A 44,421-nucleotide genomic window follows, 5' to 3' on the forward strand; every position below is an offset into this window, starting at 1 on the left:
TCTGTTCAACAAGCTCAAGAACTGGCGGCGTGTCGCCACACGCTACGACAAAACCAAGGAATCTTACCTCGGCTTCGTCGCACTCGCCTCAGTCAAACTATGGATACCCTTTGTCCACGAAACCTAGCCATGCACGCTGAGCAGCCAACAGCGTCTCGAAATATCCAGGCCGTCCGTCAGGAGTGTGCTCAGGCTCACGGTCCCACGCCTTTGACTTGGCGACAGCTTTCTTCCATTGCGCATTCATTTCTGCGTCGGCACGCTCGAACTCCAAACGTGTGCAACCATTCATTTCATTCTGAGACAGCCAAGTGTCGCAATTCGGCTTTTGTGTCTGCGCAGCTCCCGCCAACGCCAAGAGGGTGGAGAGGATCATTCCGCGGCTTCCATCTGCGCACGCATCGGCTCTTCGCTCTCCATCGGGCGCAGGCCCAGCTTCGCAAACAGCGCCGCGTCGGCATTGTCGCCGCGGTTGCCGGTGGTGAGCAGCTTGTCGCCGGTGAAGATGCTGTTCGCGCCCGCCATGAAGCAGAGCGCCTGCGTCGCCTCCGACATGCTCTCGCGACCCGCCGACAGGCGGACCATCGATTTCGGCATGGTGATGCGCGCGACCGCGATCGTGCGGACGAACTCGATATCGTCGATCTTCGCGAGCGGCGTGTCGGCGAGCATGTCGCCGAGCACGGTGCCCTTCACTGGCACCAGCGCGTTGACCGGCACGCTCTCGGGGTGGCGTTCGAGCGTCGCGAGCGCGTGGATGAAGCCGACGCGGTCCTGCCGGTTCTCACCCAGCCCGACGATGCCGCCCGAGCAGACGTTGATCCCGGCGTTGCGGACTTCCTCAAGCGTGTCGAGGCGGTCCTGAAAGGTGCGGGTCGAGATGATATTTTCGTAATTCTCCGGGCTCGTGTCGATATTGTGGTTGTAATAGTCGAGCCCCGCGACCGCGAGCGTCTGCGCTTGTTCCCTGGTCAGCATGCCGAGCGTCATGCAGGTTTCCATGCCCATCTGGCGGACGCCCTCGATCATCTCGACGATCGCGGGCATGTCGCGCTCCTTGGGGTTGCGCCAGGCGGCGCCCATGCAGAAACGCTTCGATCCCGAATCCTTCGCCTGCGCCGCCGATTGCAGCACCGCGCGGACGTCCATCAGTTTCGTGGCCTTCAATCCGCTGTCGGCGCTCTTCGACTGCGAGCAATAGCCGCAATCCTCGACGCAGCCGCCGGTCTTGATGCTGAGCAAAGTGCAAAGCTGGACTTGTCCATGCGCATGGTGGCGGCGGTGGACGCCCTGCGCCTCCCACATCAGTTCGTCGAACGGCAGGTCGAACAGCTCGGCGACCTCCTCGCGCGTCCAGTCGGTGCGCGGTTGATCGTCTTGCATGGCAGGTTGGGAGAGGTTCATGGATTATCGGCCCTTTGATGTTATTTGCAGAAGCGCTCGAGCGCGGCGCCGTAAAATTCGATCGTCGGCGTTTCGCCGAACATGTCCTGATAATTGCCGTCCGCCCATGGCCGGCGGTCGCCATAGCTGATGGTCACCTGCCGCCCGGTTTCGGCATCGCCATATTCGCCGACGCCGTAGAGCGTGAAGGCGATATCGGCTTCGGGATCGTCGCAGTTGAGGCGGACCAGCCCCTTGTTCACATATTTGTCGCTCGTCTCGAAATAGATGTCGCGCCAGGGGCCGTCGGTCTTTTCGAGGCGGCCGTACCAGTTGGTGAAATAGACATCGTCGATCTGCTGCTTGTAGATCCACTCGACGGCGACATCCTTGCGGAACTCGCTCGGACGGTTCGCGGGCTCGGCGTGCGCAGCAACGGCCGCGACGGCGCCAAGTCCGACGGTCATCAGGCGAAGCGAACGGTTCAAGCAGCGTCCTCCAGCGGCGGCATATTGTGGCCGAGCAGGCGCAGCACGTCGGCGGCGCATTCGACCACATTGCTGCCGGGGCCATAGATGCCCTGCACGCCCGCGTCGCGGAGATATTGATAGTCCTGCGGCGGGATGACCCCGCCCGCGATGACCTTGATGTCGCCGCGCCCGGCTTCCTTCAATTTGCCGATCAGTTCGGGGATCAGCGTCTTGTGCCCCGCCGCGAGGCTCGACGCGCCGACGACATCGACGCCGCTGTCGAGCGCGAGAACGACGGTTTCATCGGGGGTCTGGAACAGCGGACCCGAGACGACATCGAAGCCCATGTCGCCGAACGCCGACGCGATGACGTTCGCGCCGCGATCGTGTCCATCCTGCCCCATCTTGGCGACAAGCAGCTTCGGTTTGCGCCCCATGCGGCGTTCGACTGCCTTCACGCCGTCGAGCACCTGCTGCCAGCGGCTGTCGCCCTCATAGGGCGCAGCATAGACGCCCTTCACCGGGGTCGGCTGGGTGCCGTAGCGGTCGAAGCTCTCCTCCATCGCCGACGAAATCTCGCCGAGCGTCGCGCGGGCGCGGGCGGCTTCGACCGCGAGCGCGAGGAGGTTGTTCTCGATGCTCGAAGGTTGGGCGGCACCGTCGCGCAGCGCCTTGAGGGCGGCGGTGCAGGCTGCCTCGTCGCGCGACGCCTTGATGCGGTTGATCCGCGCGATCTGCCCTTCGCGCACCTTGGCGTTATCGACCTCGAGCGTCTCGAGCAGATCCTCGTCCTTCAGGCGATATTTGTTCACCCCGACGATCACGTCGTCGCCGCGGTCGACGCGCGCCTGCCGCGCCGCGGCGGCGGTCTCGATCATCGCCTTGGGCCAGCCCGCAGCGACGGCCTTCGCCATGCCGCCTTCCTTTTCGACGCGCTCGATGATCTCCCACGCCTTGTCGACGAGTTCCTGCGTCAGCGCCTCGACATAGTAGGAGCCACCGAGCGGGTCGACGACCTTGGTCATCCCGGTCTCTTCCTGGATGACGATCTGCGTGTTGCGCGCGATACGCGCCGAGAAATCGGTGGGCAACGCGATCGCTTCGTCGAGCGCGTTGGTGTGGAGGCTCTGCGTCCCGCCGAGCATCGCCGCCATCGCCTCGATCGTCGTGCGCATGACATTGTTGTACGGGTCTTGCTCGGTCAGCGAGACGCCCGAGGTCTGGCAATGGGTGCGCAGCATCTTCGAGCGCTCGTCCTTGGCGCCAAGGTTGGTCATCACGCGGTGCCACAGAACGCGCGCGGCGCGCAGCTTCGCGATTTCCATGAAGAAGTTCATGCCGATCGCGAAGAAGAAGCTGAGACGCCCTGCGAACTTGTCGATGTCGAGCCCCGATGCCACGCCGTAGCGCACATACTCGGCGCCGTCGGCGATCGTGAAGGCCAGCTCCTGCACCTGCGTCGCGCCGGCTTCCTGCATATGATAGCCTGAAATCGAGATGCTGTTGAACTTCGGCATCTCGCGGCTGGTGTAGCCGAAGATGTCCGAGATGATCCGCATCGAGGGCTCAGGCGGATAAATGTACGTGTTGCGGACCATGAACTCCTTGAGGATGTCGTTCTGGATGGTCCCGTCCAGCAATTTGCGGTCGACCCCCTGCTCTTCGCCCGCGACGATGAAGAAGGCGAGGATCGGAATCACCGCGCCGTTCATCGTCATCGAAACCGACATCTGGTCGAGCGGGATGCCGTCGAACAGGATCTTCATATCCTCGACGCTGTCGATCGCGACGCCCGCCTTGCCGACGTCGCCGACGACGCGCGGATGGTCGCTGTCATAGCCGCGGTGCGTCGCGAGATCGAAGGCGACCGACAGGCCTTTCTGTCCCGCGGCGAGATTGCGGCGATAGAAGGCGTTCGATTCCTCGGCGGTCGAGAATCCCGCATATTGCCGGATCGTCCAGGGGCGGCCCGCATACATCGACGCGCGCACGCCGCGCGTGAAGGGCGCGAAACCGGGGAGGCCCGGATCGGTCGCCACATCGTCGGCCGTGTAAAGCGGCTTGACGTCGATACCCTCGGGCGTCGCCCAGGTGAGGTCCTTGCCCTTCACTTCCTTGTCGGCGGCGGCGGCCCATTGGTCGATTGTCGGCTTGTCGGTCATATGCAGTCTCTTGTCCCTAACCCCTCTCCCCTTGCGGGAGAGGGTTGCGAAGACTTGGCGGCTAGCCGCCTAGTCGAAGCTGGGAGAGGGGTCGCGAGCCACCGGCTCGCCAACCCACCCCTCTCCAAGTTCCGGTAGGGGACAGGTCCCCAACCTTCACTTTCCTCTCCCGCAAGGGGAGAGGAGAATGTTCAATGCGCCGCCTTCGGCGTCTCCATAATCTCGGTCAGCACCCCGCCCATATCCTTGGGGTGGACGAAGAAGATCAATGTCCCGTGCGCCCCGATCCGCGGTTCGCCGAGGACGCGCTTGCCCAGCGCCTCGAACTCGGCCTTGGCGGCGTGGATGTCGGGCACTTCGTAACACAGATGATGCTGCCCCCCTGCGGGGTTCTTTTGCAGGAAAGCCGCGATCGATGCATTGCCCGGCAGTGGTTCGATCAACTCGATTTGTGTGCCGTTCAGTCCCGTATCGGTCGGGGTGTCGACGAAGCAGACTTTCACCCCCTGTTCGGGCAGGTCGAACGGCTCATGGATCTGCGTCGCGCCCATCACGTCGCGATAGAAAATGATGCTGTCAGCGATCGACGGCGTCGCAACGCCGACATGGTTCAGGCGGCCGAGTTTCATGACACCACCTCGATAGGAAATTTGACGCTGTTGGCGATAAAGCACTGGTCGTGGGCGTCGTGGTGCAGGCGGTTCAACGTTTCCGCATCGGGAGCCGATCCTTCCCACTCGATTTCGGGGAAAAGATCGACCCGCGTAATCTGGACCCGGCCGTCCTCGCCCTTGGCCATCGTTCCGACCGCGGCATCGCGATAGGATCGAACCGGAAATCCGGCCTTTGTCGCGATGTACAGAAAGGTCAGCATGTGGCAGCTCGAAGCCGAGGCGACGAGCGCCTCCTCCGGGTCCACGGCGGCTTCGACCGACCAGGGGAGCGGCACGACATGTTTCGACGACGACGCCGGAACGGTGATGCCCTCATCGAATGTCCAGCGATGGCCGCGGCTGTATTTGCCGCCGGCAACATCATCCGAAGGCGACGCCTCCCATTCGATCAACGCTTGATATGTCGCCATGCTAATAGATCCTTACAACGGAATATTGTCGTGCTTTTTCCACGGATTCTCGAGGCTCTTGTTCCTGAGCTTGCGTAGCCCCAGTGCGATCCGTCTGCGCGTGCTGTGCGGGTGGATGACCTCGTCGATATAGCCGCGCGACGCCGCGACGAACGGGTTCGCGAAGCGGTCCTCATATTCCTTCGTGCGCTGTGCGATCTTTTCGGGGTCGCCGATGTCGCTGCGGAAAATGATCTCCACCGCGCCCTTTGCGCCCATTACCGCGATCTCGGCGGTCGGCCAGGCATAGTTGAGGTCGCCGCGCAGATGTTTCGACGCCATCACGTCGTACGCGCCGCCATAGGCCTTGCGCGTGATCACCGTGATCTTCGGCACCGTCGCTTCGGCATAGGCGAAGAGCAATTTCGCGCCATGCTTGATGATGCCGTTATATTCCTGCGCGGTTCCGGGCAGGAAGCCGGGGACGTCGACGAAGGTGATGATCGGAATCTCGAAGGCGTCGCAGAAGCGGACGAAGCGCGCGGCCTTCTTCGACGAGTTGATGTCGAGCACGCCGGCGAGGACGAGCGGCTGGTTCGCGACGATGCCGATCGTGCGCCCCTCGATGCGCCCGAAGCCGCAGATGATGTTCGCGGCATGCGCCGGCTGCACTTCGAAGAAATCGCCTTCGTCGACGGTTTTGCGGATCAGCTCGTGCATGTCGTAGGGCTGGTTCGCATTGGGCGGGATCAGCGTGTCGAGGCTCGTATCGGTGCGATCATAAGGGTCGCTCGTCGGGCGCACCGGAACGCCGCTGCGGTTGTTCTCGGGGAGATAATCGAAGAAATCGCGCGCCGCGAGCAGCGCCTCGATATCATTTTCGAACGCCAGATCGGCGACCGAGCTCTTCGTCGTGTGCGTGATCGCGCCGCCGAGCTCTTCTTGCGTGACAACCTCGTTGGTCACGGTCTTCACGACGTCGGGACCGGTGACGAACATGTACGAGCTATCCTTCACCATGAAGATGAAGTCGGTCATCGCGGGGCTGTACACCGCGCCGCCCGCGCAGGGGCCCATGATCAGGCTGATCTGCGGCACGACGCCCGAGGCGAGCACGTTGCGCTGGAACACCTCGGCATAGCCGCCGAGCGACGCTACGCCTTCTTGGATGCGCGCGCCGCCGCTGTCATTGAGGCCGATAACGGGCGCGCCGACCTTCATCGCATTGTCCATGACCTTCATGATCTTTTCGGCATGCCGCTCGGACAGCGAGCCGCCGAAGACGGTGAAATCCTGACTGAAGACATAAACGAGGCGGCCGTTGATCGTGCCCGAACCGGTGACGACGCCGTCACCGGGAACGACCTGGTCCTGCATGCCGAAATCGGTGCAATTATGCTCGACATAGGTGTCGAGCTCTTCGAACGAACCTTCGTCGAGCAGCACGTCGAGCCGTTCGCGCGCGGTCAGCTTGCCCTTGGCGTGCTGCGCATCGATGCGCTTCTGCCCGCCTCCCAAGGCTGCGGCGGCGCGGCGGCGTTCCATTTCGGCGATATTGGCGGACACTGGCTTCTCCATCGGAATTGGAAGGCGTCGTCTGCTCCGATTGCACCGTCCGCGCAAATGTGAATTTGCAAAGTTGTAAATTGTAACTTTGCAAATAGCCGTATATTGTCCGCTCAAACGTTTTAAGGGTGTCGAGACGTCGCAATACCCCTCCCTAAACTCCCGCGGCGGCTCGACACCCATCGCAATGGAGCCCATTTCGATGGCAAGGCAGCGCATTTTTGCTGGAGCAAAGCTCCGCGAACTCCGTATCGCGCGGGGGGCCAAACAGGCCGATTTCGCGGGCGGGCTCGGCATTTCCATTTCCTACCTCAGCCAGATCGAGCATGATGACCGCCCGCTCACGCCCGCTCTGCTCGACAGGCTGCAAAAGCTGTTTCCGCTGGAATGGGAAGAAGTCGCGGCGGATGCCGGCGACCGCCGTGCGGGGGCGCTCCGCGAAGCCGCGGCGGATCCGCTTTTCGCGGCCTCGCCGCTTGCACCCGAACAGCTCGAACGCGCCGCGCTGCAACAGCCACAACTCGCCGAGCAGTTCGTCGCGCTCCACGCGGCCTATCGCCGCGCCGGGCAGCGGCTCCAGATCATCGACGAGGCACTGACCGGCGGGACCGCCGAGGGCAGCCGCCTGCCGTGGGAAGAGGTGCGCGACTGGTTTCACGACGCGGGCAATTATGTCGACAGCATCGATCGCGCGGCGGAGGCGCTGGCGGGCCAGCTGCGCGGGCGCGACCCCTCTCCGTCCGTCGAAACGATCGAGCGGCGGCTACGCGATGCGCTCGGCATTTCGATCGTCTATCAGCAAGCGCAGGCGCTGCGCGATTTCGATGCCACGATGCGCCATCTGGTGATCGATCCGTCGCTGCCCGCCGAAAGCCGGCGCTTCCAGCTCGCGCACCAGCTCGCCGCGCTCGCGCTGGCGAACGAAATCGCGGCGGTCGTCGAAGCGTCGCCGCTGCGTACGGCGGCGGCGCGGCAACTGCTCCACGTCGGCCTTGCCAACTACGGCGCGGGCGCGGTGCTGATGCCCTATGCTCCCTTCCGTGCCAGCGCGCGCGCGGTGCGGCACGACATCGACCGGCTGCGGATGCAATATGGCGTGAGCTTCGAACAGGCGTGCCACCGCCTCTCGACGCTCCAGCGCCCCGGCGCGCGCGGCATCCCGATGTTCTTCTGCCGCGTCGACATGGCGGGCAATATCACCAAGCGGCATTCGGCGACGCGCCTCCAGTTCGCGCGCTTCGGCGGCGCGTGCCCGTTGTGGATCGTCCACGAGGCCGCGGCGATCCCCGACCGCATCCTGTTCCAGCTTGCCGAGACGCCCGATGGCCTGCGCTACGTGTCGATGGCGAAGGGGCTGGTGAAGCCGTCGGGCAGCTATGCGCGCAGTCCGCGCCGCTACGCCGTCGCGCTCGGCTGCGAGGCGCAATATGCGGGCGATTTCGTCTATGCCGACGGGGTCGACGTCGCCGCACCGCAGGCGGCGACGCGGATCGGCCTGTCGTGCCGCATCTGTCCGCGTGACGATTGCGATCAGCGTGCGTTTCCGCCGAGCGACCGCCCGATATTGGTGGACCCGGATCGCAGGGATGTTGTGCCGTACCGGATTGGGTAGCCCATTCTCCCCTCCCGCTTGCGGGAGGGGTTGGGGGAGGGCCTGTTATGTCGTGGACGCCCGAAACACGCCCTCCCCTAGCCCCTCCCATAAATGGGAGGGGGACTAAACTTTCACGATCCCTCGCTCGATCAGACTATGCGCCGTCGCGAGGATCGCCTCCTCGGGAGGGCGCATCGTCCAGCCCAACGTCTTCATCGCATGACTGCTGTCTCCGCCGCGAACATTGCCGAGTTCGGCGACGAGCTGTTTCAGCTCGGGCCGGACGAGCGCGAGCAGCTTGAGCAGCCAGTCGGGCATCTTCCGCTTCGGCACTTTCCGCGCTTGCTCGCCAAGGTTCGCACGCAGCAGGTTGGCGACGTCGATCATCTTCAGGAACGGTCCCGAGCAGACATAGCGTTCGTCGTAGATCGCGGGCGCGGTCAGCGCGCGATAATGGAGATCCGCGACGTCGCGGACGTCGATGATCCCGAAACCGATGTCGGGGCACATCGGCACCTTGCCCTCGAGCAGTTGTTTCACCAGTTCGATCGAGGTCGAGAGGTCGTCCGACAGCAACGGCCCAAACACCGCGGCGGGATTGACCGAGGCGAATTCCATGCCGTCGCCCTCGGCCCTCACCCAGTCGCGCGCCGCGTGCTCGGCAACGGTTTTCGAGCGCGGATAGGGCATGACCTCGGGGTTATCGAGGTTGGTCCAGTCGGCTTCACTATAGATGTCGCGACCCTTGCCATGGCCATAAGCGATCGCCGCCATCGACGAGGTCAGAACGAACCGCCTAACGCCTGCCGCCTTGGCGAAGCGCAACGCGCGGAGCGCACCCTCGCGCGCCGGAACGACCAGCTCGTCGGGATGTTTCGGCACGTCGAGCGGAAAAGGCGATGCGACATGTGCGACATGGCTGCACCCCGCCATCGCATCCGCCCAGCCGGTGTAATTTTCGAGATCGGCGGCGAAAAAGCGCAGCCTGGCGTTGTCGACACCCAGCCAGCCGCGCACCTCGGCTTCGCGTTTCAGGCTGCGGACTGTCGTGTGGACGGCCCAGCCATTGTCGATGAGCTGCCGGATCAGGAAGCCCGCGATATAGCCGCTGCCCCCGGTGACCAATGCCGTTCCCGTCATGCGACCCTCCTCGCTCGTTGAGCAAGGAGGGTAACAGGATTATTTCAGCAGCACGAGTTCCTCGGCCATGCTCGGGTGCAGCGCGACCGTCGCGTCGAAATCGGCCTTGGTCAGCCCCGCTTTCACGGCGATCGCCGCCGCCTGCAGGATCTCCGGCGCATCGGGGCCGATCATGTGCAACCCGACGACCTGATCAGTGGCCGCGTTGACGACCATCTTGTAGAGCGCGCGCTCGTTGCGGCCCGCGAGGACATTTTTCATCGCGCGGAAATCGCTGGTGTAGACGCGGATCGAGCCGAGCTTGTTGCGCGCCTCGGCCTCGGTCATCCCGACCGCGCCGATCGGCGGATGGCTGAACACCGCGCTCGGGACATTGGCATAGTCGACGACCGTCGGCTTGCCGCCGAAAACGCTGTCGGAAAAGGCTTGGCCCTCGCGGATCGCCACCGGGGTAAGCTGGATGCGATTGGTGACGTCGCCGACGGCATAGATGCTCGGCACCGACGACTGGTTCGTCTCGTCGACCTTGATCGCGCCGTCCTTGTCGAGTTCGACGCCGACTTCTTCGAGGCCGAGCCCCTTGCTGTTCGGCACGCGCCCCGCGGCGACGAGCACCGCGTCGGCCTGGATCGGATCGCAGCCTTCGAGGTGGACGGTCAGCGACCCATCTTCATTCTTCTCGATCGACTGGAAGGGCGCGTTGAATTTGAATTCGATGCCCTTGGTCATCGAAATCTGGAGCAGCCGGTCGCGGATCTGCTCGTCATAGCCGCGCAGGATCGTGTCGCCGCGGTTTACGATCGTCACCTTGCTGCCGAATTCGTTGAAGATGCCGGCGAATTCATTGGCGATATAGCCGCCGCCCGCGATCACGACGCGCTTCGGCAGATTTTCGAGGTGGAAGACCTCGTTCGAGGTGATCGCATGCTCGCTGCCCGGAAATTCGGGGACGTGCGGCCAGCCGCCGGTCGCGATCAGGATGCGTTCGGCGCTGATTTCCTGTCCGTCGGCGAGGCGCACCTTCTGCGGACCGATGACGGTCGCGCGCGTCTTGAACAGCGTGACCTTGTGATTGTCGAGCGTCTGGCCGTAGAGGCCTTCGAGCCGGTCGACCTCGGCGAGGACATTGTCGCGCAGGCGGTTCCAGTCGAACTTGCAGTCGGGAACGTCCCAGCCGAATTTGCGCGCATCCTTCAGATCCTCGGCGAAATGCGCACCATAAACGAGCAGCTTCTTGGGCACGCAGCCGCGGATGACGCAGGTACCGCCGACGCGATATTCCTCCGCCAGCGCGACGCGCGCGCCGTGCGACGCGGCGATACGCGAGGCGCGAACCCCGCCCGACCCGGCGCCGATGACAAACAGGTCGTAATCAAACTCGCTCATTCAAAACCCCTGATCTTGTGGTCGCGTGCAGTTCGCGTTGGCCGCCTATGTGGTTACCCCCGCCCGCGATGCCAATCGAATTTTGCGGTCACAGTGATGGAGCGGAGGGTTATTCGCCGAGCGCGGCCTTCATCAGCGCCTGCGTTGCTGCGTCGAATTCGACCGTGCCCTCGGCAAGCCCCTTCGCCATTTCCTTGCCCAGCTCGACCCCGAACTGGTCGAACGGGTTGATGCCGAGCAGCACGGCATTGGCGAACACGCGATGCTCGTAAAAGGCGATCAGCGCGCCAAGGCTGCGCGGCGTGACCTGGTCGAGCAGGATCGTCGTCGACGGACGATCGCCCGGGTAATTGCGCGCACCATCCTCGCTGGCGCGCCCCGTCATCAACGCCGCGCCCTGCGCGATGCAGTTCGCGACGAGCGTTTCGTGATGCGCATCGTCGAGCAGATGGTCGGGCTCGCGCGCGACGACGAACTCGACCGGCGTCAGATGCGTGCCCTGATGCAGCAGTTGGAACACCGCATGCTGCGCATCGGTGCCGACGCCGCCCCAGGTGATCGGCGCGCTGTCGCGGCCGACCGGCTGGCCGTCGAGGGTCACCGACTTGCCGTTCGATTCCATTTCGAGCTGTTGCAGATAGTCGGGAAGCAGCCGCAGCCGCTCGTCATAGGCAAAGACCGCGCGCGTCTGGCAGCCGAGCCGGTTCGCATAAATCTGGTCGGCGAAGGCGGCGAGCAGGCAGATATTGTCGGCGCCGTCGGCGAGCCGGAAGTGGCGGTCCATTTCCGCCGCGCCCTCGAGCAGGTCGGCAAAGGCGTCCCAGCCGAGCGCGAGCGCGGCGGGAAAACCGATCGACGACCAGAGCGAATAGCGTCCGCCGACGCTTTCGTTGAACGGCAGGATGCGCGTTTCGTCGATGCCCCACTCGATCGCGCGCTCGGGCTTCGCGGTCAGCGCGATGAAGCGGCCGACGGGGTCGGCGACCCCGGCTTCTTCGAGCCAGAGCAGCGCCGAATTGGCGTTGAGCAAGGTTTCGGTGGTGGTGAAGGTTTTCGAAGCGACCGCGACGAGCGTATGTTCGGGGCTGAACCGGGCGAAGGCTTCGTCAAGCGCGGCGCCGTCGACGTTCGACACCACCGCGACGTCATAACGGTCGCTGTGGCGGCCGAGCGCATCGATGAGCAAATCGGGGCCGAGCGCCGATCCGCCGATGCCGATGTGGAGCAGGTGCCGGATCTCCCCGAACGCGCCGGCTTCGATCGCGTCGATCATCATCCGCATCCGCTGGTGCAGCGCCTGCGCGGCATGGACCGACTCCGGCGCACCATCGCCGCGTTCGGCGCTATGTTCGGCGGCGCGGCCTTCGGTCGGGTTGGCGATGCCGCCCGAGAAGAGCGTCTTGCGCCGGCCCGCGAAATCCTGTGCATCGGCAAGACCCGAGAGGATGTCGATGGCCGCCGTGTCGAGGTGCGTCTTGGCAAAGTCGAAACGGATGTCGGCAACGCTGCGCACCAGCGCCTGCAGGCGCGTTTCGGGGTCGGCGGCGACCAGATCGGTCAGCTTCTGCGGCTGCCAGTTCGAAAGGGCCTGCCAGGCGTCGGATGCGGTTGTCATCGTCTATTGTCCTCGAAGGGGAGTGAATCGCGGACTTTCTCTAAGCCTGCCGTCCCCCGCGCGCCAGTGTCGTCCACCGATATTTGCTTGACGTGGCAACCTATTCATCGCCAATGCGCGGCATGACCAATGCCAGCTTTACCGCCGATGTGACGCCCCCGACCGGACCCGCGCCGTCGTCTCCGACCCCGGCACCGGTGTCCGCCAAGGAAGAGGCGGTCGACACCGTCCGTTTCCTCGCGCTGCTCGCGATCGCCGTGCTGATTTTCCGCAGCTTTTTCCTGTCGCCGTTTAACATCCCGTCGGAATCGATGCAGCCGCGGCTGCTCATCGGCGACTATCTGCTCGTCAACAAGATGGCCTATGGCTATTCGAAATACAGCCTGCCGTTCAGCGCGCCGCTGATCCCGGGCCGGATTTTCGCGCGCACGCCCGAGCGCGGCGACGTCGTCGTGTTCAAGGCACCGCCGGTTGCCGACAATGATTATATCAAGCGCGTGATCGGCGTGCCCGGCGACAGCGTGCAGGTGAAAGAGGGCATCGTCTGGCTGAACGGCAAGCCGCTGAAGCGCGAAGCCATCGCCGATTTCGTCATTCCGGTGACGCCGAACATGGTCGAAGCCTCGCGCATGACGGGCACTCTGCCCTGCTATTCGCCCGAGTTCGAAGAGATCGCCGCCGATGGCCAGCGTCAGTGCCGCTACAAGCAGTTCCGCGAGACGCTGCCGAGCGGCAAAAGCTATAACATCCTCGACATCACGACGATCCCCGAGGACAATACCCCGCTCGTCGTCGTCCCCGCCGGCCATCTGTTCCTGATGGGCGACAACCGCGACCGCAGCGCCGACAGCCGCTTCCCCGCGATGGAAAATCAGGGCATCGGGCTGGTGCCCGAGGAAAATCTGGTCGGCCACGCGCTCGTCGGCATGTTCTCGACCGACGGGTCGGCGAGCTGGATCAACCCGATCAGCTGGTTCACCGCCGCGCGCTGGGGCCGCATCGGGGACGGTTTTTGAACGATCCGCTTAACACCGGGGCGCTCGCCGAGATCATCGGCTGCACCCCGGGCGACCTGAAGGTCTATGATCTGGCGCTGACGCACGGCAGCACCGGGCGCGCCGATTATCAGCGGCTGGAATTTCTCGGCGACCGCGTGCTCGGGCTCGTCATCGCGTCCGAACTCTACACGCGCTTTCCCTCGGCGAGCGAAGGTGAGATGTCGTCACGGCTGCACGTGCTCGCATCGGGCGCGACCTGCGCGGCGATCGCGCAGCGGCTGAAGCTCACCGACCTCATCCGTTTCGGCGCGCAGGCGCGCAACGATGGCGGACGGTATAGCGACAATATCGCCGCCGATGCGATCGAGGCGCTGATCGGCGCGCTATATCTCGACCAGGGCGCCGACGCCGCGCGCCGCTTCATCCTGGCGCATTGGGGCGAGATGATCGACGGGCAGCAGGCGGCGCCGAAACACCCGAAGGCGGCGTTGCAGGAATGGGCGCTGGCGCGCAAGCGCCGCCCGCCCGAATATGAAATCATCGCGCGCGAAGGCCCCGACCATGCGCCGCGCTTCCGTATCGCGGTCAGCATCGGCAAGCTCGCGCGCGCCGAAGCCGAAGGCGCATCAAAACAGGCAGCTGAAAAGGCGGCAGCGGCCGCGTTGCTCGCCGAACTCGAAGGATTAAAGGAATGACCCACCGTTGCGGATTTGTCGCCGTCGTCGGCGCGCCCAACGCGGGCAAATCGACGATCGTCAACGCGCTCGTCGGCCAGAAGGTCGCGATCGTCAGTCCGAAGGCGCAGACGACGCGCACGCGGTTGATGGGCGTCGCGATGGACGGCGAAACGCAGATCGTCCTGATCGACACGCCGGGTATCTTCGCCCCCACCCGCCGGCTCGACCGCGCGATGGTTGCGGCGGCGTGGAATAGCCTCGACCAGGCCGAGGCGATCCTCGTGATGATCGACGCTGCGGCGAAGCTCGGCGAGCGCGCCGAACGCGTGCTGCAGGGGATCGAGGGACGGCCCGAGAAGAAGTTCCTTGTCCTCAACAAGGTCGACCTGACCAAGAAGGACAAACTGCTGACCATCGCGACGCAGCTCAACGAGCGGGTCAAATTCGACGAGACTTTCTTCATCTCGGCGAGCACCGGGGACGGAGTTCCCGAACTCAAGGCGCATCTCGCCCGGCTGATGCCCGAAGGACCGTGGCATTTTCCCGAGGACGAGGTTAGCGATGCCCCCGAACGGATGCTTGCGGCCGAAATCACGCGCGAGCAGCTCTATCGCCAGCTCCACGAGGAACTGCCGTACCAGTCGACCGTCGAAACCGAGAAATTCACGACGCGTCCCGACGGCAGCGCCGAAATCCACCAGCAGATCCTCGTCGCGCGCGACAACCAGCGCGCGATCATCCTCGGCCACAAGGGCGAGCGGATCAAGGAAATCGGCAGCAAGTCGCGCGCCGAACTGACCGAGCTGCTCGGCCGCAAGGTCCACCTGTTCCTGCACGTCAAGGTCAAGGCGAACTGGGACGAGGATCGCGGTGTCTATCGCGACATGGGGCTCGACTGGGTCGATTGACCCCTGGTCAGATCCGCCGGCAGTCATCCGGCGCCGCGCCGCCATCGAACCGCGCCTCGATCCACGCCAGCGTCTCGCCCGCGCGATCGCCGCGCGCGCCGTCGACGTGGCTGCCGCCCGGAATCTCGATCCAGCGCACCGGGGTCCTGTGTTTGCAAACCGCTTTTGCGAATTTGCGCGTGACTGCGGGCGCGACGAGCGTGTCCTTCGTTCCCTGCGCGATCAGGATCGGTCCGGGAACGCTCGCGGGATCGACGCTGTTGGCGCGCATCGCAGCGGCGAAGGGTTCGATCCGCGTAAAATCCTTTTTCTTGATCGTCTGCTTGACTGACAGGATGCCGAGGAGGGTTCCGAGCTTGGGCTTCTTGCCAAGTTCGAGGCAATTATTCTCGGCCAGCCGCCGAATGACCCCCTGATTGCCCCTGTCGAAGTCGTTCAGCGAATAACCGAACCGCTGCGACCAGCTGTACAATGTCAACGACAACAGGAAGGCGCGCGCATTGGCGTCGCTCGCCTCGCGCATATTGGCGCCCAAATCGGTCGGCGGAGCCGCCGCGGCCGTGCCGACCAGTGTCAAGTCGGGCGCGTAGGACCGGGTAACCGCCGCGGTCCATAACGCTGCATGTCCGCCCTGCGATTCGCCCCAGACCGCAAAGCGCGTGCCGGCTCCGGCACCGGGGATCATCCGCGCCGCGCGTACCGCGTCGAGCACCGAATAGGCGGTGTCGCGGCCGACAAGATAGGGGTGCGGCATCGGCGACCCCAGCCCCGGATAATCGGGCGCGACGACGACATAGCCCCGCGCGATCATCTGGTCGATCGCCGGAGCGGCGGCGTAGCTGGCGGGGGTCGCCGACGGCGCGCATTTTTGGGCGACGCCCGTCGTGCCGTGCGCCCAGGCAATGACGCGGCGCGGCTGCCTCGGTGTGGCCTCGCGCGGGGCGATGACCATGCCGGTCACCTCCTGCCGCAGCCCGTCCTGGTTGCTGGTCCAGTAGCGCACCCGCCACGCCTGCGCGCCGGCTGGCGCCTCGGCGAGCGGCTCGGCCGACGATAATGTCCCGGCCTGCTGCGCTGTGGCGGGCAGCGCGGCGGCTGTTGAAGCGACAAATAATGCAGCAATCACAAGGCGCATGGCTTCACCCTCCATCACGCCGTCCTAACATGCTCGCATCGCGGCAGGAAAGAGGGCGGCTACAGGCTGCGGCAATCATTCGGCGGCGGGTTGCCGTCAAAGCGCGAGGTGATCCAGCCGATCGTTTCCTGTGAACTTTCGCGCGCGCTTGCCCCGTGATCGCCCGTCATATCGATCCAGCGCAGCGGCGTTCCGCGCCGGCAGACCGATTTGGCGAACTTGCGCGTAACCGCGGGCGCGACGATCGTGTCGTTGCGGCTCTGCGCGATCAGTAGCGGCCCCGGCACACGCGCGGGGTCGACGCTGTTGGTGCGTGCGAAGGAGCCGAAGGGCTCGATCCTTGCGATGTCCTTGTTCTTCGTCGCGCGGGCGATGGTGAGGATGCCGAGGATCGTGCCGAGCTTGGGCTTCTTGTTGAAGGCGACGCAATTATTCTGCGCCAGCCGGGTGATGATGCCCTGGTTCGTGCGGTTGGTGATGCCGTCCATCGAGAAGCCATAGAGCGTCGACCAGCTGTGCAGTGCGAAGGACAGCAATAGCGCGCGCGCATTCTTGTCGCTCCCCTCGCGCAGATTGGCGGCGAGGTCGGTGGGCGGCGCGGCTGCTGCCGTGGCGACCAGTGTGAGGTCGGGCGCATAGGAGCGTGCCGCGGTCGCGGTCCACAGCGCGGCGTGGCCGCCTTGCGATTCGCCCCAGACGGCAAAGTTGCTGCCCGCCGCCGCGCCGGGAATCTCGCGCGCCGCGCGCACGGCGTCGAGAACCGCGTTGGCGGTGTCGGGCCCCACGAGGAAAGGATGCATCGTCGGGCTGGCGAGGCCGATATAATCGGGCGCGACGACGACATAACCGCTGCGAACCGCGTCCATTCCCGCGCTATAGGCAAAGAAGTCCGGGCTGAGCGACGGCGCGCATTTCTCGGCGACGCCCCATGCGCCGTGGGTCCAGGCGATCACACGGCGCGGCCGCGGTGGAATCGCCTCCATCGGCGCAGCAACAACGCCGGTGACGGCGAAGCGCTGACCATTGCCGTTCGTTGTCCAATATTGGACGCGCCACGCCTGCACGCCCGGAGGGGTATCGGTCATCGGCTGGGCGGAAATCAGATATCGGGATTGTTGTGCGGCTACAGGGAGTGAAAGCGCCGACATGATGGTGAGTAGGATAGCGGCAAGCAGGTGGCGCATGAGAAGATCTCCCCAATTGCGCCACCCTTATCATGGGTTTGGGGCGTCGGGAACGCCAACCGGTACGACACGCCAAAACTCCGTCATTCCCACGAAAGCGGGAACCCAGCAGCAATGGTTCCTCGCTAGGCTCCCCCTTTCGCGGGAATGACGAGATGAAGGGACGGCCTGCTGCTACTCGGCCGTCGTCTTTTTCTTCGCCGGAGCCTTCTTTGCAGGCGCTTTCTTTGCTGCGGGCTTCTTCGCTGCAGCCTTCTTCGGCGCGGCCTTCTTCTTGCCCTTCGCCGGTCCCTTTGCAGCGCGCGCGTCGATCAGCGCGATCGCCTCTTCGAGCGTGAGCGTCGCCGGGTCGGCGCTTTTCGGCAAGGTCGCGTTGGTCGTTCCGTCGGTGACATAGGGACCAAAGCGTCCTTCCATCAGCTTCATCTCGCCGCCGCTCGTCGGATGCGGGCCGAAGGTGTTGAGCGGTTCGGCCTTGGTGCGCCCGCGCCCGCCGCCGGCTGCCGCTTCGGCGATGCGCACGACCGCGGCGTTCATGCCGATGTCGAAGATTTCGGCGGTGCCGGTCAGCTTCGCATATTTGCCGTCGTGGAGAAGGTACGGGCCGTAGCGCCCGAGACCCGCCATGATCGGCTTGCCGCTTTCGGGGTGCACCCCGACCTCACGCGGCAGGTTCAAGAGCCTGATCGCATAATCGAGATCGAAATCCTCGCCCGGGATATCCTTGGGGATCGACGAACGCTTCGCCTCCTTGCCGTCGCCGAGCTGGATATAGGGCCCGAAGCGTCCGCTGCGCTTGGTCACTTCCAGCCCGGATTCGGGATCGGTGCCCATCGCCTCGGGACCGGTGTCGGCCTCGCCATTGCCGCCGGGCTGCGCGAATTTGCGCGTGAACTTGCATTCGGGATAATTGCTGCACGCGATGAACGGTCCGAACTTGCCGCCGCGCAGCGCGAGCCGCCCGGTGCCGCAATTGGGACAGATGCGCGGGTCGCTGCCGTCGCCCTTGTCGGGGAAGAGATAGGGCCCGAGGAACTCGTCGAGCGCCGCGGTGATCTCCGACGGCTTCTGCTCCATCACCTCGCCCGTGCGCGGCTTGAAGTCGCGCCAAAAGCGTTCGAGCACCGCCTGCCATTGCGCGCGGCCGCCCGACACGTCGTCGAGCTCTTCCTCGAGCCCGGCGGTGTAATCATATTCGACATAGCGGGCAAAAAAGCGTTCGAGGAACGCCGTCAGCAACCGCCCGCTTTCTTCGGGAATGAAGCGATTCTTCTCGACCGTCACATAGGCGCGATCCTTCAGAACCTGCAGGATCGCCGCCCATGTCGATGGGCGCCCAATCCCCAGCTCTTCCATCTTCTTGACCATGCTGGCTTCGGAATAGCGCGGCGGCGGCTGGGTTTCGTGGCTTTCGACCTCGACCCCCGTCTTTGCGGGCGCATCGCCTTTGGCCATCGCGGGCAGCAGGCGTGCGTCGTCATCGTCGTTGCTGTCGTCGCGGCCTTCGTCATACAGCGCAAGGAAGCCGGGGAATTTGATGACCTGTCCGGTGGCGCGCATCACCGTTTTTCCGGTGCCGTCGGTCAGGTCGATGCTGGTCCGCTCCAACCGCGCCGAGGCCATCTGGCTCGCCATCGCGCGCTTCCAGATCAGTTCGTAAAGCCGCGCATGATCGCCGCTGCCCGCCTTGTCTTTTGAAAAGTCGGTCGGACGGATCGCTTCGTGAGCCTCCTGGGCATTTTTTGCCTTGGTCTGATAGATGCGCGGCTTGTCGGGGACGTAGCCGCCGTCATAGCGGTTCGCGATCGCGGCGCGCGCCGCGCTGATCGCGGCGCCGTCCATCTGGACGCCGTCGGTACGCATGTAAGTGATCGCGCCATCCTCATAGAGTCCCTGCGCGACCCGCATCGTGTGGCTGGCGGAAAAGCCCAGCTTGCGCGCGGCTTCCTGTTGCAGGGTCGACGTCGTGAAGGGCGGCGGCGGATTGCGCGTCAGCGGCTTGGTCTCGACCGCATCGACCGTGAAATGCCCCGCCTTCACATCGGCTTCGGCGGCGCGCGCATCGGCTTCGCTGGTGATCGACAGCCGCTCGATCTTGTCGCCGCGCCACTGCGCAAGGCGCGCCTTGAACGGCGTGCCCGACATTTCGAACAGCCCGGTGATCGACCAATATTGCTGCGCAACAAAGGCTTCGATTTCGCGCTCGCGTTCGACGATCATGCGGAGCGTCACCGACTGGACGCGGCCCGCCGATTTGGCGCCGGGCAGCTTGCGCCACAGCACCGGCGACAGGGTGAAGCCGACGAGATAGTCAAGCGCGCGGCGGGCGCGATAGGCGTCGATCAGATCGTCGTCGAGCGCGCGCGGCTGCGCCATCGCGGTCAGCACCGCATCCTTGGTGATCGCGTTGAAGGTGACGCGGTCGACCTCCTGCGGCAGCGCCTTTTTGCTGCGCAGCAATTCCTGCACATGCCAGCTGATCGCTTCACCTTCGCGATCAGGGTCGGTCGCGAGGATCAATCGATCGGCGGCCTTCGCCGCGTCCTGGATTTCCTTCATCCGCTTCGTCTTGTCGGGATACAGCTGCCACTGCATCGCAAAGCCGTCGTCGGGATCGACCGACCCATCCTTGGGCGGCAGATCGCGGACATGACCATAGGACGCCAGCACCTTGAAGTCGCGCCCCAGATATTTCTCGATCGTCTTCGCCTTTGCGGGCGATTCCACAATTACCAATTGCATGAAAAACCTTTAGTCCTAGCTGTCCCTTACGTACGTACGCGTGAGGGTGGCGCCGACGGGCGCCGCGTCAACCGAAAATTTCCTGTAACGTCGATGCCGGTTGCTCGGTGTTCAAGAGCAGGGCCACCGCGGCCAGATAGCTCCCCACAATACCGATCGCGGCGGCCAGATTCGTCGCCACCAACCAGCCAAACCCGTATTCGGCCGCCAGAGCCGGCGCCGCGAGTTCGACCGCCAACGGCGCCACCGATAGCGCGAACAGGATCAACCCGACGCCAAGCGCCGCGGGCCAATGCACCGCAAGCATATCCCAGCTTCGCTGCATCGCCGCGCGGCGGCCGCCCTCGTCGCGCACGAGCAACGCGCTGGCGAGATACCAGCGCGCAAAGATATAGAGCCCGGGCAAGACAAGCAGGACGAGCCCCAGCAACACGCCGAGCCCGACCAACAGGCCCTGCAAATAGACGCTCAGCGAATTGGCGACCGACATGGCGGCCGCGATCCCTGCCTGCGCAAAGGCTTCGCGCGTGATCCAGACCTGAACGAAGGTAATGGCAATGCCATAGGCAATCAGAATTCCGCTGCCGCTGCCGCCTATCCGCTCCATGGCAACATCCGAGGCAATCCCTGCAACCGCGGTTGCCAGCCACGCGACCGAAACGGTGCCCGGCATGGCGACCGCCATATCCCATGACCGCCGCAAAGTGGGGACGAGCAAACGCGCATCATATTGCATTTACCGAATTTCCCCCTTCGCCCGATTACGCGCGAGGGTGGCGGGGATCGCTTGATTCCGTCAAGCCGGATTTTTCGTCAACAGCTCTGCCATTCGAAGTCGCCGGGTAGGATCATCTGCCCGCGTCCTGCTTGGCGCCGCTGCCGATGATTTCCTGTCCGCTGATCAAGCGAGCGAAATTTTCGCGCCGGCATGGCGCTCGACGCGTCCCGCAAGCTCGAGTTCGAGCAGGACGAGTTGGACCGTCGAGGCGTCCTGCCCGGATTGTCGAACCAACTCGTCGACCGCGACCGGCGTCGGCCCGAGCAGGTCGATCAGCGACCGGCGTTCGCCCTCGCCTGCGTCCACCGGCGCGGGCGCCGCGGCGTAGCGTTGCACCGGCTCGCGCACCATTCGCGCGTCGATCGGCCCGACCGCTTCGAGCACATCGTCGACCGTCTGGATCAGCGTCGCGCCCTCGCGGATCAGCAGGTTGCAGCCCTGCGCGCGCGGGTCGAGCGGCGAGCCGGGCACCGCCATCACCTCGCGGCCGTAATCACCGGCGCGGCGCGCGGTGATCAGCGATCCCGATTTGGGCGCCGCCTCGATGACCACCGTTCCGTGCGCGACCCCGGCGATGATGCGATTACGCGACGGGAAGTGGCGCGCGAGCGGCTCGGTTCCCGGCGGCTGTTCGGCGATCAGCAGCTGGTCGTTCGCGATCTTTTCCTGCAGCACGGCATTTTCGGGCGGAAAGGCAATGTCGATTCCGCTGGCGATGACGCCGACGGTCGATCCGCCGAGCGCGCCGATATGCGCAGCGGTGTCGACGCCGCGGGCGAGCCCGCTAACCACGGTCACGTCGCGCGTCGCCAGATCGGCCGCGAGCTGGCGCGCGAAGCGGCATGCGATCGCCGAGGCATTGCGCGCGCCGACGATCGCAACGCACGGGCGCCGCAGCATCGCCGTATCGCCGCGCACGACGACGACGGGCGGCGCGCCTTCGACCTCGCGCAGCATCGGCGAATAATCAACCTCGTCGCTGAAGATATGGCGCGCGCCCAATTGGGCCACGCGCTCGATCTCACGCTCGGCGACCTCGGCGGGCGCGATGCGCGCCTTCCCCCCCCCGCCGCGCAGGACGAGGTCGGGCAGCGCATCGAGCGCGGCTTCGCCCGATCCGAAGCGCAGCATCAGCTGGTGCCAGCTCACCGGGCCGACATGCGGCGTGCGGATCAGCCGCAGCCGCGCCAGCCGCTCGGCGTGCGTCACGCTCCGCCGGCTCCTTCAGGCGCGCCCTTCTTTCCGCCGACCCTCGGCTCGGTCCCGGCACGCAGCCGTGCGATATTTTCGCGGTGGCGCCACAGCACGATGACCGCGAGGCCCGCGAGGCCGATGGCATAGACCTGATGGCCGAAGGCGAGCGCGGCGATCGGTGCCGACACCGCGCCGAGCATCCCGCCGAGCGATGAGATACGCAGCAACAGGACGGTGCCGAGCCACACGACGGCGAACACCAGCCCGATCGGCCAAGCGAGCGCGAGCGCAAGGCCCAGCAATGTCGCAACGCCCTTCCCGCCGCGGAACTTCAGCCACACCGGGTAGCAATGGCCGATCATCGCCGCAGCGCCCGCGATCATCGCGGCATGATCGCCGAGTTCGGGGACGAAATGGCGCGCGAGCAGCACCGCCACCGCGCCCTTCGCGCCGTCGAGGATCAACGTTGCCGCCGCCAGCCCCTTGCGCCCCGTGCGGAGCACATTGGTCGCGCCGATATTGCCCGACCCGATCTGACGCAGATCGCCCGCGCCGAACATCCGCGTCAGGATCACGCCGAACGGGATCGAGCCCAACAGATACCCCGCGGCAATCAGCAAATATAAAGTCATGACGCTCCCCGCTCCATTCAGTGCCAGTGTGGCGATGTTGGACGATGCAATCAACGGATTCGAACATGTTGGCCGCCAAAACGGATTAACCCGTCGCCCCCCGCGGGGGCGACGGGAAGCAATTGAGCACCGCTCTTTGCGCTGCTAGGCGAAAGCCATGAACGCTCTCGCGCCCGATGCCCCTATTCTCTTCTTCGACAGCGGCCTTGGCGGGCTCACCGTGCTGGGTCCGACACGCGCGCTGCTCCCGACCGCGCCGTTCGTCTACGCCGCCGATTATGCCGGACTGCCCTATGGCAAGAAGAGCAACGAGGAACTCGCCGCGCGGGTCCCCGCGTTGCTCGGGCGCCTCGTCGAACGCTATCAGCCGCGGCTTGCGGTCATCGCGTGCAACACCGCCTCGACGATCGCGCTTGCCCATGTTCGCGCCGCGCTCGACCTGCCGATCGTCGGCACCGTGCCCGCGATCAAGCCCGCGGCCGAGCTGACCGAAAGCGGCGTCATCGGCGTACTCGGGACCGAGGCGACGGTGCGCCAGCCCTATGTCGACGACCTCAGCGCCAGGTTCGCGGACGGCAAGACGGTGCTGCGCCATGGCAGCCCCGGCCTCGTCACCGGCGCCGAGGCGAAACTGCGCGGCGAGGCGGTCGATCCCGACACAATCGCGCGCGCGATTGCGGGGCTGCGCGACCAACCCGGCGGCGACCGCATCGACGTGATCGTCCTCGCCTGTACCCATTTTCCCCTGCTGCAGGACGAACTGCAGGCTGCGGCGGGGCCCGAGGTGACCCTGATCGACGGCGCCGCGGGCATCGCGCGGCGCATCGCCTATCTGACCGAAGGCCAGCCCTGGCCCGCCGCGGCCGCCCCAGGCATCGCGGTCTTCACGCGCAGCGACGACCGCCCGCCCCCGCCGCTCACGGCGCTGGCTCCCTATGGCATTGGGTCGATCGAGACGATCTGATGGGACAATTTGTCCCATAAGTTGCGAATCGTTCGCACTGGATTTCAGCCGGATTCGGCGTTATTGGCCCGCCTGTTAACAGCCGCCGGAGGGAGCGGCTCCAGAGCTGCACTAGCACCTGACTGCGGGGCTGAAACGTGAACTATAACGATATCTTCGCTCGGGCCATCGACCGGCTGCATGAAGAAGGACGCTACCGCGTCTTCATCGACATATTGCGCAATCGCGGCGCCTTTCCGAACGCGCGCTGCTTTGCCGGCCACAACGGGCCGAAGCCGATCACCGTCTGGTGCTCGAACGACTATCTCGCGATGGGCCAGCATCCCAAGGTCATCGAGGCGATGGAAGGCGCGCTGCACGACGTCGGCGCGGGTTCGGGCGGCACGCGCAATATTGGCGGCAACACCCACTATCATATCGATCTCGAGCATGAGCTTGCCGACCTGCACGGCAAGGATGGCGCGCTGCTGTTCACCTCGGGCTATATCTCGAACGAGGCGACGCTCGGCACGCTCGGCAAGCTCTTGCCGAACTGCATCATCTATTCGGACGAACTCAACCACGCTTCGATGATCGCGGGCATCCGCAACTCGGGCTGCGAAAAGCGGGTGTGGCGCCATAACGACCTCGAACATCTGGAAGAGCTGCTTGCCGCCGACGATCCCGAGGCGGCGAAGCTGATCGCGTTCGAAAGCGTCTATTCGATGGACGGCGACGTCGCGCCGCTCCACGCGATCTGCGACCTTGCCGAAAAATATAACGCGCTGACCTATTGCGATGAAGTCCATGCCGTCGGCATGTACGGCCCGCGCGGCGGCGGTATCAGCGATCGCGACGAAGCCGCGAGCCGTATCACCATCATCGAAGGTACGCTGGGCAAGGCGTTCGGTGTGATGGGCGGCTATATCGCCGCCGACAAGAATATCATCGACGTGATCCGCAGCTATGCGCCGGGCTTCATCTTCACGACCAGCCTGTCGCCGGTGCTCGTCGCGGGCGTGCTTGCGAGCGTGCGGCACCTCAAATCGTCGAGCGTCGAACGCGACGCGCAGCAGGAAGCCGCGGCTTACCTCAAGCAGTGCTTCCGTGACGCCGGCTTGCCGGTGATGGATTCGACGACGCACATCGTGCCGCTGATGGTCGGCGACCCGGTGCGCGCGAAGAAGATCAGCGACATATTGCTCGCCGAATATGGCGTCTATGTGCAGCCGATCAATTTCCCGACCGTGCCGCGCGGCACCGAACGCCTGCGCTTCACCCCGGGCCCGGCGCATGACGAGGCGATGATGCGCGAGCTGACAAGCGCGCTGGTCGAGATTTGGGACCGGCTCGAACTGCAGCTTCAGCAGGCCGCGTGAGGACAGCGCCCGGTTACGATGACGTCGTCGTCGGACGCCGCTCGATCCGCGGCTTCCTCGACAAGCCCGTACCGAAAGCACTGATCGCCGAGATTCTCGAGGTCGCGATGCGCGCGCCTTCGTCGTTCAACAACCAGTGCTGGAATTTCTCGGTCGTCACCGGCGATCCGCTCGCCGCGATCCGCCGGGGCAACACCGACGGCATCCTTGCGGGCAAGCCCGACAGCCGCGAATTTCGCCGCTTCGACGGCATCGCCGACGACCACCGCGGCCGCCAGATCGAGATCGCCAAGCAGCTTTTCGGCGCGATGGGTATCGCCCGCGACGACAAGGATGCGCGGCAAGACTGGGTGCTGCGCGGTTTTCGCCAGTTCGACGCACCGGTCAGCGTCGTCGTCACCTATGACCGTGTGCTGCTCGGCAGCGATATCGCGCCCTTCGACTGCGGCGCCGTCACCAACGCACTCGTCAACGCCGCCTGGTCGCGCGGGCTCGGCTGCGTCATCAACAGCCAGGGGATCATGCAAAGCCCCGTCGTGCGCGAACATGCGCGCATCCCCGACGATCAGGTCATTATGATCTGCGTCGCGATGGGCTGGCCCGACGCCGATTTCCCGGCCAATGCGGTGGTGTCGAACCGCAAGAGCGTCGATGACGCGGTCCGCTTCGTCGGTTTCAACGATTAGCGCACCCTTCGACAAGGTCGGCATGACGCGATAGGGTGGAGGCCGAATCCCCTCCCCGCTCGCGAAAGATTATCATGCCGACACAGCGTTATAGCTATACCGCCATCACGCTTCACTGGCTCATCGCGCTGCTGCTGGCATTCCAGATCGCGCTCGGCTGGGCCCTCGAGGGGAACAACAGCCCCGAATTGTTTGCGCGATACCAACTGCACAAATCGATCGGCATCACGATCCTGCTGCTCAGCCTTGCGCGCCTTGCGGCGCGCCTGTTCACGCCGCGCCCGCCCGCGTCCGATGGCCCGGCATGGACCCGCGCGCTGGCCAGCACGGTGCACGGACTCTTCTACCTCGTGATGATCCTCGGCCCGATTACGGGGTGGCTGCTCGTCTCGACCGCGCGTGTTCAGGTCCCTACGCTGCTTTATGGGATCATCCCCTGGCCGCACCTGCCCGTTGGCCGGGGCTGGCACGAGCCCGCGGAATCGATCCACGGCGCGATGGCGTGGCTCGCGATCGGGCTGTTCGCGCTTCATATCGCGGGGGCGCTGCGTCACCAATGGCTGCTCGGCAAGCCCGAACTCCAGCGAATGATCCCCTTTGCGCGCGGCAAGGCGGCGGGGGGCGCCATCGGCGCGCTGGCGCTCGTCGGCGCCGCCTTTGTCGCAGGTCAGACAATCTATCCCGAACGGGTGCGGCCCGCCGCCGAAAAGGCGTCCCCGCCGCCGGTCGCTACCCCGACTACAGCGGCCATCGCTCCCGTGACGAAGGATGACGAAACAACTGCCATCGAAGCGACAGAGGAAGCGCCCGAAGAGATGGCCCAGCCGCTCGCCGACTGGACGGTCGCGTCGGGCGGACGGCTCGGCTTTACGGCGCGCTGGAATGGTGAAGCGGTCGATGGCCGTTTCGATCGCTGGCGCGCCGCGATCCGCTTCAGCCCTGACGATCTCGCCAAATCGACCATTCGCGTCACGGTCGACCTTGCTTCGGCCGACACCGGCGACGGGCAGCGCGACGATTCGTTGAAGAGCAGCGATTTCTTCGATGTCGGCGCGCACCCGAGCGCGGTCTTTAGCGCGCGCGACATCCGCCACCTCGGCGGGGAGAAATATGAGGCGCGCGGCACGCTCGATCTGCGCGGCGCCAGCAAGCCCGCGACGCTGCGTTTCACGTTGCGCATCGACGGCGACCGCGCACGCGTTGCCGGAACCGCGCGCATCGACCGCACCGCTTTCGGTGTCGGTCAGGGCGAATGGGCCGCAACCGACGCGATCGCCGCCGGGGTGGACATCGCCTTTTCCTTCAACGCGACGCGCCCGGCGTCCTGATCGATCAGGGTGTCGGGCGCATCATGCCCCAGAAATGCGGGCCGCCGGGTACGTCCCATTGGACTTGCGTAACAAACCCGAGCCGTTCGTAGAGCGGTACATTTTCTGGCGTCGCCGTCTCGAGCCAGCAAGGCAGCCCGTCGGCATCGGCAACCATGGTTTGCGCGCGGATAATGCGTCCGCCATGCCCCTTGCCCTGATGCCCGGGGCGGACGCCGACATAATGGAGATACCAGAAGCGCCCCCTGGGGCGGTGGGCATCGATGCCGCCCTGCACCTTCAACCCCCGCGGCAATGCGGTGCCGAAGGTCGCGACGAGCGGGATGACGGTGCGCAGGAATTCGACTGGACCGCTATGCGCCTGTCCCGGTGCACGCCAGAGCGCCGCCGCCTCGTCGCCCGGCGAGCGCAGCGCGATCCCGGCACGGACGTCGGCGGGGACGAGGGTCCGAAACAGGCTATGGAGCGCGCGGGCGCGATGATCGGGATCGGGCAAGATCCACGATAGCGCGGGGTCGGTCTGAAACGCCTGAGCCAGTGTTTCGGCAACCGACGCCAGTTCGACGGGCCCTGCCGGCAAGATCATATCGGTCATCGCGCCTCCCAGCACCAGAGGAGCAGCTGTTGCGCCGCTTGGCAAGACTAGCGCGGCCGTTTCTCAAGCCGCAGGGCCCAGGCATAGCCGCGATAGAGCCGCGTCACTGCGAGCCGCGCGCCGGCATCGTTCGCGGCCTCGCGCGCGGCTTCGACCAACAGCGCGCGCGGTTCGACATGAAAGCGCGCGAGCCAGGCGAACAGCGCGCCGCGGAACCAGTCGGGCATATCCTCCTGCTGGCCGAAATCGACGATGTGCAGCGATCCATAGGTCGACAGGTGGCGTATCGCTTCGCGGATCGCGCCTTGCCAGTCGGGGATCATCGACAGTGTATAGCTTTGAAAGATGCGATCGAAACTGGCGGTGCGGAACAGCGCGTTCGGGTCGAAACCCGTCGCGTCGGCCCGCGCCACGCTCACTCTTCGGGTCAGCCCCGCGTGGGCGATCGCGGCGCGCGCGGTCTTCAGCATCTCTTCCGAGATATCGATGCCATGGAATTTCGCGCCGGGCCAGCAGCGCGCGGCCGCGATCAGGTTGCGCCCGGTGCCGCAGCCGATTTCGAGCACATGCCCCCCGACCGGCGGCGTCAGCTCGTCGATCAACCGGTCGCGCCCCAGCAGATAATATTTGCGCGTCAGGTTATAGATATGACGCTGACCGCGATAGACGCCGTCCATGCGTGCGGCGTGCCCCTCCCCCCCGGTCATGGCATCAGCCTTTCAGGATATAGAGATGGACCCCGCCATAAATGGCCGAGCGGTCGCGCCGCGTGTAATCGAGTGATTCCGCAGCGCGATAATCCCACCGCCCTAGCAGGTCGTCGGGAAGCCGCCCTGGAAGCAGGGTCGGTTCGGCGGCGGTACGGAAGAGCACGCGCGCGCCGGGCCGCGCCGTGCGGGTGACCTCACTCCACAGCGCGATCAGTTGCGCGTCGCTCATCCAGTCCTGTGCGTCGAGGAAGATATAGCGGTCGAAGCTCGTCGCATCGGCGGCGGCCAGCATGTCGGTCATGTTCGCGTGGAGCATCGTGACCCGCTCGGCACGCGTCTTGACGGCCGCATAATGGACGGTCTGCAGATAGGGCGGCAACGACGCGGCCGCGTGCTTGCCATAGCCGCGGCCAAAGGCCTGCCAGGCGAAATAGTTGTTCTCGAGCGGGAAGTCGCAGGTCAGCTTTTCGAGGCGACCGCGCAGGACATCGGCCATCGGCTTCCCGTCGGCCAGCGCGTCATATTGTGCCGGCGGAATGCCTAGCCCGAACAGCGACGAGCGCTGGTCGGTGACCCAGCGGATGAACTTGCGGTCGAAGAAGGGGGCGAATTTCGTTTCGAAAATCGCGCGCTGTTCCGCGATCGTCTTCGCTTCGAGGAACTGGCGCGGATCGACGCGGTGCATCCGGGCGACCAGATGGGCCAGCCCGATAAAGCTGCCGAGCAATCCGCGCTTGTAGAGGCCGTGCGCAAAGCCGTTGATCCGGCGCCGCCCGACGAGGTCGCGGCCTTCCCAATAGCGCCGGCTCGTCTCGTCGAGGTGTGGGCGGACGAAGGCGCGATAATCGGCGATATTCCTGCTGCTGTCGGCGTCGGCAAAAAAGCGGCGAAGGCTGGCGTGATCGGGCAGCCGCTCGATCGCCACGCGTTTCAGATTGTTGAGGGCGACATGCGCGGTGTTGAGATCGACCGCGACGATCTCCGCCGGGTCGGCGGTCAGATAGGAAAAGACGTTGCAGCCCCCGCTCGCGATCGTCGCGATCCGGTTGCCCGGCTCGATCGCCAGCGCCTCCATGTCGACGACCGGGTCTTCCCATATCTGGGCATAGACGAGGCCCTTGAACGCCAGCGCAAAAGCGCGGTCGAGCAGGCGTTGTTTCTGCTCGCCATCCTCACGAACGACGGCGGCGGCGATCTTGCGATTGGGTTGGCTGGCCATGCGAATGGGTTCCCTGGACAATGTTGATCCGGGGCCGCGCATGGCAGGCTTTCATGCGATTTCCGTGCCGGTTCGATGACAATCCGGCGACAGCATCAAAAAGATACGCCGCCGGATCGAGATCAATCGCGGCAATAACCCTCGCCGGTCTTGACGATCAGGCATTCCTTCTTGCCGAAGAGATTTTTGAGGCCGGTTTCGTCACCGGTGCCGCGGCGCAGGCTCAGTTCCTCGGTGCCGCGCTTGAACTTGATGCCATGCTCGCTGTCCTCGCCGTCATAGGTCCCCTTGGTGTCGAGGTCCGACTGCATCTCCAGCTTGTACTTGCCCGGCGCGGCAGTCGTGATCGTGGCGTACATGCCTTCGACCCCGGTCCATTTTCCCGCCCAGCTCGCGAAGCGATGCGGCGCGGTCGCGGGATCGGTCGCCTCGGCGCCTTCGGGCGGCGCGGTTTCGACCGGAACCTCGGTCGTCGTCGCATCGGTCGGCGCAGGCGCGGGCGCCTCTGCCTTTTCACAGCCGGCCAACAGCACCAGCGCCGCGGCGCTCGCCAAAATTGCACTCTTCTGCATCATGCTTCTCCTTCCCCGTCCAAACGCATGCCGGCGGATAAGTTTCCGCCAGCCTATTCGGTAATGATTTCCGCGAACTTCAACGGATCGACATTGCCGCCCGACAGTGTGACGAGCGTCGCGTCGGTCAGCGGCACCTTGCCTGCGAGCACCGCCGCGAGTGCCGCCGCGCCGCCCGGCTCGACGACGAGGTGCAGTTTCTCGAACACCGTGCGCATCGCATGGCGCACTTCGCTGCGCGTCACGACGACACCGCGCACCCCGCGCGCCTGCAGCACCGCGAAGTTGATCGGCCAGGTTTCGGGGGTCTGCAGCGCGTCGCACTCGGTGGGATAAGCCATATCCTCGACCGACAATATTTCGCCCGCGGCAAGGCTCCGCGTCACATCGTCCCAGCCCTCGGGTTCGACCGCGATGATTTCCGCGTCGGGCAGCGCAAGCGCGAGCCCCGCCGACAGACCACCGCCGCCGCAGCAGGCAACGACCTTGTCGGGACCGCCAATCCCGCGCGCGGCCATCTGCGCCTTCGCTTCGGTTCCGGCGCTGCCCTGCCCCTCGATGATCCACGGGTCGCCATAGGCATGGACGAGCGTCCCGCCGCGCTGTTCGAGCAGTGTCGCCGCGACCGCATCGCGCGATTCGGTGACGCGGTCATAAAGCACGACCTCGGCGCCGAGCTGGCGCGTCGCGGCGAGCTTCATCGCCGGCGCATTGCTCGGCATCACGATCGTCGCCCTGATCCCGAGCCGCTTCGCCGCCCAGGCGACGCCCTGCGCGTGATTGCCGCTCGACACGCCGACGACCCCCGCCGCCGCCTGTTCGGGCGTCAGGTCAGTGAGCCGGTGCCAGGCGCCGCGGATCTTGAACGCGCCCACCGGTTGCAGGCATTCGGCCTTGCACCAGATCGTCTTGCCGTCGATTTCGAGCGGCAGCAGCGGTGTTTGCGGCAGCAATGCAGCGACTTTCGCCGCGGCGCGTTCGACACCCGCGAGCGTGGGTGCGCGGTTCGGGTTGAGCAAGGGATCGGGGCTTTGCTGTGTCATGGCTTCGTCCTATAGGGCCGGCCATACAAGACAAGCCACATAGGTAGGCGCAGGAGGTTTTTCGATGAGCAAGGTTCTGGTGATCGGCGCAGGCGGCGTCGGTTCGGTCGCGGTGCACAAGATGGCGATGAACCCCGACATTTTCCCCGACATCACGCTGGCGAGCCGCCGCAAGTTCAAATGCGACGCGATCGCCGAATCGGTGAAGGAGCGCACCGGCGTGACGATCAAGACCGCCGAGGTCGACGCCGACCATATCGACGCGACCGCGGCGCTGATCCGCTCGATCGGCGCAACGCATGTCGTGAACCTTGCGCTCCCCTATCAGGACCTCACGATCATGGAGGCGTGCCTGTCGACCGGCGCGCATTATATGGACACCGCGAACTACGAACCGCGCGACGAGGCGAAGTTCGAATATCACTGGCAGTGGGCGTATCAGGACCGCTTCAAGGACGCGGGGCTGATGGCGCTGCTCGGCTCGGGTTTCGACCCCGGGGTGACGAGCGTCTTCACCACCTGGCTCAAAAAGCATCATTTCGACCGCATCGACACGCTCGACATTCTCGACTGCAACGGCGGCGATCATGGCCAGCATTTCGCGACCAACTTCAATCCCGAGATCAACATCCGCGAAGTGACCGCGGTCGCGCGCCACTGGGAAAATGGCGACTGGGTCGAAACGCCGCCGATGTCGGTGAAGCAGAAATTCGATTTCGAAGCGGTGGGCGAGAAGACGATGTACCTCATGTATCATGAGGAGATCGAAAGCCTGAAAACCCACCTGCCCGAAATCAAGCGCATCCGTTTCTGGATGACCTTTGGCGAGGCATATATCACCCACCTTACCGTCCTCCAGAATGTCGGCATGACGCGGATCGACCCGGTCATCTACGAAGGCCGCGAGATCGTTCCGTTGCAGTTCCTGAAGGCCGTGCTCCCCGAGCCATCGAGCCTCGGCGAGACGACCAAGGGCAAGACCAACATCGGCGTCATCGCAACCGGTCTTGGCAAGGATGGCAAGCAAAAGACGCTCTATCTCTACAATATCTGCGACCATGAGGACGCGTTCGCCGAAACGGGCAATCAGGCGGTCAGCTACACCACCGGCGTCCCGGCGATGATCGGCGCCGCGATGATGGTCACCGGCACTTGGTCGGGTGACGGCGTGTTCAACATGGAACAGATGGATCCTGATCCGTTCATGGACATGCTGAACCAGCATGGCTTGCCGTGGCAGGTGAAGGAACTCGACGGACCGCTCGATTTCTGATTGCTGCGCCGGGGCGGCCAACCCCCGCGCCGGTGTCCGCAAAGGAAAATCGATGACCGCCTACCTCGCGCCGATCGGGCTGCTGTTCGTCTCGAACATCTTTATGACCTTCGCCTGGTACGGGCAGCTCGGCGCGGTGTCGCGGCCGATCTGGCTCGCGGTGCTGATCGCGTGGGGCATCGCCTTTTTCGAATATTGCCTCGTCGTGCCCGCGAACCGCATCGGCTATGGCGTTTATAGCGCTGCCGAACTCAAGACCTTGCAGGAAGTCATCACACTGGTCATATTCGCCGGGTTCGCGGTCTTCTGGCTCGGTGAGAAGCTGACCTTGAACCATCTCGTCGGCTTCGGTCTGATTGCGGCGGGGGCGTTCTTCATCTTCAAGGGACCGATAACGGTCTGACAGGAATATACAGCGACATGGAAACCCGTGCCGGCGACCCCGGAGCCTTTGCCCGCTTCGACCTGACCAGCGTGCCCTCCCCAGCCTTCGTCGTCGATGCCGCGAAGGTGCGCGCCAATCTGGCAGTGCTCCGCCATATCGGCGACGCGTCGGGCGCGCGCGTGCTTGCGGCGCTCAAGGCCTTTTCGATGTGGTCGCTCGGGCCCGTCGTCGCCGAATATCTCGACGGCGTCTGCGCATCGGGGCTCTATGAAGCCCGGCTGGGCCGCGGCGAATATGGCGGCGAGGTCGCGACCTATTGCGCCGGATACAAGGAAGCCGACCTGCCCGAAATCGCGGCGCTGTCGGATCACCTCATCTTCAACTCGCCGGGTCAGATCGCGCGCTTCCGCCCGCTACTCGACGAGCTTCGCGCCAAGGGCGAGAGCTTCGACATTGGCCTCCGCATCAACCCGATGCACAGCGAGGGCGAGGTCGCGAAATACGACCCCGCCGCGCCGTGCAGCCGCCTTGGCTTCCCGGTGACCCAGCTGCTCCCCGAACATATGGAGGGCATCGACGGCATCCATATGCACAGCCTGTGCGAACAGGATTTCCCGCCGCTCCAGCGCACTTGGGAAGCGGTGCAGCCGATGCTGCGCCCCTTCTTCAACCAGCTCAAATGGATCAATTTCGGCGGCGGCCACCATGTGACGCGCGCCGATTATCAGGTCGACGACCTCATCGCCTTCCTGAAACAGGTCCGCGCATCGACCGACTGCGACGTGATGATCGAACCCGGAGAAGCGATCGCGCTCGATGCGGGCATTCTCGTCGGCGAAATACTCGACCTGTTCGACAATGGCATGGCGATCGGCATCACCGATATTTCGGCGACCTGCCATATGCCCGACGTGATCGAGGCGCCCTATCGCCCCGCGATGCTGGGCGAAGGCAGCGAAGGCATGCCGGTGCGCCTTGGCGGCCCGTCGTGCCTCGCCGGCGACGTCATCGGCGACTATCGCCTGCCCGGCGGCGCGCGCATCGGGCAACGCTTCGCCTTCCTCGACCAGGCGCATTATTCGATGGTGAAGACGAACACCTTCAACGGCGTGCCGCTGCCGTCGATCTGGCTTTGGGACAGCGAAAGCGATAAGCTCCGGCTGATCCGCGAATTCGGTTACGAGGATTTCAAGACGCGGCTGGGTTAGCGACGAGCCGCGCGACGGCAGGAGTGGGTCTTTGGATCGACGGCATTTTCTGCGCGCCGGTGCGGGCGTGGCACTGGCGCCCGCGATATGGGCCTGCGGCGAGGCGAGCAACAACATGGTCCAAGCCGGTCCCCGCTACGAAATGCCGCTGGAATCAGAACCGCACGAGCGGACGCTGATGCAATGGCCGGTCAATCTGGACGTCTATGACCGCGCGTCGTTAAGGCACGTACAGCGCGCTATTGCGCGGATTGCCAACACGATTGTACGCCATGAACCCGTCGCGATGCTGGTAGCGAACGCCGATGCGGCAAGCGCACGCTCGCTGCTGGCCGGCGAGGTCGAGCTTTGGGACATCCCGACCGACGATCTGTGGTGCCGCGATTCCGGACCGACCTTTGTTCGCGACGCTTCCGGCAAGCTCGCTGTCGCGCATATCCGGTTCAATGGCTGGGGCAACAAACAGCCGCATGCCAATGACGCCCTGATTGCAGGCCGCGTGGCCGAGCGGCTGGGAATGCCGCTGATCGAAACGGGTCTTGTCGGCGAGCAGGGCGGGGTCGAACATGATGGCGCGGGAACGCTGCTCGCGCATGCAAGCTGCTGGGTGAATCCCAACCGCAACCGGATGAGCCAGAACGAGGTGGGCGAAAAGCTGCTGCAGGCGCTTGGCGGCAAGAAGATGATCTGGGCGCCCGGCATCGCGGGCAAGGACATCACCGACTATCATATCGACGCGCTGGCGCGGTTCGTCGGGCCGGGCAAGCTGTTGATCCAGTTGGGCGACACGATCGATCCCGATGACCCATGGTCGGTGTCGGGGCACGAAACGCTCGAAATCCTGCAGCAGTCAACCGACGCACGAGGGAAGAGGCTCGAAATCCTTCGCCTGCCCGATCCGGTGGATATCCGGTCGGCCGAGCCCGACTTTGTTGCCAGCTATGTCAATTATTACGTCTGCAACGGCGCCGTCATCGCGGCGCAGTTCGGCGACACGGCCGCCGACGGCCGCGCGCGCGAAATGCTGCAAGCGCTCTATCCCGGGCGCACGATCGAGATGATCGAGATCGATGCGATCGGCGAATCGGGCGGCGGCATTCACTGCGCTACGCAGCAGCAGCCGAAAGCCTGATCGCACCAATTCTCACGATGCGGCGGGGTCGATCTCCGCGAGCGCCTGATGGATATCGCTGACCACGACCGATCCCTCGCCGACCGACGAGGCGACGCGCTTGACCGATCCCTTGCGCACGTCGCCTATCGCATAGATGCGCGGCCAGCTTGTCTCGAACCGGCTCGGCATGCGGTCGAGCGACCAGCCCGCCTTGACCAGTTCGAGCGGCGCGATGTCGGTGCCCGTCTTCACGAAGCCGCGCTCGTCGCACACCATTTCCTTGGGCAGCCAGGTCGTGTTCGGGCTCGCACCGAGGAAGAGGAACAGGAAGCCGCAATCGCAATGATCCTCGGCGCCGGTCTCACGGCAGCGATAGGTCAGACCGGCGAGCCGGTCCTCGCCATGCAGCGCGACGACATCGGTCGACGGGATGATCTCGATATTCGGATGCTCCTCGAGGCGTTTGACGAGATATTCGGACATCGTCTCGCGCAGACTTCCACGGCGGAAAATGACGTGGACCTTCTTCGCGACGCTCGCGAGGTAGATCGCGCCCTGCCCCGCCGAATTGCCCGATCCGACGATCGTCACCTCGGCGTCGCTGCACAGCTGCGCTTCCATCGGCGTCGCACCATAATAGATCCCGCGGCCTTCATAGGCTTCGAGGCCGTCGATCGGCAGGCTCTGGTATTTCGCGCCGCTCGCGACGACCACCGCGCGGCTGCGCAGCTTCCGCCCGTCGGCGAGGTGCAGGCAATAGGCGTCGCCGTCGCGGTTGATCGACGCCGCGCGCACGGGCGACACCAGCCGCGCGCCGAATTTCTGCGCCTGCACCGTTGCGCGGCGCGCAAGTTCATTCCCCGAAATGCCCGTCGGGAAACCCAGGTAGTTCTCGATCTTCGACGACGTCCCCGCCTGCCCGCCGGGCGCGAGCGAATCGAGCGCGATCACGGTCAACCCTTCGGACGCGGCATAGACCGCCGCCGCGAGCCCGCCGGGGCCACTGCCGACCACGAGCACATCGGCGGTCGCTCCATCGGGCAGCAGGTCGAGCCCGAGCCCCGCCGCGAGCTGTTCGGGCGTCGGCTGGATCAGCACGTCGGCGGCGCCGAGGATAGCCACTGGCAGTTGATCCTCGGTCAACCCGCGCTCGGCCATCAGGTGCGCGGGAACAGGTCCATCCGCCGGGTCGAACCAGCGATGCGCGACGCCATGCTTCATCAGCAGGTCGCGCATCGCATAAACGCTGCGGTCCATTGCCGCGCCGATGATGATCGTCACCGCAAAGCCGCGATGCTTGCTGAATTCGCGCCGCGCCGACAGTACGCGGACGAAGATATCCGAATAATGGCTGTTGCCCGCAATCAGCCGCTGGAAATCGGGGTGCGCGATGCGGAGAATCTCCCCAGCAGCGCCCATTTCGACGCGCGACAAATGCCGCTGTCCGGTCAGCACCGACAGGTCGCCCGCGAATTGCCCACGTTCCATCCAGCCGACGCGTTTGCGGCCTTCGTCGGTCGAGGCGAAAATGTCGGTGTGGCCCGACAGCGTGACGATGCAATCGGGCGCCATCGCCCCTTCCTCGACCAGCAGATCGCCCGCGCGATGCGACTCGATCGTGCCGAATGCCGCCAGTTCCTTGAGTTCCGCGTCGGAAAAATTGTGATTTACGTCGGCGCGAGACACCATAGTGGGGAGGTCCTTTTCGGATTTGGCGATGCTCCATCCCTAGCGCCGCGGTCGGGCTTTGTCTTGCATTTGCGCGGTTTGGCGCAGATCGGCCCCGGTTTGGCCCCTGTGTTGCCGCCTTATTACAAAATTGCGCGATAGGGTCTTTACAGGGGGGACCCCCCTGCATATATCGCCCTCCGCTGCCCCAGGGGGACTTCCAATAACCGCAAGGCAGCCTTGGATGTTTAACGTTATTTTTGGGGGTCCCTTGAGTTGCACCAGCATCATAGCGCCCACGGGCTGATTCAGGCACTTTCGCCGATCGAACCTGTTACGCTTGTCCGCCCGCATGCCGCGCGGCGTGCAGCGCGTTTCTTCATCGAGCGATTTCCCGGCACGACCATGTATGCGGTCAAGGCGAATCCGTCGCCCGACCTGCTGCGCGTGCTGTGGGATTCGGGTGTCACGCATTATGACGTCGCCTCGATCGCCGAGGTGCGGCTCGTCGCGCGTACGCTTCCCGAAGCGACGCTCTGCTTCATGCATCCGGTGAAGGCCGAGGAAGCGATTTCCGAAGCCTATTGGAAGCATGGCGTGCGCACCTTCTCGCTCGACACGCTCGACGAACTCGAAAAGATCGTCCGTGCGACCGAGGGCGCGCAGGATTTGAACCTGCTCGTGCGCCTGCGCGTCTCGTCGGATCATTCGAAGCTCAGCCTTGCCGCCAAGTTCGGCGCCGAGGCCGATGAGGTGGTCGAACTGCTGATGGCGACCCGCCAGGCCGCCGATGCGCTCGGCATCTGCTTCCACGTCGGCAGCCAGGCGATGACGCCGCACGCCTATGCGCAGGCGATGGAGCGCGTCCGCGCCGCGATCGTCGCGGCGTCGGTCACCGTCGATATCATCGATGTCGGTGGCGGCTTCCCCTCGTCGTATCCGGGCATGGAACCCCCGCCGCTCGACGCCTATTTTGAGACGATCCACCGTAGCTTCGAAAGCCTGCCGATCAGCTATTCCGCTGAACTGTGGTGCGAGCCGGGCCGCGCGCTGTCGGCTGAGTATAGCTCGCTGATCGTGCGCGTCGAAAAGCGTCGCGGCGACGAGCTGTACATCAACGACGGCGCCTATGGCGCGCTGTTCGACGCCGCGCATGTCGGCTGGCGCTTCCCGGTGTCGCTGCAACGCGATGGCGAAAGCGACACCGAGATGGTGCCGTTCAGCTTCTATGGCCCGACCTGCGACGATCTCGACCATATGGCAGGGCCCTTCTTCCTGCCCGCCGACATCAAGGCGGGCGATTTCATCGAGATCGGCATGCTCGGCGCCTATGGCTGCGCGATGCGCACCAAGTTCAACGGCTTTGGCGCCGACGAGACCCATGTCGTCAGCGACGAACCGATGGTCAGCCTGTACACCGGCGAAATCGAGCAGGAACGCCGCAGCGCGACGGTGACCAAGCTGTTCTGAACGCGAACGCGTCCAATCGATAAGCAAGGGGCTGGCGCAGCGATGCGACCAGCCCCTTCTCTATTCATTTCAGCATGCGGCCTCACCCGCAGTCGATCTCGCCCTGCATCACCGGAATGCAAGCTCCGCGCAGCGTCGCCCGGATACCGCCCGGTGTGCGGCGCGCGGTGACGTCGAGCAGGCTGGGCCGCCCCATTTCGATGCCCTGGTGGATTTCGAACCGGGCTTCGTCGGTGGCGGGTTCGAGCGACAGGAGCAGGCCAGCGAGCGGCGCATTCGCGCTTCCGGTCGCGGGATCTTCCCACGTTCCGGCGAGCGGAGCGAACATGCGCGCGCGCAGCGTCCGGCCCTGCCTGCTATAGACATGGACCGACAGGCGCGTGCCGAATTGCGGGTGCGCCGCCAGCGTCTCGCGAAACGCCGCCAGATCGGGGTCGCATCGCGCCAGCGCCGCCTCGTCCAGTTCGGCGATGATATAGGGGTTGCCGACCGACGCGAGGATCGGGAGATGCGCCATCGTAAGAATATCGCCCGGTGTCAGGCGCAGCATTCTTGCGACAACCTCGGGCGCCACCGTTTCGCCAAGGCTGAGCGGCTGGGGCGCCGCGACCGTGGCGCCGACGGGAGCCCCGTCCGCACCCCGTTCGACTTCGACATCCACGTTCCCGGCAGGAACCTCGAATGTCGCCGTCGCAAGATCGGCGTCGGCGGCGGCGAGGACGAACGCGGTTCCGACCATCGGATGCCCGGCGAAGGCCATTTCCTCGGTGCGGTTGAAGATGCGCACGCGGGCCGTGTGCCGCGGATCGGCGGGCGGCAGGACGAAGGTCGTCTCGCTCAGGTTGAACTCCGCCGCGATGGCCTGCATCACCGTGTCGGACAGATCTTCGCCGCCCATCACCACGGCCAGCGGATTTCCGCCGAACCGGGTTTGGGTGAACACATCGACAGTGGAAAAGGGCAGCAGGGACATGGCGTGACTCCGTTCGATTGGTCACCCGCGTTGACATATAGTTCGTTAATTGGCAAATTAACAATATGACCGATGCCGACCTGTTCCGTGCGCTGGGAAATGAACGCCGCCTCCAGATCCTTGCTTGGCTGAAAGACCCGCGCGCGCATTTCCGACCGCAGGTGGACGGCGACCTCGTCGAAGATGGCGTGTGCGGACAATTGATAGCGGAAAAGCTCGGCATCAATGCGTCGACGCTCAGCGAGCATATGCGCGTCCTGCAGGGCAGCGATCTGGTGACCGCCAAACGCATCAAGCAATGGACATTCTACCGCCGCAACGACGAGCGGCTGCGCGCGCTCGCGGCAGTGGTCGGAACGATCTAGGCTGCTGACGGGCTGGACCAATTTTCGAATAGCCTGATCCCGATGCGCTGCTAGATTGCGCGGCCCATGCAGCCCTTCCATCACCTTCTCGCCAATAACTTGATCGCCAACATCACCAATTTCACGGTGTGGTTCGCGCTGACCTTCTGGACCTTTCTCGAAACGCAGTCGGTGTTCGCAACGGGGATGATTGCGGGCATCTATCTCGTGCTCACCGCGATGCTGGGCATATGGTTCGGCAGTCTTGTCGACCATCATGGCAAGCGTAACATGATGATGGTGTCGAGCATCGCATCGCTGACCCTCTACGCACTCGCGCTCGCCGGCTATATGATCGACCCGGACATCCGCAGCGCCAAGGTGGCGAGCGTCTCCCTGTGGCTCTTTATTCTCGTCTCGATGTTCGCCGTGATCGTCGGCAACATCCGCATGATCGCGCTTCCGACGCTGGTGACGTTGCTGGTGCCCGAGGACCGGCGCGACAAGGCGAACGGGCTCGTCGGCATGGTGAGCGGGATCGGTTTTCTAACCACCTCGGCGATCAGCGGCTTCCTCGTCGCATGGGGCGGGATGCTCGCGACACTGGGATTTGCGGTCGCCCTTTCGCTGATTACGATCATCCACCTCTATTTCATTCGCGTCGACGAGCCGCGCGATGCTGAACCCGAGGATACGCCACGTCGTATTGACTTGGCTGGAACGCTGCGCGTCGTGCTCGGTATCCCGGGCCTCCTCGCGCTGATCCTCTTCTCCTGTTTCAACAACCTCCTCGGCGGCGTGTTCATGGCGCTGATGGATGCCTATGGCCTGTCGCTGATGAAGGTCGAGGAATGGGGTCTGCTCTGGGCGGTCATGTCCTGTGCCTTCATCCTCAGCGGCATAGTGATTTCGCGGACCGGGCTCGGCAAGAACCCGATCCGCACATTGCTTTTCGTTTGCCTCGTCGAATGGATCGTCGCCGCCGTCTTTACGATCCAGTCGTCGATCCCGCTGCTCGCCGTCGGCTGCTTCATCTGGATGTTCCTCGGCCCCTATGCCGAAGCGGCGGAGCAGACCGCACTGCAGAAAGTCGTGCCCTTCGAACGGCAGGGGCGTGTCTTCGGCTTTGCCCAGTCGGTCGAGCAGGCCGCCTCGCCGCTCACCGCTTTCCTTATCGCGCCGCTCACGCAGTTCATCTTCGTGCCGCTGATGACCGACGGTGCGGGCGCCGATGCGGTCGGCGACTGGTACGGTCGCGGCCCCGAGCGCGGGATCGCGCTCGTCTTCACGATCGCCGGTGTCCTTGGCGTGGTGCTGACGCTGGTGGCGTTCGGCTCGCGATCCTATCGCAAGATTTCGGCCGCCTATGCTGTCGGAAATGGCAGTAGCGAAACAGCGCCCGCTGCGGCGTAAGGAAAATCGCGGAAGCCTCTTCCGTTTTACTTTGCAATCATTCTATCCTGCGCGCCGGAAGAGGAGGAGCTATGCCTATGCTGTCGGGGATCCGCATCATCGACCTGACGACGGTCATCTTCGGCCCCTATGCGACGCAAATGCTCGCCGACCTTGGCGCCGAGGTGATCAAGGTCGAAACGCCGGGGACGGGCGATATCTCGCGCTACCTCGGCAACGGGGTTCCCGATCCGACGATGGGATCGATCCACCTGACGGTGAACCGCGGAAAGCGATCGATCGCGCTCGACCTCAAGAAGCCCGAGAATGCAGCAACGCTGCGCGAACTGATCGCGACCGCCGATGTTTTCTTTCACAATGTTCGTGGCCGGGCGATCGCGCGCCTCGGCTTCGACTATGAAGGCTGCAAGGCGCTCAAACCCGATATCATCTATGTCCATGGCACCGGTTTCGGACAGGACGGACCCTATGCCGACCTCCAAGCCTATGACGACGTCATCCAGGCCGCGACGGGAACCACCAGCCTGCTCCCGCGCGTCGATGGCAATCCCAGTCCGCGCTATTTTCCCTCGCTCATCGCCGACAAGATCGCGGGCCAGTTCGGCGCGCAGGCAATCCTCGCGGCGCTCGTTCACAAGCTGCGCACCGGCGAGGGACAGGAAGTCGAGGTGCCGATGTTCGAATGCTTCGCCTCGTTCATGCTTACCGAGCATCTCCGCGACGCGGCGCTCGACCCGCCGATCGGACCCGCGGGTTATCCGCGCCAGCTCGACCCGACGCGCCAGCCCTTTCCGACCAGCGACGGACATCTCGCGATCGTCCCCTATACGCCCGAATCGACCGCACGGCTGATGGCGCTGCTCGGGAGCGCTGACCTGCTCGAAACGCCCGAATATGCAGAGGCGAAAGCGAAGGGGCAGCATATGCCGATCATCTATAGCGAGATCGCGCGCAAGACCCCGGCGAAGACCAGCGCCGAGTGGCTGGCGATCTTCGCCGCCAACGACATTCCGGCGATGGCCGCGCGCGACCTTCAGGACATCAGGGAGGATCCGCATTTCGTCGCGACGGGTTTCTTCCGCCACCGTACGCATCCGGATGTCGGAACCTTCCACGAAATGCAGCCGCCGGTGAAATATGGTGCGATGCCGCCGCGCGACCTCGGTTTTGCGCCGCGCGTCGATGGCGACGGGGCGATTATCCGCGCCGAACTGGCGAGCGATAAAGCTTGAACGTCTGCCGTTGCATTGTCGGCGATGCGCTCTAGCATCCCGGCCCACAAAATAGGGGGAACATATATGCCTGAAAGCCTGCTCGCGCCCGGCGCGGTCCTCGCGCTGTGGACACTCATCATGCTCGGCTGGGTCGCGGCGACGCGATTTCCGGCGCTCGCCAAGTCGGGCATCGATCTGAAAGCGGCGCCGCCGGGCGGCCGCGGGGCCGACCTCGAGAATATCCTGCCGCCGCAGGTGAACTGGAAATCGCATAATTACACGCATCTGCTCGAACAGCCGACACTCTTCTATGCGGTCATCATCTTCCTGCACCTCTCGGGCGGCAGCACCGATCTGACCCGCGGCCTTGCATGGGCCTATGTCGTTTTGCGGATCGTCCACAGCCTGTGGCAGGCGCGCGTGAACCGCGTGCCCGTTCGCTTTGCGATCTTCGGGCTGTCGACCTTCTGCCTGCTCGCACTGGCGTTGCTGGCGGTGATTGCCACTTTGGGTTGAGGGGAAAGATCATGGAAAATAATGCAATATTGGGCCCGGTCGCGGCGCTCGCACTCTGGTCGATGGTCATGTGGGTCTGGATGTACGCGACGCGCATCCCCGCGATGAGCCGCGCCAAGATCGACGCCGCAAAGATGGTCGGCGGCACCGGCAAGGGGCTCGACGATGTGCTGCCGCAAGAAGTGCAGTGGAAGGCGCACAACTATAACCATCTGATGGAGCAGCCGACGGTTTTTTATGCCGTGGCGCTCGCACTCGCGATCGGCGGTATGGGCGGCGGGCTCAACGCGCAGATCGCGTGGGTCTATGTCGCGCTGCGCATCGTCCACAGCCTGATCCAGGCGACGGTCAACCGCGTGATGTGGCGTTTCGGCATCTTCGCGCTGGCGAGCCTCGCGTTACTGGCGCTGTGTGTCCACGCCTTCATCGGTTTCGTGTTGCATTGAGCCTCTAGCGCGAAAACTTTGCGGCCAGTTCCACATGGGTCGACCAGCGGAACTGGCCGACGGGCTGCACCCAATCGAGCGTGTAGCCGCCTTCGATCAGCGTCTTTGCGTCACGCGCGAAGCTTGCCGGATTGCAACTGACGTAGGCGATCACCGGCACGGCCGATGCCGCGAGCTGTTTCACCTGCTCTTCCGCCCCGGCCCGCGGCGGGGCGAGGACGATGGCGCCGAAGCGATTGAGTTCGGCGGGAACGAGCGGGCGGCGGAACAGGTCGCGATGCTCGGTCGCGACGAGCGCGCGCGCGCGGTTCGCCGCGCCCGCCAGCGCCGCAATGGCATCGCGCGCGCCTTCGGCGGCATATACTTTGCGTCCCGCCTGCACCGACAGCGCAAAAGTGCCGACGCCCGCGAACAGGTCGGCGACCGCGCCGGCGTCACCGATCGCCTTGGTCACCGCTTCGATCAGGGCGGCCTGTCCCGCGCTCGTCGGCTGCAGGAAGGCAAAGGGCGGCACTTCGACGAGGATGTTGCCAAAACGCATCGTCGGCGGTTCGGGCTGCCACAGGATTTCGAGGCCATCGCCCTGATCGATCGCGAAGCGCGCCAATTTATGCGTGCCAGCGAAATCCTGCAGCGCCATCGCGGCATCGAGTCCCTCGGCCTTCACTCCCTCGAGGATCAACTCGACGCCCTGGTCGAGCATTTGCAGCTTCACCTTCACCGGGCGCCGCGGTTGCGCGATCATCACCAGCAATTCGCGCACCGGTGCGATCAATGCGAACAGTTCGGGGAGCAACAGCGGGCACATCCGCATGTCGACGATCTGGTTGCTCTGCGCCGCGTTGAATCCGATCGCGACCTGCTTGCCAGTGCGAAGCGCGGTCAGGACGGCGCGGCGGCGGCTTTGCGCGGGCGAAAGCACCGCGGGCAGCACGTCAATGCCGGTCACCTCCTGCCCCTCCAGCCCACCGACCACGCGGTCGCGCACAAAGTCGGCAAGCGCGGGTTCCGCGACATGCTGCAACTGGCAGCCCCCGCATTTGCCGAAATGGCGGCACGGCGGGTCGGTACGGTTCGGACCCGGAATGATGATGCCGTCGCCGCGGACACGGCCGCCCGGCCCGCCGCCCGCCACATGGCGGCCGTCGCCCGTCACGCCATCGCCGCGTGCGGCAATGCGCTCGATCAGCGCAGCTTCAGTCATTTCATTCCCTAACCAGATCGTCGGCGACCAGATCGTCGGCGACAAGGCCGGGGCCTATACGCGCGGCCTGCGCGATATGCCAGCCCACCGG

Annotated in this window: 42 protein-coding genes and 1 pseudogene; 19 read left to right on the forward strand and 24 right to left on the reverse strand. The window is 64.7% G+C overall.

Annotated features, from left to right (window positions below; genetic code table 11):
• Positions 1-127 (forward strand): annotated as a pseudogene (locus FG91_RS03375) (IS5 family transposase); the annotation flags it as partial.
• On the opposite strand, the gene FG91_RS22565 reads toward FG91_RS03375, so the two are convergent.
• From FG91_RS22565 to FG91_RS03405, 7 genes are all read right to left on the reverse strand, one after another.
• A complete protein-coding gene (locus tag FG91_RS22565; protein ID WP_081940398.1) occupies positions 98-376 on the reverse strand; it encodes a lysozyme inhibitor LprI family protein in 279 nt (92 codons plus the stop codon). The pseudogene FG91_RS03375 and the gene FG91_RS22565 sit on opposite strands and share 30 nt — an antisense overlap.
• Complete coding sequence (gene bioB, locus FG91_RS03380) at positions 373-1,404, reverse strand: biotin synthase BioB (RefSeq protein ID WP_037512010.1); 1,032 nt, start codon at positions 1,402-1,404, stop codon at positions 373-375. Before bioB ends, FG91_RS22565 begins: the two co-directional genes overlap by 4 nt.
• 20 nt (positions 1,405-1,424) lie before the next feature.
• Positions 1,425-1,871 (reverse strand): hypothetical protein, encoded by a 447-nt coding sequence (locus FG91_RS03385; protein ID WP_037512013.1) that lies wholly within the window; start codon positions 1,869-1,871, stop codon positions 1,425-1,427.
• Positions 1,868-4,015, reverse strand: coding sequence for a methylmalonyl-CoA mutase (gene scpA / locus FG91_RS03390; RefSeq protein WP_037512016.1), 2,148 nt, complete (start codon positions 4,013-4,015; stop codon positions 1,868-1,870). Before scpA ends, FG91_RS03385 begins: the two co-directional genes overlap by 4 nt.
• 191 nt (positions 4,016-4,206) lie before the next feature.
• The gene (gene mce / locus FG91_RS03395) at positions 4,207-4,644 is read right to left on the reverse strand and encodes a methylmalonyl-CoA epimerase (protein WP_037512018.1); all 438 of its coding nucleotides are present in this window, start codon (positions 4,642-4,644) and stop codon (positions 4,207-4,209) included.
• Positions 4,641-5,099 (reverse strand): OsmC family protein, encoded by a 459-nt coding sequence (locus FG91_RS03400; RefSeq protein ID WP_037512021.1) that lies wholly within the window; start codon positions 5,097-5,099, stop codon positions 4,641-4,643. The genes mce and FG91_RS03400 overlap by 4 nt, the downstream gene beginning before the upstream one ends.
• A 12-nt stretch (positions 5,100-5,111) precedes the next feature.
• Positions 5,112-6,644, reverse strand: coding sequence for an acyl-CoA carboxylase subunit beta (locus tag FG91_RS03405; RefSeq protein ID WP_037512092.1), 1,533 nt, complete (start codon positions 6,642-6,644; stop codon positions 5,112-5,114).
• A gap of 202 nt (positions 6,645-6,846) precedes the next feature.
• Between FG91_RS03405 and FG91_RS03410 the strand changes: the two genes are divergently transcribed.
• The gene (locus tag FG91_RS03410) at positions 6,847-8,256 is read left to right on the forward strand and encodes a helix-turn-helix domain-containing protein (protein WP_037512095.1); all 1,410 of its coding nucleotides are present in this window, start codon (positions 6,847-6,849) and stop codon (positions 8,254-8,256) included.
• 105 nt (positions 8,257-8,361) lie between these two features.
• On the opposite strand, the gene FG91_RS03415 is transcribed toward FG91_RS03410, so the two are convergent.
• The 3 genes from FG91_RS03415 to pgi all read right to left on the reverse strand — a co-directional run bounded on the left by FG91_RS03415 (position 8,362) and on the right by pgi (position 12,379).
• A complete protein-coding gene (locus FG91_RS03415; RefSeq protein ID WP_037512024.1) occupies positions 8,362-9,378 on the reverse strand; it encodes an NAD-dependent epimerase/dehydratase family protein in 1,017 nt (338 codons plus the stop codon).
• Between the two features lie 39 nt (positions 9,379-9,417).
• Positions 9,418-10,764: a glutathione-disulfide reductase gene (gene gor, locus FG91_RS03420; protein WP_037512027.1), complete on the reverse strand. Its 1,347-nt coding sequence runs from the start codon at positions 10,762-10,764 to the stop codon at positions 9,418-9,420.
• Positions 10,765-10,873: 109 nt separating this feature from the next.
• The gene (gene pgi / locus FG91_RS03425; protein WP_037512029.1) at positions 10,874-12,379 is read right to left on the reverse strand and encodes a glucose-6-phosphate isomerase; all 1,506 of its coding nucleotides are present in this window, start codon (positions 12,377-12,379) and stop codon (positions 10,874-10,876) included.
• 197 nt (positions 12,380-12,576) lie between these two features.
• Between pgi and lepB the strand changes: the two genes are divergently transcribed.
• Genes lepB through era form a run of 3 tightly spaced genes read left to right on the forward strand, consistent with a single transcriptional unit; the run spans position 12,577 to position 14,962 of the window.
• On the forward strand, positions 12,577-13,395 hold the full coding sequence (gene lepB / locus FG91_RS03430) for a signal peptidase I (protein WP_037512098.1): 819 nt from the start codon (positions 12,577-12,579) through the stop codon (positions 13,393-13,395).
• The gene (gene rnc / locus FG91_RS03435; protein WP_037512031.1) at positions 13,392-14,072 is read left to right on the forward strand and encodes a ribonuclease III; all 681 of its coding nucleotides are present in this window, start codon (positions 13,392-13,394) and stop codon (positions 14,070-14,072) included. The genes lepB and rnc overlap by 4 nt, the downstream gene beginning before the upstream one ends.
• The gene (era, locus tag FG91_RS03440) at positions 14,069-14,962 is read left to right on the forward strand and encodes a GTPase Era (RefSeq protein WP_037512032.1); all 894 of its coding nucleotides are present in this window, start codon (positions 14,069-14,071) and stop codon (positions 14,960-14,962) included. Before rnc ends, era begins: the two co-directional genes overlap by 4 nt.
• Positions 14,963-14,969: 7 nt before the next feature.
• On the opposite strand, the gene FG91_RS20825 is transcribed toward era, so the two are convergent.
• From FG91_RS20825 to plsY, 6 genes are all read right to left on the reverse strand, one after another.
• A complete protein-coding gene (locus FG91_RS20825; RefSeq protein WP_161785623.1) occupies positions 14,970-16,097 on the reverse strand; it encodes an alpha/beta fold hydrolase in 1,128 nt (375 codons plus the stop codon).
• A 59-nt stretch (positions 16,098-16,156) separates the two neighbouring features.
• Positions 16,157-17,182 carry a lipase family protein gene (locus FG91_RS03450; RefSeq protein ID WP_037512033.1) on the reverse strand — a complete coding sequence of 342 codons (1,026 nt, stop codon included), beginning with the start codon at positions 17,180-17,182 and terminating at the stop codon, positions 16,157-16,159.
• A 273-nt stretch (positions 17,183-17,455) separates the two neighbouring features.
• Positions 17,456-20,023 (reverse strand): type I DNA topoisomerase, encoded by a 2,568-nt coding sequence (topA, locus tag FG91_RS03455; protein ID WP_037512036.1) that lies wholly within the window; start codon positions 20,021-20,023, stop codon positions 17,456-17,458.
• Positions 20,024-20,090: 67 nt separating this feature from the next.
• Complete coding sequence (locus FG91_RS03460) at positions 20,091-20,696, reverse strand: hypothetical protein (protein WP_152567989.1); 606 nt, start codon at positions 20,694-20,696, stop codon at positions 20,091-20,093.
• A 228-nt stretch (positions 20,697-20,924) separates the two neighbouring features.
• Positions 20,925-22,010, reverse strand: a complete 1,086-nt coding sequence (gene dprA, locus FG91_RS03465) for a DNA-processing protein DprA (protein ID WP_037512044.1) — start codon at positions 22,008-22,010, stop codon at positions 20,925-20,927.
• Complete coding sequence (gene plsY, locus FG91_RS03470; RefSeq protein WP_037512047.1) at positions 22,007-22,627, reverse strand: glycerol-3-phosphate 1-O-acyltransferase PlsY; 621 nt, start codon at positions 22,625-22,627, stop codon at positions 22,007-22,009. The genes dprA and plsY overlap by 4 nt, the downstream gene beginning before the upstream one ends.
• 157 nt (positions 22,628-22,784) lie before the next feature.
• Between plsY and murI the strand changes: the two genes are divergently transcribed.
• The 4 genes from murI (at position 22,785) to FG91_RS03490 (ending at position 26,963) form a co-directional block, all read left to right on the forward strand.
• A complete protein-coding gene (murI, locus tag FG91_RS03475; protein WP_037512049.1) occupies positions 22,785-23,591 on the forward strand; it encodes a glutamate racemase in 807 nt (268 codons plus the stop codon).
• A 137-nt stretch (positions 23,592-23,728) separates the two neighbouring features.
• Positions 23,729-24,949 (forward strand): 5-aminolevulinate synthase, encoded by a 1,221-nt coding sequence (hemA, locus tag FG91_RS03480; protein ID WP_037512052.1) that lies wholly within the window; start codon positions 23,729-23,731, stop codon positions 24,947-24,949.
• A complete protein-coding gene (locus FG91_RS03485; RefSeq protein WP_037512055.1) occupies positions 24,946-25,635 on the forward strand; it encodes a nitroreductase in 690 nt (229 codons plus the stop codon). Before hemA ends, FG91_RS03485 begins: the two co-directional genes overlap by 4 nt.
• 74 nt (positions 25,636-25,709) lie before the next feature.
• Positions 25,710-26,963, forward strand: coding sequence for a YceI family protein (locus FG91_RS03490; RefSeq protein ID WP_037512058.1), 1,254 nt, complete (start codon positions 25,710-25,712; stop codon positions 26,961-26,963).
• A 4-nt stretch (positions 26,964-26,967) separates the two neighbouring features.
• On the opposite strand, the gene FG91_RS03495 is transcribed toward FG91_RS03490, so the two are convergent.
• The 5 genes from FG91_RS03495 to FG91_RS03515 all read right to left on the reverse strand — a co-directional run bounded on the left by FG91_RS03495 (position 26,968) and on the right by FG91_RS03515 (position 31,102).
• Positions 26,968-27,558 carry a GNAT family N-acetyltransferase gene (locus tag FG91_RS03495; protein WP_152567990.1) on the reverse strand — a complete coding sequence of 197 codons (591 nt, stop codon included), beginning with the start codon at positions 27,556-27,558 and terminating at the stop codon, positions 26,968-26,970.
• 47 nt (positions 27,559-27,605) lie between these two features.
• A complete protein-coding gene (locus tag FG91_RS03500; RefSeq protein ID WP_037512061.1) occupies positions 27,606-28,265 on the reverse strand; it encodes a class I SAM-dependent methyltransferase in 660 nt (219 codons plus the stop codon).
• A 4-nt stretch (positions 28,266-28,269) separates the two neighbouring features.
• Positions 28,270-29,487: a DUF3419 family protein gene (locus tag FG91_RS03505; RefSeq protein WP_037512062.1), complete on the reverse strand. Its 1,218-nt coding sequence runs from the start codon at positions 29,485-29,487 to the stop codon at positions 28,270-28,272.
• A 122-nt stretch (positions 29,488-29,609) separates the two neighbouring features.
• A complete protein-coding gene (locus FG91_RS03510; protein WP_235211925.1) occupies positions 29,610-30,062 on the reverse strand; it encodes a hypothetical protein in 453 nt (150 codons plus the stop codon).
• A 50-nt stretch (positions 30,063-30,112) separates the two neighbouring features.
• A complete protein-coding gene (locus FG91_RS03515) occupies positions 30,113-31,102 on the reverse strand; it encodes a threonine ammonia-lyase (RefSeq protein WP_037512065.1) in 990 nt (329 codons plus the stop codon).
• Positions 31,103-31,166: 64 nt separating this feature from the next.
• On the opposite strand from FG91_RS03515, the gene FG91_RS03520 reads away from it, so the two are divergent.
• From FG91_RS03520 to FG91_RS03535, 4 genes are read left to right on the forward strand one after another with little or no spacing between them, the layout of a single operon-like run.
• The gene (locus tag FG91_RS03520) at positions 31,167-32,375 is read left to right on the forward strand and encodes a saccharopine dehydrogenase family protein (protein WP_037512068.1); all 1,209 of its coding nucleotides are present in this window, start codon (positions 31,167-31,169) and stop codon (positions 32,373-32,375) included.
• Between the two features lie 52 nt (positions 32,376-32,427).
• Positions 32,428-32,778 carry a DMT family protein gene (locus tag FG91_RS03525; RefSeq protein ID WP_037512071.1) on the forward strand — a complete coding sequence of 117 codons (351 nt, stop codon included), beginning with the start codon at positions 32,428-32,430 and terminating at the stop codon, positions 32,776-32,778.
• 17 nt (positions 32,779-32,795) lie between these two features.
• Entirely contained in the window at positions 32,796-33,968 is a 1,173-nt protein-coding gene (locus FG91_RS03530; protein ID WP_037512073.1) for a carboxynorspermidine decarboxylase, read from the forward strand.
• 31 nt (positions 33,969-33,999) lie between these two features.
• Entirely contained in the window at positions 34,000-35,100 is a 1,101-nt protein-coding gene (locus FG91_RS03535) for an agmatine deiminase family protein (protein WP_200878392.1), read from the forward strand.
• Between the two features lie 12 nt (positions 35,101-35,112).
• On the opposite strand, the gene FG91_RS03540 is transcribed toward FG91_RS03535, so the two are convergent.
• A complete protein-coding gene (locus FG91_RS03540) occupies positions 35,113-36,771 on the reverse strand; it encodes an FAD-dependent oxidoreductase (protein WP_037512075.1) in 1,659 nt (552 codons plus the stop codon).
• Between the two features lie 255 nt (positions 36,772-37,026).
• Between FG91_RS03540 and FG91_RS03545 the strand changes: the two genes are divergently transcribed.
• Positions 37,027-38,220, forward strand: a complete 1,194-nt coding sequence (locus tag FG91_RS03545) for a type III PLP-dependent enzyme (RefSeq protein WP_037512077.1) — start codon at positions 37,027-37,029, stop codon at positions 38,218-38,220.
• 82 nt (positions 38,221-38,302) lie between these two features.
• Here the strand turns inward: FG91_RS03545 and FG91_RS03550 are convergent, their stop codons facing one another.
• A complete protein-coding gene (locus FG91_RS03550) occupies positions 38,303-39,193 on the reverse strand; it encodes a PhzF family phenazine biosynthesis protein (RefSeq protein WP_037512080.1) in 891 nt (296 codons plus the stop codon).
• Positions 39,194-39,258: 65 nt separating this feature from the next.
• Here FG91_RS03550 and FG91_RS03555 point away from each other — a divergent pair, with 65 nt between their 5' ends.
• The 5 genes from FG91_RS03555 (at position 39,259) to FG91_RS03575 (ending at position 43,126) form a co-directional block, all read left to right on the forward strand.
• A complete protein-coding gene (locus tag FG91_RS03555) occupies positions 39,259-39,558 on the forward strand; it encodes an ArsR/SmtB family transcription factor (RefSeq protein ID WP_037512081.1) in 300 nt (99 codons plus the stop codon).
• 66 nt (positions 39,559-39,624) lie between these two features.
• Complete coding sequence (locus tag FG91_RS03560) at positions 39,625-40,950, forward strand: MFS transporter (protein WP_037512083.1); 1,326 nt, start codon at positions 39,625-39,627, stop codon at positions 40,948-40,950.
• Between the two features lie 77 nt (positions 40,951-41,027).
• Positions 41,028-42,182: a CaiB/BaiF CoA transferase family protein gene (locus FG91_RS03565; RefSeq protein ID WP_235211926.1), complete on the forward strand. Its 1,155-nt coding sequence runs from the start codon at positions 41,028-41,030 to the stop codon at positions 42,180-42,182.
• 66 nt (positions 42,183-42,248) lie between these two features.
• Positions 42,249-42,680, forward strand: a complete 432-nt coding sequence (locus FG91_RS03570) for an MAPEG family protein (RefSeq protein ID WP_037512086.1) — start codon at positions 42,249-42,251, stop codon at positions 42,678-42,680.
• Positions 42,681-42,691: 11 nt separating this feature from the next.
• The gene (locus tag FG91_RS03575; RefSeq protein WP_037512089.1) at positions 42,692-43,126 is read left to right on the forward strand and encodes an MAPEG family protein; all 435 of its coding nucleotides are present in this window, start codon (positions 42,692-42,694) and stop codon (positions 43,124-43,126) included.
• A 4-nt stretch (positions 43,127-43,130) separates the two neighbouring features.
• Here the strand turns inward: FG91_RS03575 and FG91_RS03580 are convergent, their stop codons facing one another.
• A complete protein-coding gene (locus FG91_RS03580; protein ID WP_037512112.1) occupies positions 43,131-44,330 on the reverse strand; it encodes a class I SAM-dependent RNA methyltransferase in 1,200 nt (399 codons plus the stop codon).
• Positions 44,331-44,421: the final 91 nt, after the last annotated feature.

The sequence above is a fragment of the Sphingopyxis sp. LC81 genome (genome assembly GCF_000756375.1).
Classification (GTDB): Bacteria; Pseudomonadota; Alphaproteobacteria; order Sphingomonadales; family Sphingomonadaceae; genus Sphingopyxis.

Bases quoted from the DNA above. Each gene is read 5' to 3' on its own strand.
- scpA (WP_037512016.1), bottom strand. From the start codon at position 4,015: ATGACCGACAAGCCGACAATCGACCAATGGGCCGCCGCCGCCGACAAG.
- FG91_RS03400 (WP_037512021.1), bottom strand. From the start codon at position 5,099: ATGGCGACATATCAAGCGTTGATCGAATGGGAGGCGTCGCCTTCGGAT.
- FG91_RS03540 (WP_037512075.1), bottom strand. From the start codon at position 36,771: ATGGTGTCTCGCGCCGACGTAAATCACAATTTTTCCGACGCGGAACTC.
- FG91_RS03530 (WP_037512073.1), top strand. From the start codon at position 32,796: ATGGAAACCCGTGCCGGCGACCCCGGAGCCTTTGCCCGCTTCGACCTG.
- FG91_RS03570 (WP_037512086.1), top strand. From the start codon at position 42,249: ATGCCTGAAAGCCTGCTCGCGCCCGGCGCGGTCCTCGCGCTGTGGACA.
- bioB (WP_037512010.1), bottom strand. From the start codon at position 1,404: ATGAACCTCTCCCAACCTGCCATGCAAGACGATCAACCGCGCACCGAC.
- FG91_RS03450 (WP_037512033.1), bottom strand. From the start codon at position 17,182: ATGACCGATACCCCTCCGGGCGTGCAGGCGTGGCGCGTCCAATATTGG.
- FG91_RS03525 (WP_037512071.1), top strand. From the start codon at position 32,428: ATGACCGCCTACCTCGCGCCGATCGGGCTGCTGTTCGTCTCGAACATC.
- FG91_RS22565 (WP_081940398.1), bottom strand. From the start codon at position 376: ATGATCCTCTCCACCCTCTTGGCGTTGGCGGGAGCTGCGCAGACACAA.
- FG91_RS20825 (WP_161785623.1), bottom strand. From the start codon at position 16,097: ATGCGCCTTGTGATTGCTGCATTATTTGTCGCTTCAACAGCCGCCGCG.
- FG91_RS03505 (WP_037512062.1), bottom strand. From the start codon at position 29,487: ATGGCCAGCCAACCCAATCGCAAGATCGCCGCCGCCGTCGTTCGTGAG.
- topA (WP_037512036.1), bottom strand. From the start codon at position 20,023: ATGCAATTGGTAATTGTGGAATCGCCCGCAAAGGCGAAGACGATCGAG.
- FG91_RS03515 (WP_037512065.1), bottom strand. From the start codon at position 31,102: ATGACACAGCAAAGCCCCGATCCCTTGCTCAACCCGAACCGCGCACCC.
- FG91_RS03460 (WP_152567989.1), bottom strand. From the start codon at position 20,696: ATGCCGGGCACCGTTTCGGTCGCGTGGCTGGCAACCGCGGTTGCAGGG.
- FG91_RS03415 (WP_037512024.1), bottom strand. From the start codon at position 9,378: ATGACGGGAACGGCATTGGTCACCGGGGGCAGCGGCTATATCGCGGGC.
- FG91_RS03575 (WP_037512089.1), top strand. From the start codon at position 42,692: ATGGAAAATAATGCAATATTGGGCCCGGTCGCGGCGCTCGCACTCTGG.
- gor (WP_037512027.1), bottom strand. From the start codon at position 10,764: ATGAGCGAGTTTGATTACGACCTGTTTGTCATCGGCGCCGGGTCGGGC.
- FG91_RS03495 (WP_152567990.1), bottom strand. From the start codon at position 27,558: ATGACCGATATGATCTTGCCGGCAGGGCCCGTCGAACTGGCGTCGGTT.
- FG91_RS03580 (WP_037512112.1), bottom strand. From the start codon at position 44,330: ATGACTGAAGCTGCGCTGATCGAGCGCATTGCCGCACGCGGCGATGGC.
- plsY (WP_037512047.1), bottom strand. From the start codon at position 22,627: ATGACTTTATATTTGCTGATTGCCGCGGGGTATCTGTTGGGCTCGATC.
- FG91_RS03560 (WP_037512083.1), top strand. From the start codon at position 39,625: ATGCAGCCCTTCCATCACCTTCTCGCCAATAACTTGATCGCCAACATC.
- era (WP_037512032.1), top strand. From the start codon at position 14,069: ATGACCCACCGTTGCGGATTTGTCGCCGTCGTCGGCGCGCCCAACGCG.
- pgi (WP_037512029.1), bottom strand. From the start codon at position 12,379: ATGACAACCGCATCCGACGCCTGGCAGGCCCTTTCGAACTGGCAGCCG.
- FG91_RS03550 (WP_037512080.1), bottom strand. From the start codon at position 39,193: ATGTCCCTGCTGCCCTTTTCCACTGTCGATGTGTTCACCCAAACCCGG.
- mce (WP_037512018.1), bottom strand. From the start codon at position 4,644: ATGAAACTCGGCCGCCTGAACCATGTCGGCGTTGCGACGCCGTCGATC.
- FG91_RS03520 (WP_037512068.1), top strand. From the start codon at position 31,167: ATGAGCAAGGTTCTGGTGATCGGCGCAGGCGGCGTCGGTTCGGTCGCG.
- FG91_RS03555 (WP_037512081.1), top strand. From the start codon at position 39,259: ATGACCGATGCCGACCTGTTCCGTGCGCTGGGAAATGAACGCCGCCTC.
- FG91_RS03490 (WP_037512058.1), top strand. From the start codon at position 25,710: ATGCCGACACAGCGTTATAGCTATACCGCCATCACGCTTCACTGGCTC.
- FG91_RS03410 (WP_037512095.1), top strand. From the start codon at position 6,847: ATGGCAAGGCAGCGCATTTTTGCTGGAGCAAAGCTCCGCGAACTCCGT.
- FG91_RS03565 (WP_235211926.1), top strand. From the start codon at position 41,028: ATGCTGTCGGGGATCCGCATCATCGACCTGACGACGGTCATCTTCGGC.
- FG91_RS03500 (WP_037512061.1), bottom strand. From the start codon at position 28,265: ATGACCGGGGGGGAGGGGCACGCCGCACGCATGGACGGCGTCTATCGC.
- murI (WP_037512049.1), top strand. From the start codon at position 22,785: ATGAACGCTCTCGCGCCCGATGCCCCTATTCTCTTCTTCGACAGCGGC.
- FG91_RS03510 (WP_235211925.1), bottom strand. From the start codon at position 30,062: ATGATGCAGAAGAGTGCAATTTTGGCGAGCGCCGCGGCGCTGGTGCTG.